The following is a 57307-nucleotide window of genomic DNA, read 5'->3' on the forward strand; positions in this document are numbered from 1 at the left end:
CGCATCGCTCGCGCTTTCGCGTCGCTCCGCAACAAGCAGGTGGAGACACGCTGGCGCAAGCACGACACGATTCCGCTCTAAGCGAGGCGCGCCATGAAATCGGAGCCGGACCCCGTTATGACGCCTGAAGCAGCGCGCAGCGATCACTCGCAGATGCTGCGCTATCTGGCGACGAACGCCCTTTACGGCGTGCTCGTTGGTGCCGCGAGCGCGGGCGCGCTGATCTGGCTGAACATCGGCGCGATCGGCACCCATATCGCGCGCTCGGCAAACCCGCTGCTTGCGGCGGCCATGGTGGTTGCCCCCTTCGCCTTCCTCTTCGGCGGCGCGGTTGCGGCCTCCTCCATCGCGCTTCTACCCTACCGGCGAAAGTTCAGGCGCTGACGCGACAGAAAGGATTTGAGAGAGAAACGCATGTTCAAGAAAATCCTCATCGCCAATCGTGGTGAAATCGCCTGCCGCGTCATCCGCACCGCCAGGAGGCTCGGCATCGCCACTGTCGCCGTCTATTCCGATGCCGATCGCGATGCCATGCATGTGCGCATGGCGGACGAAGCGGTGCATATCGGCGCCTCGCCCTCCAGCCAGTCCTACATCGTCATCGACAAGATCCTCGACGCGATCCGCAAGACCGGTGCCGATGCCGTGCATCCGGGTTACGGCTTCCTCTCCGAAAACGCCGCCTTTGCCGAAGCGCTGGAGAAAGAAGGCGTCGCCTTCATCGGGCCGCCGGTCGGTGCGATAAAGGCGATGGGCGACAAGATCACCTCGAAGAAGATCGCCGCCGAAGCGGATGTCTCAACCGTTCCCGGCCATATGGGGCTTATCGAGGACGCCGAGGAAGCCGTGCGGATCGCCTCTGCCATCGGCTATCCGGTGATGATCAAGGCGTCGGCCGGCGGCGGCGGCAAGGGCATGCGCATCGCCTGGAACGACATCGAGGCGCGCGAAGGCTTCCAGTCGTCGAAGAACGAGGCGAAAAGCTCGTTCGGCGACGACCGCATCTTCATCGAAAAATTCGTGACCGATCCCCGCCACATCGAAATCCAGGTGGTTGGCGACAAGCATGGCAACACACTCTATCTCGGCGAGCGCGAATGCTCGATCCAGCGCCGAAACCAGAAGGTCATCGAAGAGGCGCCGTCTCCGTTCCTCGACGAAAAGACGCGGCGCGCCATGGGTGAGCAGGCGGTCGCGCTCGCCAAAGCCGTCGGCTACCACTCCGCCGGTACGGTCGAATTCATCGTGGACGGCGAGCGCAACTTCTACTTCCTCGAGATGAATACGCGTTTGCAGGTGGAGCACCCGGTGACCGAACTCATCACCGGGCTCGACCTGGTCGAGCAGATGATCCGCGTTGCAGCCGGCGAGGAACTCGCCTTCAGCCAGAAAGACGTGAAGCTCGACGGCTGGGCGATCGAAAGCCGGCTTTACGCGGAAGACCCCTACCGCAACTTCCTGCCCTCGATCGGCCGGCTGACGCGCTACCGCCCGCCCGAGGAAGGCAGAAAAGACGACGGCACCGTCATTCGCAACGACACCGGCGTCTTCGAGGGCGGCGAGATCTCGATGTATTACGATCCGATGATCGCCAAGCTCTGCACCTGGGGGCCGGATCGCGCCACGGCCGTCGAGGCAATGGCGAGCGCACTCGACGAGTTCGAGGTCGAGGGCATCGGACACAACCTGCCCTTCCTCTCCGCGGTCATGCAGCAGCAGCGTTTCCGCGAAGGGCGTCTCACCACCGCCTACATCGCCGAGGAATTCGCCGAAGGCTTCCAGGGCGTCGTGCCGGACGAGGTGGACGCCCGCAAGCTCGCAGCCGTCGCAGTGACAATCAACCAGGCGCTGCAGGAACGCGCGAGCCAGATTTCGGGCACGATCGGCAATCACCGCCGCGTCGTCGGCCACGACTGGGTAGCAAGCGTCGGCGACCGCGACTTTCGCGTGACCGCCGGCAACTCGGCCGATGGCGCCTTTGTTCGGTTTGCCGACGAGAGAGCCGTTACGGTCGCAACCGATTGGACGCCCGGCCGTACGCTCGCCACCTTCAACATCGACAATCAGCCGATGAGCGTGAAGGTCGATCTCGTCGGCACCGGGATCCGGCTGCGCTGGCGCGGCATCGACGTGATCGCTCGCGTCAGGACCCCGCGCGTTGCCGAGCTCGCGCGGCTGATGCCGAAGAAGCTGCCGCCGGACACGTCGAAGATGCTGCTGTGCCCGATGCCGGGAGTCGTGACCTTGATCGCGGTCAAGGAGGGCGACACGGTCGAGGCCGGACAGGCGATCGCCGTGGTCGAGGCGATGAAGATGGAAAACATCCTCCGGGCCGAGAAGCGCGCGACGGTCAAACGCGTGGCGATCGTCGCCGGCGCCAGCCTCGCGGTGGACGAGCTGATCATGGAGTTCGAGTGATGGCGGCGGAACTCCCCGAGGGAGCGTTGATACCCCCCTCTGCCCTGCCGGGCATCTCCCCCACAAGGGGGGAGATCGGCAAGACGCAGGCTCCGCACTCCCTCTCTTCGACAACAGTAACCTCGTTGCATAGGGTAGGAGTGGGGCAGGACGGCGCCTCTCCTGGCAGAGGGGGGCCCCGCAAGCCCATGCGCTTTGAATGGAGCGGCCAATGACCGAGAAGACGATCAAGGACTGGGAAGCCCTCGCGGAACGCGAGCTGAAAGCCTCGCCCGAAAGCCTTACCTGGCACACGCCGGAGGGCATCGACGTCAAGCCGCTCTATACGCGCGACGACCTCGCCGGCATTGGCCACCTCGACGCGCTGCCCGGTTTCGAGCCCTTCGTGCGCGGCCCCCGCGCCACCATGTATGCGGGCAGGCCCTGGACGATCCGGCAATATGCCGGCTTCTCGACGGCAGAAGCCTCGAACGCCTTCTACCGCAGGAACCTCGCCGCCGGCCAGAAGGGTCTGTCGGTCGCCTTCGATCTTGCGACCCACCGCGGCTATGACAGCGACCATCCGCGCGTCGAGGGCGATGTCGGCAAGGCCGGCGTGGCGATCGACTCGGTCGAGGACATGAAGATCCTCTTCGACGGTATTCCGCTCGATCAGATGTCGGTCTCGATGACCATGAATGGAGCGGTGATCCCGATTCTCGCTTCCTTCATCGTCGCGGGCGAGGAGCAGGGCGTTGCGCGCGCGGATCTCTCGGGCACGATCCAGAACGACATCCTGAAGGAGTTCATGGTCCGCAACACCTACATTTACCCCCCGGAACCCTCGATGCGGATCGTCGCCGACATCATCGAATACACGGCGAAGGAGATGCCGAAGTTCAATTCGATCTCGATCTCCGGCTACCATATGCAGGAGGCGGGCGCGACGCTGGTGCAGGAGCTTGCCTTCACCCTTGCCGACGGGCGCGAATATGTGCGGGCGGCGCTCGCCAAGGGCCTCGATGTCGATGACTTCGCCGGCCGCCTCTCCTTCTTCTTCGCGATCGGCATGAACTTCTTCATGGAGGCGGCGAAGCTTCGCGCGGCGCGGCTCCTCTGGACGCGGATCATGAAGGAGTTCGAGCCGAAGAAGGCGTCCTCGCTGATGCTGAGGACCCACTGTCAGACCTCCGGCGTCTCGCTGGCCGAGCAGGATCCCTACAACAACATCATCCGCACCGCCTTCGAAGCTATGTCGGCGGCGCTCGGCGGCACGCAATCGCTGCACACCAACTCCTTCGACGAGGCGATCGCGCTGCCGACGGACTTTTCTGCCCGCATCGCCCGCAACACCCAACTGATCCTGCAACACGAGACCGGCGTGACGAAGGTCGTCGATCCGCTCGCCGGTTCCTACTATGTCGAGAGCCTGACCAACGAGCTTGCGGAAAAAGCCTGGGCGCTGATCGAGGAGGTGGAAGGGCTCGGCGGCATGACCAAGGCCGTCAATGCCGGCCTGCCGAAGCGGCTGATCGAGGAGGCGGCGACACGCCGCCAAGTGGCGGTCGACCGCGGCGAGGAGGTGATCGTCGGCGTCAACAAATACCGGCTCGAAAACGAGCACCCGATCGACATCCTCCAGATCGACAATGCCGCCGTGCGCACGGCCCAGATCAAGCGCATCGAGGAGACCAAACGCCGCCGCGACTCGCAAAAGGTCAAGGAAACGCTCGAAGCTCTTGCCGAGGTGGCGCGAAGCCGCAAGGGCAATCTGCTTGGCGCCGCGATCGAAGCCGCGCGGGCGCGCGCCACGGTCGGCGAGATCTCTGATGCGATGCGCCAGGCCTTCGGTGACTACACGGCCGTCCCCGAAGTCGTCACCGACATCTACGGCAAGGCCTATGAAAGCGACCCCGAACTCGGCGTGCTCGCCGGGCGGCTCAGCGACGTCACCAAGCGGCTTGGCCACAAGCCGAAGATCATGGTCGCCAAGCTCGGCCAGGACGGGCACGACCGCGGCGCCAAGGTGATCGCTTCGGCCTTCGGCGACATCGGCTTCAATGTGGTCGCCGGGCCGCTGTTCCAGACGCCGGACGAAGCCGCCGACCTGGCGCTTGCCGAAGAGGTTACCGTCGTCGGCGTCTCCTCGCTTGCCGCTGGGCATAAGACGCTGATGCCGCAACTGGCCGAGGCGCTGCAGAAGCGCGGCGGCAAGGATATCATCGTCGTTTGCGGCGGCGTTATTCCGCGACAGGACTATCAATACCTGATGGACAACGGCGTTGCCGCCGTCTTCGGCCCCGGCACACATGTGCTCGACGCCGCACGCGCGGTGCTCGACCTGATCGAGGGCAAACGACGGAACATTTGAGCGGTGGTGCGGGATCTCAAACGACGACGAGGATGACGCCGGTCGCGACCAGCGCCAGCGTCCAGATGAGGTCGAAGTTGATCCACGCGGTACGCAGGACTCCAAGACCGAGCCATTCAACGATGGCGAAGGCTACCGCCGCTGTGACCGCGAGCGTCGCTGCGGTATGGAGTGCGACGGCCGCCACCGAGATCGGCAGGGAACTGCCGAGAGGGATGGTGGCTGATGGGTCCGCGAGGCAGAGGCCCAGCACTGCAGGCATCAGCATCAGCCCCGCGCCATGCCCCGTCGCCATCAGGAAGGACCAGAGGGCGAGCCCGGCCATTCCCGTCCGCATGCCGACCCGGACCCGGTGGCGGTGCCCGTAGAAAGCATAGTAGCCGGCGAGGCCAAGAATGAGCGCGGCTGCGAAAAGCTTGAGGCTCCGCAGGTCGACGACCGTGCCGAAGGCTACAAAAACCGCCAGCACCACCGCGATGGCGGCGGCATGCCCGGCGGCGATCGGCAGAAGCGACAGCCAGACGATCCGAGAGCTTTGTCGATGAAGCCCCAGCGCCACGGCAAAGAGCCAACCCATTGCCGGGTTGATGCCATGGAAGGCACCGAGGCCGGCGAGAGAAAGCCACGGCCAGAGGTCCGTCATTTGCCCCGGTGCGGCCGCACAGCCCCGCACTCCTCAGGGATAGCAATAGGAGTCGGAGGAGCAGTCGCCGCCTTCCAGCCGAACCTGATGGGGACGATGGCCCTTCGGCCAATTGACGAAGAAGTTCTCGTCGAAGGAAATTCCGCCGTTGTCACCGACATCCAGTTTCACCATCCACCCGTCGATACCGTCCGGATAGAATTGCGGGTCGATCGCGCCGTAGAGCGAGTTGGTGAAATAGACGCGCTTGCCGTCGCGGCTGATTTCCACCATCTGCGGCCCGCCATTGAGCGCGCCGTTCGACGCTTTCGGATGTGTCGCGCGGGAAACGATCCCGCCGATCCTGACCCGGCCGGTCTCCTTCGGCGCGAGCGGATCGGAAACGTCGTATTGGATCATATCGCCGGTGCCCCAGCAGGAAACGTAGAGGAACCGGTCGTCCATCGAGAGGTCGATGTCGGTCACGAGCGGTGCGACCGCCTTGAAGCCCTTGAGCACCGGCGGCAGGAGGTCCGGGTCGGCGGGCTCGGCTGGAATCTCGATGACTTTCTTCACGGCCCATTGATTGCCGTCGCGATACCAGGTCCAGATCGAGGCGGAGAGGTCTTTGAGACTGATGACGCAGCCGACGAAGCCATAGGCCTTGGTCGGGTCATGGGCGGGACGCAATTCGAAGACGAGTTGGTGCTCTTCGCCGAGATCGATCTCCTGCACGTGCTTGCGCTTGTTGAGATCCCAGAAATGCAGCCTGCGGCCGTATTTCGAGCCGAGCAGCACCTCCGGGACAAGGCCGTTTTCAAATGTCTCCGGCGTACCCCACTCGCTGGTGATCATCGTGTCGTGACCGAGATGCCACCAGAAATCATAGGCGAGCTTCTGCGGTCCGCGATCCATCTCCCATTGCCCGAGGACGTCGAAGCTGTCGTGGTCGATGAGGAAGATGCCACCGGGCGCATTGCCGTCTCGGTCGGCGAGCGCGTTCACATAAATGCCCTCCGGTCCGCAATGGATCGTGTGCAGTCGGGAGTAGTTTGCCTTCTCGGCAATTTCCGCCGGATCGATCACGCGGATGATCCGCGGGTTTTTAGGATCCGGCTTGGTGTCGATGATATGAAGCCGCGACGACCTCAGCCCGGGCACGACCAGATAGCGGCGCTCGACATGCGGGTGCGGCGCATTGGGGCAAAGGCAGGATGAGCAGGCATTCCAACCGAAATGATGCAACTCGTCGCCGACATTCGGCATATCGACCTGCCCGACGATCTGAGAATAGCTCGCAGAGGTCGGATCGACATCGACCACCGCGATCGCATCCGGTCGCTGTCGATCCGGATCGAAGGCCGCCACATAGGCGATGGTTTCCTTCGGGGCCTTTGCGGCCATGCGCGGTGATGGATAGAAGGATGGATCGGGTCGCCACGTCGCCATTTCGTTTCTCCCCCAGAGAAGACAATGCGTGGATCCTGATGGAAAGCTTAATGCATGTCGCCCAAAAGTGTGCAGCGGCTTTGGGAAACGACACGCATCAAAGCAGCTTAGTAGATGCGGCAAAAACGCGTCGGAAATGCGGCGTCATCGCCTTATTCGGCGACGAAGCAGGCGAGGCAATAGATGGAAGCATTCGAGTTCGATGCGGAGCTTTGGCTCTATCCGGGAAAGGGCGGTTGGCACTTTGTCACGCTGCCAAGGGATGTTGCCCTGCAGATCAAGTTTCTGGCCGAACCAGGAAAGCGCGGTTGGGGCAGCGGAGCGGTGATCGCACGCACGGGCGAGACCGAATGGACAACGTCGATCTTTCCCGACAAGGCCTCCGGCTCATTTCTACTGCCCGTGAAGGCGGACGTTCGGCGGAAAGAGAAACTCGCTGCCGGCCAAACAATCCGGATCGCTTTGACGCTTGGCCATGGTTAGACCATTGGCCCGCGTCGGATTTACGGGCGGCAGCGAGCTTTGGCCCGGTGTCTTGAAAAAGCAGATTGGGAGTCACACTCGGCGTTCTTATTCTCAAATTCGACCAAGGGATTTAAGTGGAACCCCACAATGACTAATGAACCAAGAAACAAGTATTTTGACACGCCCCTAAGTGAATGGATTGATCGAGTGCCAAGTGAACTCCACGCAGATGCAGTGGGCCTCTGGCAGATAATCGGTTCAGGCAACGATGGATTTGAGCTGCAGGGCCAGCAACTGGAAGACTTTGTAAGGCGCTGCATAGTTTCGCTCCTGAAGGCTGGCGCCGTCCCCGTTAGACCAAGTGCTTCTTTAGCGATTTTCTGGGAAAAGCAGTCGTACGAAGGAGATATCGAAGAGGTAGCATCGGCAATATTGGGGGAATGGCAGCGAGCGGGCACCGAACCCAACGAGGACGGTATCTGGTTTAGCCTATTCGACCAGTATAAGGGCCGGGGATGAGTACGGTCTCAGCGGCTCGCTTAGGTTTCAATCCTCAGCTTCATCCGGTCGGCGGCGAAGCGCGTGCGCGAAAATTCGACCGGCTTGCCATCGAGATCGGCGTTCACCGATTGCGCTTCCATTACGATCGCGCCGGGCGACAGCTTCAACAGCGAAAGCTCTTGCGCATCGGCATGCCGCGCGACGAGTTCCGTCGAAACGCGAACATAGTCATCGAGTCCATGCGCGGCAAAAGCCTTGGTAACGGAGCCGAGACGGGAATATTCCTCGGCCATCCGCGGAAAGCGCTCGGCGGGGTAATAGCTGACCGACGTCGACAGAGGCCGGCCGTCGCCGCTGCTTACCGTCCTGAGTTCTATGAGCACGGCGCCGGGCGAAACGGCGAGCGCCGCCGCGATCTCGCCGCTTGCCGGCACTTCCGCATGGCCAAGCAGCCGGGTGGCGATCTCCTTCACCTGCCGGCCGAGCCCCTGCGAAAAACGGGTGCGCCGTGAGATCGGATAGCTGACGCGATCCTTGCGCTCGATCATGGTGCCTCGCCCCTGCACGGCGCGGACAAGCCCCTCCTCCGCAAGCGCGGCGAGCGCGCTGCGCACCGTATGTCGGTTGACGCCGAATTCCTGCGCCAGCACCGTTTCCGGCGGCACCATGCCGGTCGCGTCATAATCGCCGTTGCTGATCGAAAGCCGGATGCGGTCGGCGATCTGTCGCCAGAGCGCCACGCCGGTCTGCCGTTCGACGATTTTCTTCAACGCCATTTTCTTCGCCCCAGTTTCTCTAGCAGTTTCTCCGGCCCAACTTTTCCGCCCAATGTCACAAGCCTGTCATTTGCGGGGGCTAAGGAAAGGTATAAGATGTATAGTTGTCTAGATCAATAGACATTTTGGAGTGAACGATGGACGCAATCCAAGAACAGGCGCTGCCGGAGGCCGCCGCACGACGCCGAGAAGGGATGCGGCTTCTCGCCCGCGCCACGCTCGCAGAATTTTCCGCGGCCTGGGAGGCAATCGCCGACAGGCCGGACGTCGCGCCGGTCCGCGGCCCGGAAACGGGTCTCGTCATGGTGCGGGGCCGGATCGGCGGCGGTGGCGACGCCTTCAATCTCGGCGAGGCAACTGTGTCACGCGCTACTGTCAGGCTCGCCAGCGGCGAGATCGGCCATGGTCAGATGCTCGGCACCGACAAGGAGCGCGCCCGCTTTGCCGCGATCTTCGATGCGCTCTTCCAGACCGAAAGGCACCGTCCCGCGGTCGAAGCACTGCACCGGCTGATCGCGACCCGCATCGATGCCGAAGACGGTCGCAAGGCGGAAGAGACCGCCGCGACCCGCGTCGATTTCTTCACAATGGTCCGGGGGGACGACTGATGGCCGCACAATCGCAAATCTACGCTGGCGCTTTCGCCGATCCGGTATTCCAGGCACAATCCGTGTTTCGCGCGCTGATGGATGGCTTTGCTCGTCCAGGCACGATCACCAGCCTCGCGGCAACTGCCTCGCCGCCTTTGCCCCTCGGCAAGGCAAGCGGCGCCGTCGCGCTGACGCTCTGTGACCACGATACGCCCGTGTGGCTTTCCTTGGCACTCACAAAGTCCGCCGTGCCGCAATGGATCGCCTTCCACACCGGTGCGCCGGTGACCGAAACGAAGGACGATGCCCGCTTCGCGTTCATCGAGAAGGGCGGCGCCGTGCCGAGTTTCGATCAGTTCGCGCTCGGCACGCAGGAATATCCCGACCGCTCGACGACGCTGGTGATCGAAGTGGAAGCGCTGACCGGAGGCTCGAAGCTCATCGCAAAAGGCCCGGGAATCAAGGACGAAACCATCGTCGCGCCGCAAGGCCTTCCTGATCCCTTCCTCGATTTCTGGACTGACAACAGGGCGATCTTCCCGCGCGGTATCGATCTCATCCTGACGGCGGGCGATGCGGTGCTCTGCCTGCCGCGCACGACCAAACTCTCCGCCAGGGAGGCATAATCATGTATGTAGCCGTGAAGGGCGGGGAAGCCGCCATTGCCAATGCCCATCGCCTGCTCGCCGATCGCCGCCGCGGCGACCGTTCGCTGCCCTCGATCACCATCGAGCAGGTCGTCGAACAGCTCGGACTCGCCGTCGACCGCGTGATGGCCGAGGCCTCGCTTTACGACCGCTCGCTTGCGGCCCTTGCCGTGCGCCAGGCGCGCGGCGACATGATCGAGGCGATCTTCATCCTGCGCGCCTACCGAACGACCCTGCCGCGCTTCGGCTATTCCGAGCCGGTCGACACGGCGAACATGAAGGTCGAGCGCCGCGTCTCGGCAACCTACAAGGACCTGCCGGGCGGCCAGCTCCTTGGCCCCACCTTCGACTACACCCACCGCCTGCTCGATCCTTCGCTGATCGCGGACGAGGCGGTCGCAGAGCCGGCTGTGAAAGAGCCCGGCGAGCATGTCATGCGCGTTTCCGACATTCTCGATGGCGAAGGCCTCATCGAGGGCGACGGCCGGATGCCGGAAGGCCACGTGATGGGCGACCTCACGCGCGAGCCGATGGAATTCCCGATGGCGCGCGACCTTCGCCTGCAGGCGCTCGCCCGCGGCGACGAAGGCTTTCTGCTGGCCCTCGCCTATTCCACCCAGCGCGGCTACGGCCGCACCCACCCCTTCGTCGGCGAGGTGCGGATCGGCGAGGTCGAAGTCGAACTGGACCTGCCGGAACTTGGCTTCGCCGTCTCTCTCGGCGTCATCCGCGTGACCGAATGCCAGATGGTCAACCAGTTCAAGGGCTCGGCCAAGCAGCCGCCACAGTTCACACGCGGCTATGGCCTCGTCTTCGGCCAGGGCGAGCGCAAGGCGATGTCGATGTCGCTCGTCGACCGGGCGCTCCGCACCGACGAGTTCAGCGAGGACATCGTCGCCCCGGCGCAGGACCAGGAATTCGTCATCTCGCATGCGGACAACGTTCAGGCGACCGGCTTCGTCGAGCATCTGAAGCTGCCGCACTACGTCGATTTCCAGGCGGAGCTCGATCTGGTGCGGCGCATGCGCCGGGAATACGAGGCCGCCCGCACAGGCGGCGAGGACGGCATGAAGGAGGCCGCCGAATGAACGACCTTGCCACCTACAATTTCGCCTATCTCGATGAGCAGACGAAGCGGATGATCCGCCGGGCGATCCTGAAGGCGATCGCCATTCCCGGCTACCAGGTGCCGTTTGCCTCGCGCGAAATGCCGATGCCCTATGGCTGGGGCACCGGCGGCGTACAGGTGACCGCCTCGATCCTCGGGCCCGACGACGTGCTCAAGGTCATCGACCAGGGCGCCGACGACACGACCAATGCTGTCTCGATCCGCGCCTTCTTCCAGAAGGTCGCCGATGTCGCCGTCACCACCAAGACGAAGGAGGCGACGATCATCCAGACCCGCCACCGCATTCCCGAGGAGATGCTGAAGGAAGGCCAGACGCTCGTCTACCAGGTGCCGATCCCGGAGCCGTTGCGCTTCCTCGAACCGCGCGAGACCGAGACACGCAAGATGCATGCGCTTGAGGAATACGGGCTCATGCATGTGAAGCTCTACGAGGACATTGCCCGCAACGGCCATATCGCCACGACCTATGCCTATCCGGTCAAGGTCGAGGGGCGTTATGTGATGGACCCGTCGCCGACGCCGAAATTCGACAATCCGAAGATGCACATGTCGGAGGCGCTACAGCTTTTTGGCGCCGGCCGGGAAAAGCGCATCTACGCGGTGCCGCCTTATACTGAGGTTGTGAGCCTCGATTTCGAGGATCATCCCTTCGAGATCCAGAAATTCGACAAACCCTGCGCGCTCTGCGGCGCCGAGAACGTCTATCTCGACGAGGTGGTGCTCGACGACAAGGGCGGGCGCATGTTCGTCTGCTCCGATACCGACCATTGCGAAGACCGGCGCGCACATGGCCATGCCGGACACATGCTCGCCCGCCCAACGCAAGAAAGCCAGGAGGCCGCAGAATGAGCGCCGTTCCGCTTCTCAAAGTCAACGACGTCTCGAAATTCTACGGTAGCCGCATCGGATGCCGGAACGTCTCCTTCGAGCTCTATCCGGGTGAGGTGCTGGCGATCGTCGGCGAATCCGGTTCCGGCAAGACGACGCTTCTGTCGTGCCTTTCGACCCGGTTGATGCCGACTTCCGGCATCGTCGAATACCATATGCGCGACGGGCAGTACCGCGATCTCGCCCGCATGGGCGAGGCCGAGCGGCGCTTCCTGATGCGTACCGACTGGGGCTTCGTGCATCAGAACCCGGCCGATGGCCTCAGGATGACGGTATCGGCCGGCGCCAATGTCGGCGAGCGGCTGATGGCCGTCGGCGACCGTCACTACGGCAACATCCGCGAGACCGCAAAAGACTGGCTCAACCGCGTCGAAATCGACGAGGACCGGATCGACGACCAGCCGCGCGCCTTTTCCGGCGGCATGCGCCAGCGCCTGCAGATCGCCCGCAATCTCGTGACCTCACCCCGCCTCGTCTTCATGGACGAGCCGACCGGCGGCCTCGACGTGTCGGTGCAGGCCCGCCTGCTCGACCTTGTGCGCGGGCTCGTCCACGACCTCGGGCTTGCCGCGATCATCGTCACCCACGACCTTGCCGTGGCGCGGCTCCTCTCTCACCGGATGATGGTGATGAAGGACGGCGCCGTTATCGAGCAGGGCCTGACGGACCGCGTGCTCGACGATCCCCGCGAGCCCTACACCCAGCTTCTCGTTTCCTCGATTCTGCAGGTCTGACGCATGATCCCGAAAATTGGAATCCGGCTTTCGGAAAAGATCATGCGCAAAGGAAAGTAAAAGTCATGGCTACTGCCCTTGTTGTTTCAGAAGTCGCCAAAAGCTTCACCATGCACTTGCGCGACGGCGTCCGCCTGCCGGTGGTCGCCAATGTCTCCTTCTCGGTGAAGGCCGGCGAATGCGTCGTGCTCGGTGGCCCCTCGGGCGTTGGCAAGAGCTCGATCCTCAAGATGCTCTACGGCAATTACGGTGTCGACGAAGGCCAGATCCTGATGGAGCATGACGGCCGATTGGTGAACCTTGCGACGGCGGAGCCGCGCATGGTGCTCGAGGTGCGGCGCACGACGCTCGGCTATGTCAGCCAATTCCTGCGCGTCGTGCCGCGCGTCTCCGCCCTCGACATCGTCGCTGAACCGCTGCAGGCGCGGGGCGTTGCGGCCGAAGAGGCGCGGGAACGGGCGGCGGAACTGCTTGCGAGGCTCAACCTGCCGAAGGAGCTCTGGGCCTTGCCGCCCGCCACCTTCTCCGGCGGCGAGCAGCAGCGCGTCAACATTGCCCGCGGCTTCATCACCGACCACAGGATCCTGCTGCTCGACGAACCGACCGCCTCGCTCGACGCGAAGAACCGCACCGTCGTCGTCGAAATGATCGCCAAGAAGAAGGCGGAAGGTACCGCTCTGATCGGCATCTTCCACGACGAGGAAGTGCGTGACGCGGTCGCCGACCGCATCATCGACGTCGCCGAATTCTCGCCAAGGAAGCAGGCCGCATGAGCGAAAAACTCGGGATCGAACCCTTTATCCACCCGACCGCGAGCGTCGTGAATTCGACGCTCGGCCGCTACACGGAAGTCCAGGAGCGCTCGCGTCTCGCCGAGGTCGACTTCGGCGACTATTCCTACATCATGCAGGATGGCTCGATCTGGTGCGCGACGATCGGCAAGTTCGTCAACATCGCTGCGGCTGTGCGGATCAATGCCACCAACCATCCGACCTGGCGCGCGACGCTGCACCATTTCACCTATCGCGCGCCGAACTATTGGGACGACGCCGACCTCGACCACGATCTCTTCGCCTGGCGGCGGCAGAACCGGGTGACGATCGGCCATGACGTCTGGATCGGCCACGGCGCGACGATCCTACCGGGGGTTACCGTCGGCAACGGTGCGGTAATCGGTGCCGGCGCCGTTGTATCCAAGGACGTCGCCCCCTATACGATCGTCGGTGGCGTTCCGGCGAAGCTCATCCGCGAGCGGTTTACCGCCGAGGTCGGCCGAGGCATGGATCGGCTCGCCTGGTGGGATTGGGACCACACGCGGCTGCGCCGCGCGCTCGACGATTTCCGCCACCTGAGCGCCGAGGAATTCCTGGTTCGGTACGGTTGACCTCAGCAATTCCCGGAAAAACGTGTTTTCCGTCCGGAATTGCGTCGTTTCAAAGAGTTAGATCATTTCGCTGTTTCCGTGAAACAACAAAATGATCTAATGCCCGTTCACCAGCTTGAGTATGAGCTGGTGGACATTGCCGCCATCGCTCATCTCGACCCGGTCGAAATCGCGGCTGCGCTGCCGTTGGGCGAGCGAAAGCGCGCCGAGGCGCTTGGTCAGTTCGGTCCTGATTTTACGGCATGCCGGATCATTGGGCACAGTCAGGCCGACTGACGTGTTTTCGATCTGGCGCACCATGTCCTTGATAAAATCGCCATGCACCCGCTCATGCTGGTGCACGCCGGCGACGAATGTCCCCCAGTTCTCCCGCACACCCGCCCGCAATGCTTTTGCGGGCTTCGGCAGCATGTAGGTGATCGTAAGCTTGGGCCGCGCGGTAGAGAGGACGCAGGCATCGCCCTGCGGCTCGTATTTCCGCGTCCAGGTCAGCTTGAAATCCGTATGCGCGATCGCGCGAACGGGGCCGAGCCTCGGCCCCCGCTCGCCGATCGACGCATAGAGTTCGGCACCGGTTTCTCCCGAAATCGCGTAGGTTTGCACCTTCTCGACGGCCTGCCATTCGGCGCGCGCAACGGCAGGCAATGCCGCCACGCACGCCGCCAACAGACAAGAACGAACGGCTGCCCCCACGCACTTCCCCCTACAATCGATAGGACATCTATCGGTACGTCCGTGCCGGATGAAATCGGTGCGCGTTTAGTTGACGGCGTTGAGCGTCATCGACGTGCCGGCAGCAGCGATATTGAGCCCGATCTGGCCGGTGACGCTGATCGCCTGCAGATGGATCGAGCCAGCCGTGCCGCCGATGAGCACATTTGCACCGACGCCGGCGCCGACGGTCGCTTCGGCCGACGCGCCCTGGTAGATGCCGCCCAGCGATCCGCGGTGGTAACCGGCGGTCGGCGCCAGCACCGCCCAGATCAGCCGGCTGCGCGTGGTGAACCCGAGATCGACGCCGAGTTTCCTGATCTCGCCCTGATAGTGATCCGAAGCCTCGCCGGCGAGGCTGGACCGGAAGACGCAATCAACTTCCTTGGCCGAGCCGAGAACGTAACCGGCGCCGCCGCCGACGTTGCAGTCGAGATAGCCGATCTTCACACCGCCATGCAGATCCGGCTCCAGCGCCGGCGCCGGTGCCTGAGCCGGATAGCTGGGGACGTCGGCGGCATTGGCGGCAACGGTCCCCGCGAGAACCAGCGCCGCGACGGACGCCTTCACGGCAAAACTCTTCTTCATTGATGGTCTCCTTTCGGGATCGGCAGCGGTGGCCAGCGCTCGTACGTCCAGCGAACAAAGCGCAGGTTGCAGATGGTAGGAGTCGCACCCTTAGTTCCCGATTGGGCTTTTCCAAGGCACGCCCGAACCCCGAATAACGAAAAGGCGCTATCGGCCTGCATGCAAGAGCGTTTTCCACAACGCCATCTGAGCTTGAGGAGGTGTTTCAACGCCAAGATCGGCGAAGCGATGGAACGGCTTGCGTGGCGGGGCTGGGACCCTGCCAAGCTGGGCCGCGCCACTCGACGACTTCTGCGCGCTGCCGGCGAAAGGGTTTCGCACGGCTGACTGCTGCCGACGGCGCGCGCCAGCCCCTCCCTTAAGCGGGAGGGGCTTCTCGACCTGTCAGAACTTCGAATAGGCGTTCGTCACGGTCTTCGCGTTTCCTGCGCCGATTTGTTTTTGCAGGGCCAGAATCGTGTCTCTCGCGCTGGCGGTGAGTGCCGGACTGGTCGCAAGCTGAGACAAGCTCTTGCTTAGCTGATCGCGAGCGCTCGCGCTCAGCGGCACGCTTGTCAGAAGCTGCGATAAATTCTTGCTCTTTGTTCCCGCAAGCAAATTCCCTGCCCCGACGCCAAAAGCAGTCTTCGAGGACAAAATGGAGTTTATTTTCATGGACTGAAGCGAGAAGCTGGCAACATTGGTGATTGATTTGAACATCGAAGCTAATTCCTCAGGAATCACGGTTGCAGTTGCTGCGGCTGCGGTCTGTTCGTCCAGAGCAACCACCGCATGCACAACCATTACGTGCTATCGATTTCGAGTTTCCTATCGCGCCGGCATGCCTTTTATTCAAATTGCTTAAAGGCGGCCCGCGCGATCGCCAGGAAGTCTGCGCTAGCCCACCACTAACAGGCAGACATAGGCAAGCACCGTGACGAGCAATCCGCGGAAGGCGAAGTTGACGAATCGGTACTTGCTGCACGCGATTGCCGAAAGCGCATCGGCGTTCTCGACGTACTGGCGGAACAGGTAGGACGCGTCCCCATGCTCAGCAGCCTTCGAAAAGGCCTCGCGATGAGTGGACCACGCGCCCCAGAAAAGCGTGGTGGAAGTGGCGCCCTTGCGGGGCAGGACCACGAGGATCGCTGCTACCAGCGAAAAGACCGAGGCGAGCGCCAAGGCGCCGGATAGTATCACTGCGAGTATGTCCCCGCCGACGTAGCGGCTCCAAGTAAACACGCTCCGCCCTTCCTCCGAGCCAACAAGGAACGCGAACATAAATGTGAAAATATAGGCTGCTTTCTGATCGGACATCTTGATCTGATCATAGAAGACATCGTTGATCTTCTGGATATGATCGTAATAGGCGCCAGACGCGACACGCCGTTCCGCGTCCTCACTTGGCGGATCGAGCTTGTACAGACTTCCCCCTGTGTCCATGCGGTATCCCCTTCCCTCTCGTCACCTCTTTACTACACCAGGGCGACAATAATATCCGCCCAAAACTGGGCTCTTGACTTTTTTGCCCCAAAAATCCAGTGGATTCATTGTAACGAGGGGCATATCCGGAGATGCGGAGAAAAAGCACGGGGGCGTTGCTTGCCGCCATGGCGCTTTTTGCGCCGTGGTCGGTGGTTGCTGAGCCCTTGCCGCGCTCTGCGCCCGTTGCCGGCTCGGTCATCGCCCGCAAATCCGGCGAGGAAGTGCGATTCGTCGACGTTTCGAACTGGCGCGTGGTCGATCTTGCCCAGGACCTGCTTGCCGGCGACGTGTTGCGCACCAACGCGACCGGCGCGCTCGCCGTGCTCTTCCGCGACCACACCCAGATCCGGCTCGGACGCAACACGGCGCTCCGCGTCAAGCAGATCGGTGCCGGCGACACAAATCTGGAACTGCAGTCGGGCACCATCTGGGCTCGCGCCGAGCGCGGCGGTCAGGGCCTGGTCATCGACACGCCAGCCGCGGCGGCGGCGATCCGCGGCACCGACTGGACGCTGACCGTCGGCGCCGACGGCAAGACCTCGCTTGTCGTTCTCGAAGGCGTCGTCGAACTCAGCAATCCCTATGGACGTGTGACGGTGAAGCAGGGCGAAGGCGCGGTCGCCTCGATCGGCAGCGCCCCGACGAAGATCGTCATCGTCACGCCCAAGGACCGCGAGCAGATGCTATTCCATCTGTCGTTGCGCGACGCCTTCGTTTGGATGCCTGCCACATCGCTTAAAGTGCCCGAGATGCGACGTCAGCGCGCACGGATCGAAGGCCGGCCGGAAGCCTCCCGCGCGGCCGAAGACTGGCTGACCTTGGCCGAAATCTATCTGGCACTCGACGGTCGGCAGAAGGCGCAGGCGGCGCTTGCGCAGGCGCGAGGGCAAGGCCTCGATCGAAAGCAGGCGGCACGTGCAACGCTTGTCGATGCGCTGATCGCTGGCTCCGAGAACCGCTACGGTGATGCTGCGAAGCTCTTCGCCGAGGCCGAGCGCGGCCTCGATGCCAAGCGCCGCTCCATCGCCGCCTATGGCGGTTACTTTGCCCGTGCGCTCGCCAATCCCGAACACGTCGAAAACCCACCTCGCCGGGCGGCGGGCGCTTACGGCGCGCTGGCCGAAGCCTGGACGGCGGGTTTCCGCACCGATATCCACGCCGCCATCGAAACGCTCAAGAAGGCGGAACGGCAGCATCCGGACGATCCGACGTTACCCGCCGCGCGCGCACATTTCGCCATGCTGCTCGATGAGCGCGAGGAAGTGCTTGACGGGATCGAAAGGGCGCTTGCGATCGATCCGGATGACCCGACCGCACTCGAAGCACGCGCCAATTACCGCCTCCACATCGACAACGATCAGGATGGGGCACTCGCAGACGTCGAGCATGCCCTGAAGACAGCGCCGGGCTCTCCGTCTGTCTGGAACTCCCTCGCGCTCATCCAGGGGCACCGTGGCGACAATCGCTCAGCCGAGAACGCACTGAAGAAAGCAATCGCGCTCGATCCGCAGGATCCGCTTTATCACGCCAACCTGGCGGTGCAATACATGGACGAATTGCGCCTCCAGGAGGCCAAACGCGAGCTCGATACCGCACTCGCGATCGATCCATCCTTCGATCTGGTGCTCGTCGCGCGCGGCCGCTATCACTTGCAAAACGGCGACGTGGATAAGGCGATCACAGATCTGCTCGCCGGCTCGACGGCTAATCCTGCCTATTCCAATGCGCAGCTCCTGCTCGCGGCGGCGCAGTATGAAAAAGGCGACCGAATACCTGCGGCGCAGGCACTCGACAATGCCGACAGACTGGATCCGAACGATCCTGTCGTCTCACAGGTGCGCACAATAATTGCGATCGATGAGTACGATGCGAATGCGGCCATCCGCTACGCTCAGGAAACCATGCGGCGCACCCGCGCCCAAGGTGGCGACACGGCAGCCCTGGGTGCCAATCAGGAAGCGGGCTCGACGCTGAATAACGCCTTTCGCCTGCAGGGCCTCGACGCTTGGGGGCAATATTACGGCGATGCAGTGTTCGATCCGTTTGCTGGTGCGGCCTATGTGGACCAGGCGATCCGCGGCAGCGTCAATCCCCTGTTCAATGCATATGACTTTGACGGCAGTCCGGTCGCCAACTCGCAAAACCCATCGAGCTTCTCCGCCTTCTTCCAGGGGCTTTTGATTGAACCGCATATGCTGGCCGACCGCGCACGCGCGGCCGACCTGTTTCAAACCCCCTTCTTCGAAGTCGACCTCGGCGGCGGTGTCGTGGCGGACGAGGATCACGCCGGCTGGATCGGTGAAGCCGAAGTCAGGGGTTTCACTTTCTCGCCATTCCCGATCAGCGTGTTCGGCAATTTGCAATGGACGGAGCCGCACGACACCGTCGACCTCGGAAGCAGCCTCGAGGTCGATCATGAGTCACGTCTGATCAGCGGTAGCGCCTATCTGACCGCAACCCCATCTCCCGACGATCGGGTGGTCGCCTTCTTGAGCATGGCGGAAGTGGATGACAGCCGGAATATTTTCGACATTCCGGATCCGGACCTGTTCCCACTTACCGCCGACCAGCTGAACAACGACAGCGGTTCGAGCCTGATCTCCGGGGTCGCCTGGAGTCATACATTTGGATATCAAAATATCGCCAATGCCGCGTTCTTCTTCAGCGACCGGGAGATCGATGAAGCCTCGCAGCTGGTTTTCTCGGACATCCCCTTCCCCGATCTTGTGCACCTGAAGAGTGAGCAGAGGGAGACGAGCTACATCGGCGCGTTGAACCACCTTTACGGAGATGGTGACCTGACGTGGCGCTATGGCATTGAGGCCGGCGCCGTTAGATCGGAAGCGAAGGCGGAGTATTACGACCTTATCCCCCCTGCGACGCCGTTTAGCTCCACGAGTTTATCCGCCACCACAGGGGTCATGAAGGCCTATGTCGACGGCCTGTACGAGATCACGCCGGACCTGAAGGTCGAGAGCGCGCTCTTTGCCCGTTATATCGAGGACGTTAACGACGACAATATTCGGCTTGAACCGAAGCTCGGTATCGCCTGGGCGCCGGCCGACGGCCATTGGCTGCGCGCAGCCGTTCAGCGCGAGGGCTATAATTTCGGCTCCGCCACCCTGGCGCCCATCGGCATCGTCGGCCTTCAACCGAACCAGTTCCTCATCGGTACGGAGGGTTATGCCGATACCCTCGCCCTGCGATGGGATGCGGAGTGGAGCGACTGGCTTTTCACCGCGGTCGATTATCAGCATCAGGAAATCCGTAACGGCTCAATCGCGATTCCGTTTTCCATTCTGTTCGCGCCGAACGCGTTCGATTTCGACAAGGCCAGAGTCGACCGCGTGGCGCTGACGGCCAACCTGGCGCTCGGACATGGCCTCGGCCTGTCGGCGACGGTCGCCCGCACGGAGAGCGACGACCTCTCTGCAGGCACCAGTGGCGACCTCCCATTCCTGCCGGAAAGCTCGGGTCAGGTGGCGCTGACATGGGTTAGCACCGCCAACGTCAGGACGACCGTGGCGGCAAACTATATTGGCGAGCGCTTCGGCGGCGCGACAACCTTGGACGACTTCTGGACCCTCGATGCATCCCTCCTATGGGAGCCCTTCGACAAGCGGTTCGAGGTGGAACTCGCCGGCTTCAACCTGCTCGACGAGGAATTCGAGGTGCGCGACGGCCTTCCCGGCTGGGGCCCCACCGTCAAGGGCACTGTCAAAGTGCGGTTCTGATGAACACGCCCGCTCCAGCGCTCGTCCCCCAGCGCTTCGCCGCGGCAGTCGAGCGAATTCGGCGCTCCACGCGACGGATGAAGCTTGCCGTCTTGACCGCCTTCGTCGCCGCACTCGTCTCGCTTGTCTCGCTGACGGGCACCTGGTCGCTCGCCGATCTGCGCGCCTATGACTATCTTTCGATCATCGGCCGGCCTCCGCTTCCGAAAGATGGTCCGATCATCGTCGCGATCGACGAGCCGTCGATGGCGGAAATCGGCAGCCAATGGCCTTGGCCGCGTGCTCTGCATGCCCGTCTGGTCGAATCTTTGAGGCGCGCCGGCGCGCGGGCGATTGCCCTCGACGTCATCTTTGCCGAGCCGGCAGCCGCCGCAGAAAATGACACGGCTCTGGCCGCAGTTCTCGGGCCCGACATCGTGCTTGCGGGTGACCAGTCGGTGATCGAGACGCCGCAGGCCGACCAGTTCGTCCGCACCGAACCACTGCCGCTTTTCACGGAAACGGGAGCGAAAGTCGGCATCGCCTCCGTCAATCTCAGCGGAGACGGTACGCTCAGGCAGGTTCCGCCCTATTCTGACGGCTTCGCTGTGACACTTGCAGCCGTCGCCGGAGCTGATCCGGCGCCGCCGCTGTCGGGTGCCCTGGTCCAGACCTTCGGCCCGGCGCGCACCTATCCGACCGTTTCCTATTACCAGGCGCTCGATCCGGAGAATTTCCTGCCGGCGGGCATCTTTCGCGATCGCGTCGTCATCGTCGGCCTGAGCCTGCAGAATGCTCCCACGCTCGCGGAGGGAGGGATCGATGCCTTTGCCATCTCCGACACCGTCTTTTCGCGCGGCCTCGTCGCCGGCGCCGAAGTCCAGGCGACGATCTACGACAATCTCGTGCACCGGCTGTTCATCAAGCGGGCCGGTGCGACGATCGCGATACCGGCGATCATCCTCGCCAGCTTGGCCGCGGCTCTGGCCGTCTCGAGATCGACAAGCTGGAGGACACTCGGCTACGGCGCAATTGCCCTCACCCTGATCTTCCTGGCAAGCTATGTCCTGATGCGTCTCGGCCATGTCTTCGTGTCGCCGCTCGGTCCTGGCCTGGCCTTCTTCGGCGTTGCGGTCGGACAGGCGGGTCTCGACTATGCCGAGGAGCGCAGACAGCGGCGCGAGATCACGCGCGCCTTTTCGCAATATCTCTCGCCCGCGCTCGTCGAACGGCTGGCTCAGGATCCTTCGCAGCTGAAGCTCGGCGGCGAGAGGCGTACGCTTACGATCCTCTTCTGTGACGTTCGCGGTTTTACGACGATTTCGGAGGACATGAAGGACGATCCGGAGGGGCTGACGACGCTCATCAACCGGCTGCTGACGCCGCTGTCGGAGGCCGTGCTCAACCGGGGCGGCACGATCGACAAGTATATCGGCGACTGTCTGATGGCCTTCTGGAACGCTCCGCTCGACGATCCGGACCACGCCGTCCACGCCGTTCAGGCGGCACGCGACATGCTCACCGCGCTTTCAAACCTCAACGCGGAACTGGAAGCCGAGGCGAACACGGCAGGACGCCCGCCAAAGACATTGCGCATCGGCATCGGCATCAATACCGGCGAATGCGTCGTCGGCAACATGGGGTCCGCCCGCCGCTTCGACTATTCGGCGCTTGGTGACGCGGTCAATCTCGCCTCGCGCCTCGAGGGAGCGTCGAAGGACTATGGCATCTCGCTGCTGCTCGGAGAGCGGACGGCTAGGCTTGCGGCGGCGAAATTTCCGACCGCCGAAATCGACCGGATCACCGTCAAGGGCCGAAGCGAGGTCTCGCCGGTGTTCACGGTCGCCGATGGGGCCAGCGAGTCCGCCCTCGAACACCACCACCGCTTCGTCGAAGCGAAGTATCGAGGCGCGGTTACCGCCGATGACCCGTTGTTCGAGCAGCTCAAGTCAGAGCTGCCGTCGCTTGAACGCTACTATGAACGCGAGCGGGAGCGGCTTTTGCACTAGCCCGCCGACGCGGTGCGATACGTTCACCGTCCCACGTAAACGGGCTTTCTCTTCTCGCGGAACGCAATCCGCCCCTCGCGCCGGTCCTCGCTGTCCCGGAGTACGCCCCAAGCGAGTTCCGAGAGCCGGAAGGCCTGGGCGGTCGTCATGTCGGCCGCCTCGGTGGCGAGCATCTTCACCAGTTGAACTGCCAGCGGACCGTTGCTGGCGATCGTCGCCGCCACCTTGGCAACGGCTGCCTCCAGTTCATCCCCGGGGGCGACCTCTGTCACCAGGCCGATGTCGTAGGCACGTGCCGCATCGATCCTTTCGCCCGTCAGCAGCAATCTCATTGCGATGTTCCTTGGAACCGCATTGAGGATGCTTGGCACGCCGCCGCCAGCCGGCAGGCTCGAAACCGCAACCTCGGGCAACCCGAAAGCTGCGTTCCTGGATGCGATTATGAAATCGCACTGGAGTGCCAGCTCGAGGCCGCCGCCGAGGCAAAAGCCATTCACCGCGGCTATCATCGGCTTGCGGATATCCAGGGATTTCAGATCAAACAGTTTTACATAGAGGCCGCGCTCGGCGGCCTCGGTGCGCGAAAGGTTAAATGCTTCCACGAAGCTATGCTCCGAGTCGATCGTGGCTCCCAGATCGGCACCGACGCAGAAGGCGCGCCCTGTTCCAGTCAAGACGATCACTCTGACGGATCGGTCTTCATTGGCGAGGCTCAGTTCCATCCGCAGATCGACGAGGTGCTCGACGTCCAACGCATTCAGTTTGTCCGGACGGTCGATGCAGATCGTTGCAACATGGTTTTCGATTGTCGTCTTGATAGCCATCTTCAGATCACACGCTAGGACTCGACAAGGACCGGCCGCCGCACACGTAGAGCAACTGGCCTGTGATGTAAGAACTCGCCTTGGCGGCGAAGAACATCACGGCCTGGGCAATGTCGTCCGGCGTGCCGATGCGCTGCATCGGCACGCTCTTCTTCAAGCGCTCCTGTACGTCGTCGGCAAAGGTTTGAAACAGCGGCGTCTCCACGATCCCTGGTGCGACGGCGTTCACGGTAATGCCCTGAGACGCCAGCTCGATCGCAAGGCTGCGGGTCAGGCTGACGACGCCGCCTTTCGCGGCCGAATAATTGGCCTGGCCGAAACCGCCAAGCCAGGCCCGCGACGAGATATTGACGATGCGTCCATATCGCTGCTCGATCATCAGCGGAACAACGCTTTTGCAGGTCAGAAAATGGGACTTCAAATTGGTTGCGATGACGCTATCCCAGTCGTCTTCCTCCATCTTGACCAGCCGGCGATCGCGGACGATCCCGGCATTGTTCACGAGGATATCGATCCGCTCAAAATGCTCCTGCACGTTCGCGACCGCTTTTTCGACCTGCTCGCGGCAGGTGATGTCCGCCTGCACGCCGAGCACCTTTCCGTCTCCGTGCCTGCTCTTCAGGGCCGCCACAGTCGCCTCAAGCGTTTCAGCGTCGAAGTCCACAAGGGCGACGGCGTTGCCCGCCTCCAACAATTTCTCGGCAATGCCCAGACCAATTCCGCGGGCGCCGCCGGTCACGATGGCAATCTGATTGTCGCTCATCTTAAACCCCCAGGATGTGGACTGAGGATGCGGCGTGGTCGACACCGGCGATGCCGCCACCCGTGCACTGCGTCAGGCCGATTTTGGCGTTCTCGATCTGTCGCCCGTCCGCGCGGTTCTGGAGTTGCCAGACGACTTCGACCATCTGCGCCACGCCTGTCGCGCCGAGCGGGTGTCCTTTTGCCAACAGGCCACCACTGGGGTTTACGGGAACCCTGCCGCCGAGTGCCGTGGCACCGCTGCGAAGCAGTTCGCCACCTTCGCCGGATTTGGTGAGTTGCAGCGCTTCGTAGTAGAGCAATTCAGCGATCGTGAAGGCGTCGTGAAGCTCGACGAGATTGACGTCCTTCGGATCGACACCCGACTGTTCGTAGGCGAGACGAGCCGTGCGGGCGGTGATCTCCGCATCGAGGATGTCGTCGCAACCGAGCTCCTGGTACCCCGACTGAACCGCCGAAGCCAGGATATGGACCGCCGCCGAATGCTGCGTCGGGCGACGGGTCGTGAGCACGACAGCCGCCGCACCGTCGACCGCCGATGGACAACATTGCAGCAAAGTCAACGGCTCTGCGACCGGCCGCGAGTTGAGCACCTCCTCAAGCGTCACTTCGCTGCGCTGCTGGGCGAGAGGATTGCGGGCGCCATGAGCCCTGTTCTTCACGGCAACGCGGGCTAGCAGTTCGGCCGTTTCGCCCCTCTCGTGAAGGTAGCGCGTGCCTCTCATGGCGTAGACGGTCGGCAGCGTCATTCCGTGGGACGCATAGAGTTCGGTCTTGTAGTCGTTGCGCTGAAGCGGGATGGTGCCGCCGCCGAGCTGCGTCAGCTGCTCGACGCCGAAGACGACAACGGTCTCATAAAGTCCGAGCCTCAGCGCCTGGCAGGCGAGATGCACAGCCGTGGCGCCGCTGGCGCAGGCGTTCTCGACATTGTAAAGAGCCGGCCCGGTGATGCCCATGTCGCGTATCAGAACCTGGCCCAGCACCATTCCGCCGTAGACATTGGCGGCATAGATTGCCTGGACCTCGTCTTTCCGCACGCCGGCGTCCTTCAATGCATTGAGAACGGCGGCTTGCGCAAGGTCCTGCATGGAAAGCGCGTTATGACGACCGAAGGGCGTCATTGCCGCCCCGGCGATATAGACTTGGCTGGTCACGATTTTCCTCCCTTGGCAACCGTGAAGAAATAGGCGGTGTTGGAGTCGGCCCCCTCGCCCCTGCTGCAGACGCGAAGCCATGAACCGATCTCCGGCTTTTCGCCGTCGGCGAGCTCCAGGCGTCCGAAGACACGAACGCCTTCCGGAAAATCGGCATAGACGAGGACGAACGGCTTCAAGCCGGTCTTCGGGTTCGGATGGATCGTCGTGTGGCTGTACAGGATTGCCTCGGGCGAGAGGCTGATCGGATAAAAGCGATCCGCTGAAGGCGACGTCCCCGGTATGCGCGGAAACACCGCCTTCCCCGTGTCCTTCTCCCGTGATGCATCCAAGCACACTGCTTCGTCGCGAGATCCGGTTTCCACCCGGCTCGCCCCCTCGATCGAGGTCATTGGGTTCCTCCACGTATTGAACTGAATTTCCATAGGTGAAGGCTAGCCGAACTGCGGATTTTCTCAGAACGACAAAGGCTCTCGCTACCGTTGACTAAAAGGCAACAGTGTCGCTATCTTCTGCCATGGATATGCTGCCACCCCTGAATGCGTTAAGAGCCTTCGAGGCTGCCGGCCGCCTGCAGAGCATCCGACGTGCGGCGGAGGAACTGCTCGTGACGCCTGGTGCCGTGAGTCGCCAGGTTCAACGTCTCGAGAGCTATCTTGGCGTCCGCCTTTTCCGCCGCGATCCGCGCGAGATCGTGCTGACGGCCGAGGGTGAACGATACCTCGCTGCTGTAAGTCGACACCTGGATGGAATCCGCGAAGAGACCCAGAAGTTGACGGGGCGGAAATCGGTCGAGATTTTGCGGGTTCGGGCGTACACAACGTTCGCCATGAAATGGCTCATTCCACGGCTCGGCACGTTTCATCAATCGAATGCGACGACCGAAGTGCGGCTGACGACCTCCAACGAAATGGTGGACTTCGAGCGGGAGAGCGTCGACGGAGCCATTCGTCTTGGCGATGGAAACTGGCCCGGCGTCGAGGTGGATCGGGTGATGAGGAATGAACTGGTGCCATTGTGCACGCCGTCATTCGCATCCGAGCATGGCATCGACGAGGTCGCCGACCTGAAGCAGGTGCCCCTGCTTCATTCGTTCGTCAGGCCGGATGACTGGCGATACTGGCTCGAAGCCGCAGGCGGATCGGACATCGATCCTTATGCCGGGGACAAGTACGCGAGCTCGACGCTCGCTTATCAGGCAACGCTCGAAGGCCAGGGCGTCATGATCGCGCAAAAGGCGCTGTTTGCGGATGACCTCCGTACGGGTCGGCTCGTTCAGCCCGTCGATTTCACCCTCGATCGCGGTGACTTCACCTACTACTTCATCTATCCCCGCAACCGGCTGAGAAGCCCGGCATTCAGGCGTTTCCGCGCATGGCTTCTCGAGCAGGCAGAGTCCGGCGACGGCTTCAGCCCGAAAACGGCCGAACTGGCCAAGGCGTGACGGCTCGGAGAACGTAAGAGGCGCGCGGCTGTCATTGGCCACGCGCCTCTTTTCCTGACCGTATCGAGAGTACAGTTATCGCAGCGGCCGGCCCTTCGTTTCGGGCAGGCTCGCATAGACGGCCGCCGCCACCAGGCAGACCGCTGCTAGATAGAGCCAGGTGTAGCCACCGTAGCCCGCCCCGTTCATCGCGGTGATGATGTAGGGGGCCGTGCCGCCGAAGAGGGTCACCGAGAGCGCATAGGGCAGGGCGACCCCGGTGACGCGGACCTGGGCCGGGAACTGCTCGACCATCAGCACTGCGGCGGCACCGGCAAAACCCGTCATGATCACCATCGCAATCGTCATCATGATCAGTCCTTCGATGAAGCTCATGCCTGGGTAAAGGAGAGCGAAGCTCGGCCACGCCCAGAGAGCAGACAACAGCGCAAAGCCAACCAGCACGGGCTTCCGCCCGATATTGTCGGCGAGCTTGCCAACGAACGGAATGATGAAGAGCGAGATCGTCACCGCGATGACGCCGATAAGCAGCGTGTCCGCTCGCGACATCTCCGTTACCAGGTGAAGGTAGGACGGGTAGTTCACCATCCAGACGTAGTTCAGGAGGTTCCCCGACATCGCGATGCCGATAACGCGCAGCGCATCGCCGCGGTGCTTGAAGATCACGTCCTTCAGCGGGTTCTGGGGCACACCTTCGATGGCGATCCGTTTCTTGAAGATTTCGGTCTCGCCAACGGAGAGGCGGATCCAGAGCGTGATCAATCCCAGAAGGGCGGCCACCACGAAGGCAACACGCCAGCCCCAGTCGGTCAGGCCGGTTTCGCTGCCGAATGCGGCAAGGACATAGCCCAGCACAAACGACACCAGCGTTCCCGCATTGATGGCGAACCATTGCCAGGAACCTGCGAATGCACGCCGCTCGGCAGGTGCCGACTCGACGAGAAACGCCGAAGCCGAGCCGAATTCGCCGCCGGCCGAGAATCCTTGCACCAGCCGCGCGATCACAAGGACGATCGGGGCTGCAATGCCGATGGTTTCATAGTTGGGGCAGACGCCGATCGCGAAAGAAGCAACGGACATGAGCAGAATGGAAAGCGTCAGGCCCGCTTTTCGTCCGTACCGGTCGGCGAATGCACCCAGCACTGCGCCACCGATCGGCCGCATCACGAAGCCGACCGCAAACACCGCGAACACCTGCAGCAATGCGGTCAAGCTGTCGCCAGCCGGGAAGTATTGCTGCGCCAGGATCGATGCGAAGGTCGCGTAGATGACCCAATCTGCATATTCGACGATCGTGCCAAGGGTAGCAGCGACGACCGCCTTCTTCTGTGCATAGGTCAGCGTGCCCGCAAGCTGCGTGTTGTTGTCAATGCGCATATTCGATGTGTCACCAAGAGTATCTGACATCGCGCTCCTCCTTCGTGCTGTCAGTGAATGGTCGTCTCGACCTCGCACAACGATCCCAGAAAGCCCCGGCTGGTGTGAGCGAGTTTTCCGCCCCTGGCCGTTGACTAAAATTCAACAATGAGCCCGCGTTCGTGCCGTTGAGTTCTAGTCAACAGTAGCCGCCGAATTCTCACTTGAAGAAACAGCCATTTACGGACCGTACTACGCGCCTGACCTGATCGTGGAGGAGACCATGGAAAGCTACTCAACTCGCCCGTTCGTTAGAGACATTGGCTTCATTGGCCTCGGCGCGATGGGAGCGCACATGGCCCGGCACATCGCCGGAGCCGGCTTCAATCTTCACGTCCACGATACGAACCGCGAAACCCTCGAACGCTTCGCAGCACTGGGAGCGAGCGTGTGCAGTACTCCAAAGGCGGTCGGCGACGCCGCGGATGCGGTGCTCGTCTGCCTTCCGACACCGGATATCGTCGAGCGCGTCGCACTCGGTGAAAACGGCATCGCCCACGGCGCGAGGGCGAAGATCTATGTCGACCACTCGACGACGGGGCCAAGCGTAGCCCGAAAGGTGGCCGAGGCACTGGCAGAACGGCAGATAACCGCACTCGACGGCCCGCTCGCGGGCGGCATGAGGGGTGCGGAAGCCGGAACGCTTTCGGTCATGATCTCCGGCGAGGAAAAAGCCTTCAGCGCCCTGAGGGACGTCTTCGACTGTTACGGTCGCAACGTGGTGCATGTGGGAGATCGCGTCGGCCAAGGGCAAGCCCTCAAGTTGATCAACAACATGATCGTCGGGGCGAACCTGGTCGTTGCCGCCGAAGCTATCCTGTTCGGCATCAAGTACGGACTGGCGGCCGAGACGATCATCGAGATGCTCAATGCCAGCACTGCACGCAGCTTCGTTACCGAAGACCTCCTGGAAAAGCGCATTCTCGACCGTCAGTTCGACTTCGGTTTCCGTCTTGAGCTCATGTGCAAGGACCTCCGTCTTTGCGTCAGCGAAGCCGAGGCCGCAGGGGCACCGATGATGGTCTCGGCGCTCGCCAAGCAGTTTTACGAACTCGCGCACGCCCACGGAAACGCCACTCAGGACATGACGGTGGTCGTCAGGGAACTCGAGAAGGCATTCGGCGTGAGTATCGAGCGCCGGGTCTAAGCCCGTCGCGCGCTTCGGCGCTCAGCAGGACCCTATAGGCAGTTGAGGAGGTGGAGCCATGTTAAGCGGAGCATTGAGCGGACTAACAGTCATCGACTTCACGCATATCGGCGCAGGCCCGACATGCACGATGCTGCTCGCCGATATGGGCGCCAAAGTCATCAAGGTCGAGCCGCCTGAAGGCGAGTTGGGCCGCAAGCTCGGCCCGGCGTGGATCGGCAGCGACAGCGCACTCTTTCATGGCTTCAACCGAAACAAGCTCGGCCTGAAACTTGACCTCAAGTCCCCCGCCGGTCTGGACGCGGCACACCGATTGGCCGCCGAGGCAGGCATCGTCGTCGAGAGCATGCGGCCCGGCGTCATGGACAGGCTGGGGCTCGGCTACAAGGCGCTGTCGGCCTCGAACCCGCGGCTCATCTATTGTTCCATATCCGCCTATGGCCAGTCCGGCCCCTACGCTCAACGGCCGGGCGTCGACGGCATCCTGCAGGCCGACAGCGGCTTGATGAGCATCATCGGTACGGAAGACGCCGAACCCTCGAAGGTGCAGGCTCCCGTGATCGATGTCTTTACCGGCTATGTCGCGGCGATGGGCATCCTGGCGCAATTGCGCAAGACCGAGGAGATTGGCCTCGGCGCACAACTGGACGTCAATCTGTTCAACTCGGCAATCGCGCTTCAGCAGGTCTCGCTCACCAACTACCTCGCGGACGGCGAGGCTCCGAAGCGCATCGGGAGCGCGGCTCCCTACTCTGCTCCCAACGAGGCCTTTGAAGCGGCAGACGGCTGGTTGATGGTCGCCGCCTATAACGGCGGCCGCTGGGAGAGATTGTGCGACGTCCTCGGCGTTCCGGAACTCGCAGCCGACCCGCGCCTCGCGGATTCTTCGACGCGGGTCGCCAATCGCGCGCTGATGAGGGAGTTGCTCGGCCCGCGCTTCCGGCAAAAGAGCCGCGATGAATGGCTCGCGCTGCTGCAGCAGGCCGACATACTTTGCGCGCCCGTCTCCGATTACAAAGATTTGATGGATCACCCACAACTTGCTGCCAGCGGGATGTTGCTCAAGCTCCACGATCCGCAACATGGCGAGATCACCGTACCGGGCTTTCCGATCAACAGCGCTGCCATGAACGCCGGCAACCACAAGGTGGCGCCTGGACTCGGCGAAGACTCGCGCGCGATCCTGAGCTCCTATGGCTTCAGCGAACAGGCGATCGACGGCGTGCTGGAGAGCAACGTCATAAGCATGACCAAGAAGATCCCCGTCCCAATGAAGTCGGGGGAACAAGGAAACAGAACCAAGATGGCGAGGGAATGAGATGAGCGACCGGACTGTGAGTTACATCGGCGGCAGGGATGTCGACCCTGTCGACGGCAACTATTCCGTCAAGCTGGATCCGCGCACGAAAGCCAAGACCGCGGACGTCGGCAACGGCGGTGAAAAAGACGTCGCACTCGCCTGCGACGCGGCCTCCAAGGCACTGCCTGCATGGAGCGACATGCGTCCGTCGGAACGCGGCCGGATCCTCGTCGACATCGCGCGACGACTTCGCGAGGACGGCCAGCACATTGTCGACATCGAAAGCCAGGAAACCGGAAAGCCCGGCCGCGAGATGGCCTCGCTCCTGGATCTGACCGCCCAGTATTTCGAATTCTATGGCGGCATCGTCAATGTCATGGACGGGGAGGTCATCAATGTCGGCCCCGATTATCACGTCTATACCAGAAGGGACCCCTTCGGCGTCATCGGCGTGATACTTCCATGGAATGCGCCGCTACATCAGGCGGCCCGCGCCATCGCTCCGGCGCTGGCCACGGGAAACACCGTCGTCGCCAAACCTTCCGAGCACACTTCGGGTTCGCTCGTGGCATTCGCGAAGTTCGCAGTCGCGCACGGCTTGCCGCCCGGCGTCTTCAACGTAGTCGTCGGCAAGGGCGCTGCGATCGGACCGGCGATGGCCAACCACCCTGCCATCCGGAAAATATCGTTTACGGGCGGCCTCAAGGCCGGCCAGGAACTGGGGCGGATCGCAGCGGATCGTGTCCTTCCGCTGACGCTCGAACTCGGCGGCAAAAGTGCCAACATCGTTTTCGACGATGCGGACCTCGACGCCGCCGCGAAAGGCTCGACGCGTGCATTCACCTGGAACAGCGGGCAGTGGTGCGCCGCGGGAACGCGATTGTTGGTGCAGGAAAGCATTCACGATGCGTTCGTCGAAAAACTCGTCGCCAACGTCGCCGAGCTTCGTCTTGGCCCGCAGTTCGACGCTTCCAATGGCCCGATCACCACAGAGGCGCAATTCGAGAAGATCAAGAGCTTCTTCGCGATAGCTGAGCGTGATGGCCTGACACCGGCGATCGGCGGCAAGGTCGCGACCGGCTCCGAACTCGGAAGCGGAAACTACATCGAGCCGACGGTTTACACCGGCGTGCGAAATGACATGGAGATCGCCCGCGAGGAGATATTCGGTCCGATCCTGTGCGTCATTCCGTTCAAGGATGAGGCGGACGCTATACGCATCGCCAACGATTCCGATCTCGGCCTGGCCGCCGGCATCTGGTCCCAGAACATCGGACGGGTTCACCGCGTCGCCGCTCGCCTCGAGGCCGGGCGGATCGTCGTCAACGAATACAGCGGCGGCTTCGTGCAGACCCCGTGCGGCGGTTTCAAGTATAGCGGCTATGGACGTGAGCAAGGAATCGACGCGCTTTCACACTACACTCAGCTCAAATCCGTGATCATTCGCCTTTGAGGATACTGAGTTCCTCAACTCGAAGCCGATTTAAGGAAGGGACAATTCAAAGGGCTGCAGCATCCCGCGCGTCTGACGAGGCGCGCGGGAGTGCAGGGGCCGGAACACACAGTCGGCCGCTCTCCAAGGTGAGGGCGGCCACGATGTCATTGTCCTCGGTGGCAAAGTCGTGCTTTTGAGCAGGAACAGCCCCGGACAGAGGATGATCAATGGAGAACGACGACCTCATTCAGATCGGAACGGTGGAGTACCAGCGCCTCGCCACGGCGATGGTCATGGCCGGTTTCTCCACCTTCTCGCTGTTGTACAGCGTCCAGCCGCTTCTGCCGGAGTTTTCCTCGACGTTCGGGATCTCGCCCGAGAATTCGAGCCTCGCCGTCTCCTTGGCGACCGGTCCGATGGCAATCGGGATTCTGGCTGCCGGCTGGCTCTCGGACCGGATCGGGCGTCGGACATTGATGATCTATTCGCTGATCTCCGCGGCGCTCTTCGGGACCCTGGCGGCGGTTGCGCCGACGTGGGAGAGCCTGCTCGTGTTGCGCTGTTTGTCCGGCATTGCGCTCGCCGGCGTGCCTGCTGTCGCGATGACCTACATTGCCGAAGAGGTGGAGCCCCCTGCTATCGGTCCCGCCATGGGACTCTACATCGCAGGTTCGGCGTTCGGAGGAATGATCGGGCGGCTTGGCGCCGCGGTGGCAACCGAGTGGCTCGGATGGCGCTGGGCGATTGCCTCGATAGGGCTCTTCAGCGCGGCAGCCGCGATCGTCTTTTGTGCCAGCGCCCCCGCATCGCGTGCATTTCAGCCACAACGCCTTTCCCTTCGGGGCTTTCTCGGCGGTTATGCATACGTGCTTCGCGACCGCGTTCTGCTGATGCTCTATGGCACCGGGTTCCTCATGATGGGCGCCTTCGTCACGATCTACAACTACGTGCCATATCGTCTGGCAGTCGAACCCTACGGTCTCGGTCATGCGGAGATCGGCGCGATCTTCCTGCTCTATATGCTCGGGTCGGCGAGTTCCGCCTGGTTCGGGAAGCTCGCGGGCCGGATCGGCGTGCGCCCTACGTTCTGGCGGCCCGTCGTCGTCCTGCTGATCGGCCTGCTGCTGACCGCACCCTCCCCGCTCTGGCTCATCATTTCAGCGATAAGTGTTGTCACGATGGGGTTCTTCGGGGCGCATACCGTCGCCTCGAGCTGGGTCAGCAGAAGAGCCTTCGCCAATCGCAGCCATGCGAGCGCTCTTTATCTCTTCGGCTATTATGCCGGCTCGAGCCTGCTTGGCTCTGCCGGCGGGGTGATGTGGAGCAATTGGGGCTGGGAGGGGGTCACGGCGTTTACCGCCGGGCTTTGCATCACGGTCCTGGCGATAGCGTTCATCATCGCCCGCGCGCCGCCGCTCGCCGATCCCCGACAGCCGAAGACTGGTCAGCGGCTGCCGGGCTAGTCGATATCATGCCCGCAAAGTCGAAGCGATCGCGCTTGCCACGTTCTGCGCCTGAACGCGGATATCCGGAACCGCGGTGATTTCCCAGAACTGGCCCGCCGTCAAAGCGCCGACCGTGTAAAGGCCTGGCTGCGGCTCCTTGTTGAGATCAAGCACGCGGGAGCCCTTGTCGACAGAAAGGCCGAGTCCGAGCACGTCGGGGCTGATCAGCCCCTGCCGTTGCATCTCCCGAAGCAATGGCGAATGCGCGACGCCGGCCCGCTCCATGCCGGTGCAGTTGACGATCCAATCCGCATTGAACGATCGAGGTCGGTGGCTTTGTCTTTCCCGATAGGTGACCAATGCACCGCGCGGCCCCTCCTCGATCGTCTCCAAGAAGCCGGCGTGCACGGTGACGATACCATCTCTTCTCAGGGCCTCGAAACGCGCAGATATCTGCGGGGCGATCCGATGGCGGTGCACGTTCCACCACGCCAGGCCGTGGCGGAGGAACCGGGCACGTTGCTCTTTCGCCAACTCCTGCCACAGCTTTTGCGTCACTGGCCTCAGGCCGTCCATCAGACCGCGCCAGTCGGCGCCCTTGCGAACCTGCCTGCGAAAGCCCGCGAGCAGGGCGCTGATTTCTCGCGAACATCCAAGCTCCGGCTCAATCGCCGGCGCCCGACGGTCAGCCGGCGGATGCGCATGCGGAAGCAGACCACGGCGTGACAGGACGCGGAAACGCCCCCGGTGACCGTGAACCCGCAAGGCCAGCACCTGATCGATCATCGTCAATCCGGATCCGAGGATGCAGACCGTGTCGCTCGGGCCGACCTTCGAGAGCCAGCTCAGCCGCCACGGATTGCGCACGATGCGACTTTCGACGCAGGTGTCGATTTTCCCCGCCGCGAGCGGCAGATCGGCATTGCCGATGCCGAGACAAAGCACGACGTTTCGCGCGCGGAGTTCCGCGCCGTTGTCGAGATGAAAGACAAGTCCGGCCTCGCTGCAATGGACGCAGTCCGTCGCCTTCGCCTTGACGAAATCAACCCTCGCGGGCCGCTCGTCGCCGCGCAACAAGGACGCCAGCCGGTCGCGCAAGTAAAGCCCGTAGTCTCCCCGTGACGCGAAGCCGTCCGCGGAAACCTGCCTCATATGCTCTGCGAGCCACTCGACAAAATCGTCGGGCTTGTCGGGAAAAAGGCTCATGCGCCCGGCAGGAACATTCAACCGGTGCATATAAAATTCCGTGCGATAGGCGGTGCCCCTTCCAAAACCTGGGGCATCGCCAACGACGGCAATCAAGGTGGAGGGTGGCAGCAGCCGGAGCAAGTTGATCGTCACCGCGATCGCTGAAAATCCTGAGCCGACAACAGCGACATCGTAAAGCAAACGCGTCTCCCTGATCCGTTGTCCCTTGTCAGTACCCGAATGCGTAAGGCGTCCGCCAAGACCGAACCGAAGTCACAAAACGTGCATCACCGGCAAAGGTTTCGTCGCTTGACTACTATTTCTACAGAAATTCTCAATTTTGGAAAGGCCCGGCATGGACTACATGAGAGTGACGGGCAATGCCGGTGATCGCGGCTATGATCACTCAAAAGAGGGTCGCCGGGACGGGAACACGTGTGATTCGCGGGCATTCATCCGGTTGCGCCGAAGCTCCAGAAATTCCAGCAGATGGAATCGTCCGAGCCCTGGCCGCGGGGATTGGAGAGGAGTTCGGCAATGCCCGCTGCATCTTCACAGCCCCAGCGGCGGTCGCGATCCCTCGTGCCCATTGACGGTCTCCATTGCTCTGGCGACCGTGTTACACTGACACGCCCCGACCCTCCTTGCGCCGCCGCAAGCATGGCGACGAGCATCGGGGGCTGAAAGAATACGCGATGAGTCTGGAATCGTCCTACGACTCACGTTCCGCCCAGGCGCGTGATATTGCTCGCCAGTTGCGTGGCAAGCCTGGTGGCAGCCGCCGTCGCTCCGGCCATCTGCGGCAGGATCAACCATTCGAGCGTCCAGGCGGAGCCGGAGCGTTCCTGCTCATGCACGAGCGCCTGATGCACGCCCGCGAGCAGGGTTGCATTGAACCGGGCCAAGGTGACAAGCACTTCCGCCGCAACCGGATTCTGCTTGTGCGGCATGGCGGAGGAGGAGCCGCCGCCGGCGAGCACGATCTCCTCGCCGTTTTGCGCCATCAGCGCCACGTCCTGGCCGAACTTTCCGAGAGTGCCCGTAATGAGCGATAGCAGATTGGCGAAATCCGCCACTGCCGCTCGCTGGCTGTGCCATTGCGGACAGTCGACCAGCGCAAGCTCTTCGGCGAGCGTCTCGCGAACGGCCTCCGCCTTGTCCCCGAGCTTCTCGAGCGTGCCGGCGGCGCCGCCGAACTGCACGGCAAACAGGTCGCGGTCCATGGCCTCGAGGCGGTCCTGGTGATCGAGCAGCGGCTCGATCCAGGCACGCAGGCGATCCGAAACCGTGATAGGGATCGCCGCTTGCATGCGCGTGCGCCCCATCAGGGGACGAAACCCCCATTGCCGGTCGCATTCTTCAAGCACCGCCACGACATCGCGGAGACGGCAGCCGAAGAGTTCGGCGATCGCCTTCATGCGCAGCATCAGGCTGGTGTCGATGACGTCCTGGCTGGTGGCTCCGAAATGCACATGGTTTGCAGCCTCGGCGCCGACTGCCGCGCGCAGCTGCCGGACCAGTTCCGGAACCACGACGCCGTCCGACGCCGTCGCGCGGCGCAGTGCCACGACGTCCGGCGAAAAAGCGCGGCAGGCTTCGGTGATGCGATCGGCCGCAGAACTCGGAATGACCCCGTGTTCTGCCTCGGCCCGCGCGAGCGCTGCCTCAAAGGCAAGCATGGCGCGGATGTCGGCCGCGGCGGAAAATTCCGCCGCCACGGCCTCGTCACCGAGAAGACCGGAAAGATAGGGATGATCAAAGGCCGAGTAGGTCATTCCACATCTCCAGGATCCCGTCTTCCCGCGCGCGGCGGGAACGGCGGCGTCAAAGGCCAGAAGCAACACGGGCAGGCCGCCACGCGATGATCATATATCCAGGAAGACCGTTTCCTTCTCGCCCTGGAGATGAATGTCGAATGTATAACTAGGCGCTGTGCCCGCGGCGACAAGCGTCTCAGCGCGATGACGATGCTCTATCCGGGCAAGCAGCGGATCTTCGGCGTTCGCTGCCGCCTCGTCCGGAAAATACATCCGTGTGTGCAGACCGATATTGATGCCGCGCGCAACGATCCAGAAGGTGATGTGCGGTGCCATCAGGCGACCGTCCTTGAAGGGCACCCGGCCCGGCTTGACGGTCTCGAAGGTGAAGACGCCGTCCTCGGCACTCGTCGGGCACCTGCCCCATCCGGTAAAATTCGGGTCGGCGGTGCCGCGCATTTCCGCGGGCGAATTGTAGAGGCCGCCGGCATCTGCCTGCCAGATTTCGACGAGCGCGTCCTTGAGCGGCATTCCCGCTCCGTCGATCACTCGACCCCTGACGGTGACGCGCTGCCCGAGCGTCTTGTCGTTGACCATCGACGTACCGAGGTCGGATTTGTAGACGCCCGCAATGCCGCAGAAATTCGGCGTCAGGCCGATATGGACGTAAGGCCCGGCGGTCTGCGAAGCGGTTTCCTTGAGGTAGCCAAGTTCCTGAACCATCGGTTGCCCCCTAGTTGCCTTCCGGCCGGTTTTCGAAGAACGTCGAGCGGCGGCCGCGCAGCACGATGTCGAACTTATAGGCCCTGGCGTCCATCGGGATCGTATTGGACCAATCGAGCGGCGCGATCAGTTGCTCGATCGCCCGGCGATCGGGGATCGTGTTGACGATCGGACATTTCCAGATCATCGGGTCGCCCTCGAAATACATCTGGGTTATCAGCCGCTGGGCGAAACCGTGCCCGAAGATCGAGAAGTGGATATGCGCCGGCCGCCAGTCGTTTACGCCGTTCGGCCAGGGATAGGCTCCGGGCTTGATCGTCCGGAAGAAATAGTATCCCTCGTCGTCGGCGATGGTCCGGCCGCAGCCCCCAAAATTCGGATCGATGGCCGCGAGGTAGGTTTCCTTCTTGTGTCGATAGCGCCCGCCCGCGTTCGCCTGCCAGAATTCGAGCAAAGCACCCCGCACCGGACGGCCGCGCTCGTCGAGCACGCGGCCATGCACGATGATGCGCTCGCCGATCGCGCTTTCGCCGGGCTTGGCGAAATTGTGGATCAGGTCGTTGTCGAGTTCGCCCAGCATCGAATGGCCGAAAACAGGGCCGGTGATCTCGGAGATCGTGTTGTCGAGCGAAAGCAGTGCCTTTTGGGGCGAGCGCAGTACGGATGTCTTGTAGCCGGGGGTGAAGGCCGGCGCGTGCCAGTCACGGTCACGCTGGAAAAACGCACCCGTCTCGGGCTTGTGGTTCTGTCGGTCCGACATTGTCGTTGCTCCTCTCAGGCCGCCCTGCCGGGATCCATGTCAGCCAAGACCTCCTTGGCGATCTTGATCGCGTGGTTCGCCGCCGGCACGCCGGCATAGATCGCCACGTGCAGCAGCGCCTCGCAGATGTCCTCGCGGCTTGCACCGGTATTTGCCGTGGCGCGGACGTGCATTGCCATTTCCTCGTCCTGGCCGAGCGCGGCCAGCAGCGCGATCGTGACGATCGAACGCTCCCGTTTCGTCCAGGTCGGGCGCGACCAGACATGGCCCCAGGCGGCTTCGGTAATCAGGTCCTGGAAGGGCTGGTCGAAATCGGTCGAAGCCGATTGCGCGCGGTTGACATGATTATCACCGAGAACGGCACGGCGCGTCGCCATGCCCTCTCGATAGCGCTTCGAGAGCGCTGTGGCGTCACTCATCTTTGTCTCCATGCATGACGAGTTCGAAGAATGGCCGGAGGATCGCGGTGAGGATTTCCGGCTGTTCGACGCAGGGGATATGACCGGCTTCGCTGATCACCTCGTAGCGTGCGCCGGGGATTAGCCTAGCCATCGAGAGCACGAGGTCCGGCGGCGTCGAACCGTCGTCCTCTCCGACGACACACAGCACGGGAACGGCAATCTTCTTGGCCGCCTCCGTGTAATCGGCATCGCGAACTGCAGCGCAGGTGCCAATATAGCCTGCCACCGGCTGTCGGATCAGCATGTTGCGGTAGCCGGCGAAAGCGACGTTCTCCGGCCGCCGGAAAGCCGGGGTGAACCAGCGCTCGAGGACAGAGTCGGCAACCGCCTCGATACCGTGGGCCTCAATCGCGGCGATGCGCGCGTCCCACATCTCCGCCGTGCCGATCTTGTGCGCTGTGTCCGAAAGCACGAGCGCACGCACCAGATCCGGTCGGCGCTGATAGAGCGACTGTGCGATCAGGCCGCCGACGGAAAGCCCGCAGACGATCGCCTGGCGGACGGAAAGCAGGTCGAGCAGGGCGGCAAGGTCGGTCGCATGATCCTCGATCGAATAGGGAACCTGGCCAACGTCGGAAAGGCCATGGCCCCGTTTGTCGTAGAGCACGATCGCGAACTCGCCGGCAAGGCGGACGACGACATCGCGCCAGATGCGGAAATCCGTGCCGAGCGAATTGACGAAGACAAGGACAGGCTTTTCCCCCGTCGCACCAATCACCTGATAATGAATCGTGATGTCGTTGATACGGGCGAATTGCACGGCAGATCTCCTCCGTCACCAAATTGGATGTTTGATCTGGTTAGGTAAAATGATATTTCATGGCTTTCCAATAACTCATAGGTTATGGGTTTCATGATCGACGCTCGTGTCAAGTTTCGCCATCTACAGACATTTGTCGAGGTCGCGCGCCAGAAGAGCGTGATGAAAGCGGCCGAACTCTTACACGTCAGCCAGCCGGCCGTTACCAAGACGATCCGCGAGCTCGAGGAGGTGCTGGGCGTTGCCGTGTTCGAGCGCGAGGGGCGCGGCATCAGGATCACCCGCTACGGCGAGGTTTTTTTCCGCCATGCCGGCGCGGCGCTGACCGCGCTCCGGCAAGGCCTCGACTCGGTCTCGCAGGAACGCTCCGGCAACGGGCCGCTCATCCGGATAGGTGCCCTTCCCACGGTTTCGACGCGGATCATGCCGCATGCCGTAGCGCTCTTTCTCAAGGAGGAAACGGGCGCCCGCCTGAAGATCATTACAGGCGAAAATGCGGTGCTCCTCGAGCAGTTGCGGGTCGGTGACCTTGATCTTGTCGTCGGCAGGCTGGCCGCGCCCGACAAGATGACCGGGTTTTCGTTCGAGCACCTCTATTCCGAACAGGTGGTGTTTGCGGTGCGCACCGGCCATCCGCTCATCGCCGGCAGGCAGTCGATCTTCGCCCATCTTGGGGACTATCCGGTGCTGATGCCCACCCGCGATTCGATCATTCGCCCTTTCGTCGAACGCTTCCTGATCGCCAACGGAATCGCCAGCCTGCCGAACCAGATCGAGACTGTCTCCGCTGCCTTCGGCCGCACCTTCGTGCGTTCGAGCGATGCGGTCTGGGTCATTTCGAACGGCGTCGTCGCGACGGATATCGAAGACGGCCTCCTGGCGGCGCTGCCGATCGACACCAGCGAGACCAGGGGCCCAGTCGGCCTCACCGTGCGCACCGACGCGATCCAGTCTCTGCCGCTGTCGATCCTGATGCAGGCCATCCGCGAGGCGGCTGGGGTTGCGATGGCGAAGGGCTGAACTCGGCGCTTTACATACGCGGATCGATATCGAGAATGCAGAACCAACCATTTTCACGCCGAACGTCATGCACCAAGCAGAACTGCAGCTTCAAGATTTTGCGAAAGAACATGCTCGGGAGCTGCCGGCCTGGTTCCCGACGCTGCAATCGCTCATCCAATGGGGCGGTCCGGACGTCCGCTTTCCGCTCGACACGGGTCAGATCGAGGCGATGGTCGCCGAGACGTCCGGCTCTGAGCCGAAGCGCTGGATCTTTTCCGGTCTTGTGAGAGGAGCCGTTGCAGGCCACGCGCAGGTTGCCCTCGACTGGCAAAACGGCGTCGCCCGGCTCAGCCGTGTCGCCGTCAATCCCCTGTTTCGCGGCCAAGGGCTCGCCCGCCCCTTCTTGAGGCTTGTTGTCCACCGCGTCTTTGCTGCTCCTGCTTTCGAGCGACTGGAACTCAACGTCTACACCTTCAACGGGGCGGCAATCCGCACCTATCTCGGCCTCGGCTTCATCGAAGAAGGCGTGCGGCGCTCGTCGGTGAAAGTCGGCGACGAGCGTTGGGACACCGCAATCTACGGCCTGCTGCGCAGCGATCTCGCCGAAAACTAATACCCCCTCGCCGCGCCTGCCCCGATGCGGCTGTCGACGGCGCCGTTGAAGCGGGCACCGCCGCCGGCCCCGATCTCCTCCAGGTTTTCGCCACCGACGAGGATACCGGTTGCCTGTCCCCAGATCTTCCAGCTTTCGTCGATCTGGACGTCATGCCCCATGGCCGCGAGGAGCTTGCGGGTATCCGGCGACAGCGCATAGGGCTCCATGAACACCTTGTCCGGCAGCCATTGATGGTGAAGGCGCGGCGCATCGACCGCCTCTTGGATGTTCATGCCGTGGTCGATGACATTGATGATCGCTTCCAGCGTGATCGTGATAATGCGCGCGCCGCCGGGGCTGCCGATGACCATGAAGGGCTTGCCGTCCTTGGAGACGATCGTCGGGCTCATTGATGAAAGCGGCGTCTTGCCGGGCGCGATCGCGTTCGCTTCCCCTTGGACGAGACCGTAGAGATTGGGCGCGCCAGGCTTGGCGGTGAAATCGTCCATCTCGTTGTTGAGCAGGATCCCGGTTCCGGGCGCCACCACGCCCGCGCCGAAGGAGCCGTTCAGCGTATAGGTGACGGCAACCGCATTGCCGTCGTCGTCAATGATCGAGTAGTGAGTCGTCTCCTTGCTTTCCGCAAAGCCCGCCGGCATCAGCGCCTGCGAGACGCCCGCCCTGAACGGTTCGATCTTGTCGCGGATTTCCTTCGCATAGGCCTTGTCGGTGAGTTTGCTGACCGGATTTTCGACGAAGTCCGGGTCGCCAAGCGCGGTATTGCGATCGACATAGGCATGCCGCATTGCCTCGATCATCGCGTGCACCGTCTCGGCCGAACCGTAGCCGAGATAGGAGAGCGGATAACCCTCGAGGATGTTGAGGATCTCGCAGATGATCACGCCGCCCGACGATGGCGGCGGCGAGGAAACGATGTCATAGCCACGGTAGTTGCACTTGACCGGTTCCAGCTCGCGGACGGCATATTGCTCGAAATCCTTCTTGGCGAGGATGCCGCCCTTCTCTGCACTCGCCTTGACGATCGCGTCGGCGATCGCACCCTTGTAGAAGGCGTCCGGCCCCTTCTCCGCGATGCTTGACAGCGAGGCGGCAAGATCGGCCTGGACCAGCTTCTCGCCGACTGCGAAAGGCTTGCCGCCGGGCTTCAGGAAGATCGCCGCCGCCGCCGGATCCTTCGCCAACCGCTCGGTTCTACCGTCGAAAGACTCGACATCGCCCTGCTCCAGCACGAAGCCTTCCTCGGCGAGCTTGATTGCCGGGGCGATCAGTTCCTTGAGCGGGCGCGTGCCATAGCGGCTGCGCGCGTGCTCGAAACCCATCACCGGGCCCGGCACGCCGACGGCGAGATAGCCATTGGTGCTCAAGCCTTTGACAAGATTGCCCTTGTCATCGAGATACATGGATTTGGTGGCAGCGAGCGGCGCGCGTTCGCGGAAATCGAGAAACGTGGTCTTGCCATCCTTGAAGCGGATGGTCATGAAGCCGCCGCCGCCGATATTGCCAGCGGTCGGATAAACGACGGCGAGCGCATAGCCGACGGCAACAGCCGCATCGATTGCATTGCCGCCCTTCTTCAAGACTTCCACGCCGATATCGGAGGCGAGGTGCTGGGCGGTAACGACCATGCCGTGCTCGGCCTTGACCGGCTCGGGCGAGGCCGCCTGCGCCGTCCACGGCGGAACCGTGCCAAGCGCGACAATCAAGGCAAAGGACAGGCTCTTCAAGCTCGGACTGCGCATGCTTTCCTCCTGCAACTGATTGCCCGCTAGACGATGCCCTCAACCGGCGACTGTAGCATCAAAATTCGCAGGTTGCATTTCCGAAGGTTTCCCTCATCAATCGCCGGAATACCGCTCCTCAAGCCAGGGGTCCCCGCGCATGTGATAACCGTTCCGCTCCCAGAAGCCGGCCCTGTCGGCGGCGCAGAAAACGATCCGCGTCAGCCACTTGGCGCTCTTCCAGAGATAGAGGTGCGGCACAATGAGGCGCATCGGACCGCCGTGGGCCCGGCTGATCGGGGCCCTTTCCCAACTCGTCGCAAGGATTGCGTTCTCTGCGGCAAAGTCCACGAGCGGAAGATTGGTGGTATAGCCGTCATAGCTGGTCAGCAGGACATACTCTGCCTCCGGCTTCGGCATCACCCGGTTGAGCAGATCGCGCGTCAGCACGCCATGCCAGCGATTGTCGTAACGCGACCAGGTCGTCACGCAATGAATATCAGAGAGACTGTCGCTCTGCGGCAACGACTGGAACGCCGTCCAGTCGAGTGACAAAGGCTTCTCCACGAGGCCGGTTAGGTCAAGCCGCCAGGTCTCCAGCGCAATGTGCGGCTGCTGTCCAAGATCCAGAACCGGCCAGTCGTTGACGAGATGCTGGCCGGGCGGCAGGCGGTCGGTCTCCGGGCGCCCGACCCGCCCCGTCAGAAACTTTCCACCCGCCGCCCATTGCCGCTTGGTGGACGTCAGTTTCGTTTCCGGTAGCGGTTCGTCATCGCCCATGATGCACCCGTCATCGTTCTTTTCGTGTGGGACCGATTTGAGGCTCGAAAGGCCGCGGCGTCAAGCAAGCGGTTCGGGGGCGGGGTCGATACCCGTTCGAGCTAGACCAAAAGGGTGAGCGACGATTGACTATCTGTTCCCGCCGTGACAGCCTCTGCTGCAGTGCAGCAATGCTGCACCCTGTCTCGCACGGTCAACCTGCTCGGTGGACGACTGTTTTCTTGCGGCCGGATCGACACTTTTTCGGAAACACGCGCGCCTACGCGCCGGCCCCGTGGCCTTTGCTTAGGTGCGGCCTGACATCGCAGGTTGCGCCGCCTCAAAGGCGACCGACCCAACAATTGCCGTCATTCTGGAGTTGATGCCTTTCTCCTCACCGGTTCGGGTGAGGTGCCAGCCTACTGCATGTTTCCCTAAATCGGAGCCGATTTAAGGAAAGGAACATGCAGCAATTCAAAGTGCTGCAGCGTCCTTTGCGCGTATTGTCAGACGCCCGGCGCTGTAGTGGTCACGGCGAAATGTCTGTATGAAGGAGAAGCGGTATGAAGGTTCTGTTTGCCGGCGGAAACGGTTATTATCCGGAGTTCAGCGGCGGCGTTCAGTCGAGCACGCACCACCTCGTCCAGCAGTTGCGTGACCGCGGTCACGAGGCCGGCGTACTGGCCGCCTTGTTCGGCGACGGCATGTTCGGCTTTAAGGCGCGCGTCAAGCTTAAGTTGTCCGGCGAGCGTGGCGTCATGGACAGCTTTCCCGGCTATCCCGTCGTTCGCGCCTGGCACCCCTGGGAAGCGGCAACCTTTGCCGTCAACAAGCTCCGCCCCGACGTCGCCGTTGTGCAGTGCCACAAATCGGTCCCGATCGGAAAGGCGCTCCAGGTGCACAACGTGCCGCTGGTGATCTATCTCAGAAATGTCGAATTTCACGAACTCGCGGGCGATCTCAGGGAACTGACCGCCGCCCATTACATCGCGAATTCGGAATTCACGGCCCGGACCTACAAGCAGAAATACGGCATCGACTCGGTGGTCATCCCGCCGACGATCAATCCCGAAACCTATAAGACGCCGACGACGCGGGAGTATGTGACTTTCATCAACCCCTATAAGGAGAAGGGATTCGAGCTGGCGGTCCGCATTGCCGAGCAATGCCCCGACATTCCCTTCCTGTTCGTCGAAAGCTGGAAGCTTGCCGACGATCACCGGGCGGAAATCGAGAAGATCATCGCGGCGCTGAAGAACGTGCGCCTCGAAAGCCGCACCAGCGACATGAAGACCGTCTACGGACGGACGAAAATCCTGCTTGCGCCGAGCAAATGGGAAGAGGCCTGGGGGCGGGTGGCGTCCGAGGCGCATTGCAGCGGCATTCCGGTCGTCGGATCGACGCGCGGAGGATTGCCGGAAGCAATCGGCGAAGGCGGCATCCTTCTCGACCACGATGGACCGCTCGAGGAGTGGACCGGCGCGATCCGCCGTCTGTGGAGCGACGATCTAGAATACCAACGGCTGTCGGCAGCGGCCTCGAAGTTCGCCGAGCGCCCGCTGATGCGGCCCGACCGTCAGTTTGCGGCATTCCTTGATGTTCTGGATCGCGCTGCCGCAAGCCGCGTCTCTGCTCTCAAGGCCTCTTGAGACCGGCAAGCATGCGCGTCGGTTTCATTGTCGGTCAGTTTCCGTCGCTTTCGGAAACCTTCGTCATCGGCCAGATGGCCGGCCTCTTGCGTCGCGGCTTCGAGGTCGATGTCGTCTGCAACGGGATATCGGATTACAATTTCGCGGATCGGCGGCAGGAGCCGCTCGCCACCCTTCTGGCACGAACCCGTGACTGGTGGGGTGCTGCGGCCCGCACGCGTCCGGCGATCGAGCGGCTGCCGGCGAAACTTCGCGACAAGGTCTCCACCGTGCTCGACATGTCGTCGGTCGGCCACCTGAACGAGTGCGATGTCCTCGTCGCCCATTTCGGGCACAACGGCGCCCGCGCCGCTCGGCTGAAGAAATGGAAGCGGCTGAAGCCGCCGATCGTCACGATTTTCCACGGCTACGACGTCGGCGTGCCGCTCCACGAGCGGGGCCTCGGCCGATACAATGATCTGTTCGAATACGGCGCGCTCAACCTGACCGTGAACGGCTTCTTTCGCCGCGTCCTGGTGGAAGCCGGAGCGCCGGAAAACAAGGTTGCCGTGCACCACATGGGGATCGATCTCAAGAAGATCCCCTATGAGTGGAAATCCTGGCGCGGCGTGCCGCTGCAATTGATTTCCGTGTGCCGGCTGGCCGAGAAAAAGGGCGTGGAATACGCGCTGCGCGCGCTCGCGCTGCTGCGTGCCGACGCGCCGGACCTTGCCTGGCAGTACACGATCATCGGCGACGGACCGCTGCGGCAGGAACTGGAGGCGCTTGCCTCCAAACTCGGTATCGCAGAGCGCGTTTCCTTCCTCGGCAGCCTCGCCCATAAGGACGTCAAGGAGTGGCTGCGGCGCTCGCACGCCTTCGTGCTGCCGAGCGTTACCGCCAGGAATGGCGATGTCGAGGGCATCCCCGTGGCACTCATGGAGGCTATGGCCGCCGGTCTGACGGTGGTGAGTTCCAACCATTCCGGCATTCCCGAACTGATCGAGGATCAGAAGACGGGCTTCCTCGCGGACGAAAGAGACGTCGAAACTCTTGCGAGCCGGCTGCGCTTCGTCGCGGAGCATCCCGAGCAATGCGAGGGCGTAGCGCGGCAGGCAAGGAAGAAGGTCGAGGCCGAATTCGACATGGAGGCGCTCGACAATGATTTCGCCGAGATCGTCAGCCGGTGCGCTACAGCGCCACCGCATTTATCAGATGCGCAATGAGGAAAGTGCGCGCGGCTTCCGCCCGCTTCCCGCTCTAACCAGTTGAAACGACGCAATTCCGGATGGAGTTGCCCCAGTCGAGGCAAGTCGCTTGAACGCAGAAAACATCCAATTCGGTCGGCTCGCACTGCGTGGCGGGCTGGTAACCGGTGGCGCCCAGGCCATTCGCATGGTCATCCAGTTCGTCTCCGTCGTCGTGCTCGCACGTTTGCTGGCGCCGGAGGACTTCGGTCTCGTCGCATCGGTCAGCCCGGTCGTCGCCTTCGTCGGGCTTTTTCAGAACCTTGGGCTCCAGCAGGCGGTCATCCAGCGCAAGGAAATCGGAGAGAGGGAGCTCAATCACGTCTTCTGGATCAGTACCCTTGTCGGCCTTATCTGCACGCTGGTCGTTATCGCGCTTTCGCCCGCCATTGCCGTTTTCTACGGCGACCAGCGCATGACGGCCATTGCGATTGCCGCGGCATTGCCGCTGCTCCTCGGCAGCCTGGCCGCGCTGCCGCTCGCCTTGATGAACCGGCACCTGAAGTTCGGGCAGTTGGCATTGAACGATGTTTATGCCGCGGTCGTGGGACTTCTCGTCACCGCCGGGGCCGCCTATCTCGGCCTCGGCTACTGGTCGCTCGTGATCGGGCCCGCGGCTTCCGCCGCAGTCGCCCTCCTGGCCGCATGGTGGGCCACACGCTGGATGCCGGGGCGGCCGGCGTTTGCAATCGACCGCGACATCATCTCGTTTGGTGCCAATCTCACCGGCTTCAACCTGGTCAACTTCTTCTCGCGCAATCTCGACAACGTCCTGATCGGCAAGTATTCCGGGCCGATCCAGCTCGGCTACTACGACCGCGCCTATAAGCTTCTCCTGTTCCCGCTGCAGAACATCACGCAGCCTCTGTCGCGCGTGATGATCCCGCTGATGAGCCGCATCCAGGAGGACAAGCCTCGGTTTCGCGACATCTACATGCGCACCAATTGGCTGCTCGCCGCCGTCACCATGCCCGGCATTGCGGCGCTGACCTTGGCCGCTGGACCGACCGTCAGCATTCTCTTCGGCGAGCAATGGCTGCCGGTCGCGCCAATCTTCGCCTGGCTCGGGATCGCCAGCCTGATGCAGCCGGTTTCGAGCACCACGGGCTGGATCTTCATCTGCCAGGGCGAGACGCAGACCATGTTCCGCTGGGGCATCTATTCGTCGCTGACGACGGTGCTCTCCTTCGTCGTCGGCCTGCAATGGGGCGCGATCGGCGTCGCGGCGGCCTATGCCATCAGCGGCTATGTCCTGCGTCTCCCGGTACTCGCCTGGCTGCTGCAGCGGGTGGGACCGGTATCGGCGATGGATTTCCTTTACGTCCAGGGCTTGTTTCTCGTATCGGCCCTGGCCGCCTGGATCTGCTATCGGCTGCTGCCGGAAGTCCTGACCGGAAGCTCGGACATCCTCGCCCTCGCTTCCGCAATCTCACTCAACTACGGACTGGCGCTCGTCTTCGCGCTGGTGCTACGCCAGCCGCGCCAGGTTCTGTTCGACATCCTTTCGAAGGCCGTAAGCGCCATTCGCCGATAAGGCTTCGACGATGGGACGGAGGAGATCCGCGGCAGACATCGCCGAGGCATGCTCCTCAAGCACCGCCTTGAGGCTCGTCTCGCGATAAAGGTCGAGGTCGCCGATGAAGCGGTCGAGCTTCGCACTCGCCTCTTGCGGCGTCACCGTATCGATATCAAGCAGGACTTCGTCGACGCCGACGCGCTTGGCGACTTCCTTGGTCTTGAACTCGTAGGCGATCGGCAGAACCGGCGTGCCGGTGCAAAGCGACATGATCATCATGTGCATGCGCGTCGCCACGACGAAATCGAGGTCCTTGGCGATTGCCATCAATTGCTCCGGCGTGTGGAACGATGCGTCGACGCTCACGTGCTCGGCGATCTCCGGCGCCAGTCCCGAGACGATCAGGTTCGCCGTCTTCGAATCGTCATGCGCATATTCCGGCACGCCCTGACAGGTCGAAATGAACGTGACCTTCTTGCCGTGGTTGCGCACGAGCTTCGTCGCCATCTCGCGAACGGAATCGATATATCGCCCCATGCCGCCGTCGCCGCCCTTGACGTAGTGCCAGTGCCGCACGGAGATGCCGACACGGCCGGTCGGTGCCGGACGGCCGATCATCAGCAGCGCCTTGATCCGCTCGACGTCCGCAAGCGCGAAGACGGAATCGGCAACCACGTGGCATTTCGACGGATCGTCGACGAGACCGAGGATATGGTCGCGTGAGCGGGCGTCGCGCAGGAGAATCAGCGGGCTGCGGGCGAAAATCGGCGGCAGCATCCTGAGGTTGTAAGGTTTCTCGAACGGGCCAAGCGACTGGGTGAAGAAAATCGTCTTCTTGCCGAGCATCTCACCGAGCTTGAACTGGTTGATGCGCCGCTCGAGCGAATAGTTCTCGACGAGATAGGTGCCGCCGGTAGTGATCACCAGATCGGCGTCCTTGTAGAGTGCAAGGCTCTTGCGGTCCTCGTCGCTGAAGAAGCGCCTGTCGAGATAGTTGCCGCTGCCGAGATGGCGGAGCGCCTGGAAGGCTGCCTGGTTATAGACCTGCTTCAGCGCATTCTTGACGGTGTTGTCGTCGTATTTGTACTTGAAGATCGATTCCGAGGGGAGTTTACGCAGTTCGATGTCGGGATACTGCTCCTTCGGATACAGTCGCGCCGCGACTTCCGGCTGGCTGTCGAACACCAGGAATTCGACCTTCTCGCCCAGTATCGATTTCAGGATATGCCTGATCGCGAAAAGAATGGCCGCGTCGCCCGTGTTCAAGCAGACGGTATTTTCGACTACAACTTTCATGTTCCGTCATCCCCGTGTGAAAGTCTCGCCAGACATGGGAGGGTAGTGTCGGCCGACTTGCCGCTCGCAGCGGCGCCCGTGTCCGACGGACAACCCGCAATGGCGTTCTGTCGCGAAGTTTTGGTGAATTCATGGCCGGGGAAGCGTTTTCTGCCGCAATGCAGCATAAGGGGTGGGCCTCATAACAAGGCGGCGGCCTGAGGCGCTAACGGCAACGGAGTCTGGCTCTGGGCAGCGACTATGAACTCGAAAGCAGCGGGAAATGGCTCTGGGCCGTTGCGGTGGCAAACCAACCGCTTAGTCTGGCGATCGAAATATTGGCCGGATCGAGCCTCACGGACGCCGTTTACGGGTCTGGGATTGCGGCCTCACTGCCTGCCGGTGCGTGGCAATCGGCGCGCCTGGTCGTGCCTTGGCAACGCGAGACCAAGCGGAACCTCGCCTTTGTATGGGAGGAAGGCATGCTCACTTTTGGAGACCTGATCCGCCGCAACGGCCTGAATTGGGGCGACAAGGATGCATTCGTTGAAATGGATCGACGTCGCAATTGGCGTGAGTTCCATGCGCGCACCGATGCGTTAGGTCACGCCATGCGTCGTCTTGGCGTTACTGCCGGCGACCGTGTGGCTGTCCTATCGACCGACCGCATCGAGGTTGCGGAGACATTCGGTGCCTGCATGAAGGTTGGGTGCGTGCGGATCGGGCTGAATCCGCGCCTCGCTCCGCCGGAGATCGCCGCGCTCGTCGCGGACTGCTCACCTGCCGTGATCTTTGCTCATCGCGACCATCTTCCCCTGATTGACCGGACGGCAAGAGCGGCGGTGCCGACCCCAGATGTTCGTGGTGAAATGCGCGTCATCGAGTTCGGATCGCTTTCCAGCGAATACGAAAAGCTCATCTTTGCCGAAAGCGACCAGCCAGAGCTTGTTCAGACGCCACATCCGATTGCGATGATTGCCTACACGACCGGCTCGACAGGGCTTCCCAAAGGGGCTGTCTACCCACACGGAGCCTTCCTTCAGTCGATCCTTTATACCGCTTTGTTGGAGGGGATCGATCCATCAAGCCGTTGGCTCCACGTGATGCCTGCGGCGGGAGCTCCCTTGATGCACATGATCCGCAACCTGTTTCATGCTGCCGCCACGGTGATTGTCGGCCCCTGGTCTGCAGAGCAAGCGCTTCTTCTGATCGAGCGCGAGCGTACCACCAATGTCGTCCTCGTGCCCACCATGCTGAATGCACTGCTCGAATCGAGCATGATCGGACGCACGGACATGAGTTCGATGCGGTTGTTTGGTTACGGAGGTTCTCCGCTTCCGCCGAAGACGCTCAAGGAAGCGATGAGAGTTTTTGCCAGGCCGTTTCTCCAGATGTTCGGCACCACGGAGTTGATGGGCATGTCGATGATGCTGTTCCCCTCAGACCACGAACTCGGCATCACCGCTCGCCCGGAGATCCTGGCTTCCGCCGGCAAATCCCTCCCGTTCGTCGATGTCAAGTTGGTGGATGAGAATGGCGGTCCTCTTCCCTCCGGCGAGACGGGTGAACTTATCGTCCGTAGCGACACGTCGTTCTCAGGTTACTGGAACGCGCCAGAAAAAAGCGCCGAGGTTGTAAAGGGCGGCTGGATATATACCGGTGATATGGCAAGCATCGACGAGACGGGCTACGTCTATCTCAGAGATCGCGTCAAGTTCAGAATTAATACCGGGGGGTACAGCGTGTTTCCGACAGAGATCGAAAACGCCCTGGCCGAGCATCCGGCAGTCAACGAGGTAGCGGTGGTCGGCCTACCGGACGAGCGATGCGGCGAGCGCATCCATGCAGTTGTCAGCATTGTTTCGGGAAGAACCGTCACATCAGACGAACTGCGTGAGTTCTGCCGGGATAGGATTGCCGCCTTCAAGATACCGGAATCGATCGAGGTCTGGGCAACGATTCCCAAGGGGCCGACCGGTAAGATTCAAAAGCGCGCGGTCATCGAGCATTACACGGCGAAGCCAGGAAGCAGACTTCATGATGAGTGAGATTTGCTGAGCGAGGTACCGCTTTCGTCGAAATACCGGAAGCGATGGAGTCCGTGAACGCAGTTTGCACAAGCTCGCGCTTTCCGTCTGTCGGACATGCCTCTGCGGCGGGCAGGTGTCCTTCCCGATTAACGCGGTCAGATCGGTCGATACGCCCATGGTGTTCGAGTGATGTCCCGTCGGACAAGACGTGCTGTCAATGATTGTCGCCCCGAGCGTCGCTTGCGGTCAGGATTACTGGCGTGACCACAGTCCCCTGGCCCTGAGTGTAAGCCAGCTGGATAATCAGCTCAGCCAACGGTTCGAGATACCGAGCGCATTCGATACCACCAGTGTCCACGGCATCGTATCCGATGTCGCGGACCAAAGCCGCCACCCGATTTTTTGACTCAGTATCGTCTCCGGCTAGGAAGACTTGAGGAGCAATGCTGCCGAACGACAACTCGGCGAACACGACATCTGCGAAGATAGCATTGAACGCTTTCACCACCTTCGAGCGTGGCGCAAGCCTTTGGCATGTTTCTCCGGCCGAATCAGAGTGCCCGAGTGTGAGCTGCATGTAGTCCGCAGTTAATGGGTTGGTGCAATCGACAATGATCTTGTCGTCCAGGTTTCCCAACCGGTCCAATGTTTCGGACAGATTAACAAACGGAACTGCGAGAAAAATCACATCTGCCTCGGCCACGAAGGAGTTTGCGGCCCCGCCTCGCACACCGAGTTCTTCGGCCGCAAGGCGGCCCGTCTCGTCGTCTCGAGATCCCAGCAAGACTTGATGCGACGTCTTTGCAAACCGCTTCGCTAGGGCGCGTCCGACATTGCCCGTACCCACGATCAAGAGTGTCAATGTTGGGCCGGACATAGCAGCCTCGCAATGATCGCTGAACATGTTGAAGATTGTTCGCTCCGCCATCGCCGGTCAAGTAGATTCTGTGACGGGCGCATCCGTTTTCGTACTATGCTGACTCCGTTTGTTAAGGCCCAAGGCTCCCAGTATTCCCGATTGGAGACGCCCATGCCGCTTACCCTCCGACAATGGCTCAAACAGATAGGTTTGCAGGAATATGCGGACCGGTTTGAGGAAAACAACATTGATTTCGGAGTGCTTAGCCAACTGACCAGCAGCGATCTTCGAGAGATCGGGATCAAAGCCGTCGGCGATCGGAGGCGATTGATCGCTGCAGCGAAGCAGTTCCGTGTCGAGGCGGCTGCGGTGTCCGCCGGGTCACATCGGAGGGATCAAGCAGAGGCGTCGCGCAACTGGACCGGTGGAGCAGAGCGACGGAACCTCGCGGTTCTCTTCTGCGACCTCGTGGGCTCGACACACATGTCGGAGCAAATGGACGCCGAAGAGTTGCGCGATATCGTTGCCGGCTACCAATCAACGGCCGTCCGAGTAGTACAGAAGTACGGCGGAAGGATAAGCCAGTTCATGGGCGATGGCGTGTTGGCCTACTTCGGCTGGCCCAGCGCGAGAGAGAACAACTCGGAAAGTGCGGTTCGGGCAGCGCTCGAACTCGGCAGAGCGGTCAAGGAATCAGGGCTGTCCTGCCGCATTGGAATTGCCACAGGTCCTGTGGTGGTTGGCGACATCGAAAGCGACAACCTCAGGCTGAAGGACCAAGTCGTGGGCCGGACGCCAAACCTTGCGGCCCGCCTGCAGGTGGAAGCGGAAGCCGACACGATCGTTGTTTCAAGCGAGACTCGGGAGCTGGCTGGCGAGGAGTTTGTCTATAGCGATCTCGGTCTTCGAACGATGAAGGGGATTGCATCGTCGGTAAGGCTTTGGCGCGTCGATGGGCTGAGGCTGGGCGGACCCGTGAAGCACTTCGCCCACTGGGACACGCCCATTTTTGGCCGCGTTGGACAGCTCGATGCTTTGATGAGGCTGTGGAACGAGGCAAAGTGCGGCGCGCGGCGCTCCGTGTTGGTGCAAGGGGATCCGGGCATCGGCAAGTCGCGCCTGGTCGCAGAGGTGCTGACGCACGCCGAACCGGGCCAAGACTCGGTGCTGTTGGAGTTTCAGTGCTCACCCTTTCACAGCCATGAGCCACTATTTCCGGTGCTGGACCAACTCCGACGCGCGATCCTTCCACAGGCATCTATTGGCACGTCGGCTCTGTTTCAGGCGCTGGTTACAGACACGAGCCAGGAGCGCCGGGACACGGCCCAGGCCCTCATCGCTCTCCTGTCGGGTGATCCCCACGGTCATTTTGCAGGGCTTACAGCACGTGGACGGAAGGAAAGAACGTTCTCCGCCATAGAGTCAGTGCTCGACACCCTCTCCCTGTTTCGTACGCTCCTAATAGTCGTGGAAGATCTCCATTGGGCGGACCCAAGCACGATCGAGTTCTTCCAGCGGTTCGTTCACGATCCGGCAAGACGAAACGCCCTCGCCGTGTTTACTTGCCGCAGCGAAGCTACGTCGCAACTGTCGGATATGCGCTTCGATGCGATCGTCGACGTCCCGCGCCTTTCAAACGGCGAAGTGAATCAACTGATCGAAGCAATCACAGGCAGCGCTGCGCTGCCTCGGTCTGTCCGGGCTGCCATCGCGGACCGGTCCGACGGCGTTCCTCTCTATGTTGAAGAACTGGCGAAATCGGTATTGGACGGCAAGCACCTGTCTGAGGCGAAACAGGAACGCGAAGTCAATCTGACATCTGTCCCGATGACCTTGCATGACTCGCTCATCGCGAGGATAGACCGCCTAGCGATAAAGATGGAGATCCCGCAGGCAGCCGCGGCGATCGGCCGGGAATTTTCTTCTCACGTGTTGAAGACCGCACTCGGATATCGTGGAAGCGAGGTGGAGAACGCACTGCGTCGATTGATCAGTGCCCAAGTCGTGAAGGCAGATCCGGGAAGGCCGGACCACTACATTTTCAAGCATTCACTGATGCGCGACGCTATTTACGAAAGTATGCTGTCGAAGGCGCGAAAGACAGTGCATTGCCAGATTGCCGTTGCCCTGGAGAACACACATTCCGCAGCCGGATCACCCCACGTCCTTGCACACCACTGGGCTTCAGGTGGAAACGACATCAAGGCCTTCGAGTACTACTCGCAGGCCGCCACCCTCGCAAAGGGGAAATTCGCAAACAAGGAGGCCATCGCGTACTTCCGTGCGTCGCTTCATCACTTGGGCTTGGCGGCGGATGTATCAGATTCTTCAGCCGCCGAACTGAAGACAACCCTGCTTGAGCAATTGAGCGAGGTACAGTTTCTTTCGCACAATATCGACAAAGCGGAATCGGCCTTGCGCGAAGCTATGGAGCTCGCGCCCAATGAGCCTCTCCAACGCGCCCGGCTGCTTCGGAAGCTAGGCGTCGCGCTTCAGCAAGACCGAGACCGGTCCCTGCAAGTTCTCGACGAAGCAGAGCAGGCGCTCAAGAAACTCGGGGATACGTCGACGAAGGACGCGCTCGGAGAGTGGATCGAAATTCAACTCTCAAGATGCAACGCAAATTACTGGAGCGGTAACGGCAACGAGATGAGCATTCTGCTGGACCAGATCGCGCCTCATCTGGATGACTGCTCGGCTGAGCAACTGGCAGAATTCTTCAACCAGTGCGTCCTTCGCGATCTGAGGCTTCAACGCTATCGTGCTTCATTGGCGACAATCGAGCATGCGCGAGACTACGTGAAGGCTGCCAAACGAACCCACAATCTGGCGACCATCTCATCTTCTAAGTTCATTCTTGGATTTACCTATCTTCATAGCGGCAGGTTGCGGACTGCCGCGCGCACGCTGTTAAGCGGGATGCAAGCTGCTCAGCGGTCCGGTCACAAGGCGATTGAACTTCGCTGTCGCGTATATCTAGGCTTGGCCTACCGACTGCAGGGCGAGGTCGAGGCTGCCATTGAAACAGCCAAGGAAGCGGCGGAGACAGCCAGGATCGAGGCGATGTCGGAGTATGTCGGACTCGCCAGTGCAAACCTCGCATGGGGTTACTGGAGGCGAGGTCGACTGGGGGACGCCCGCTCGGAAGCGGAACGGGCCATGCGGGAGTTTGACAAGTCCAAGATTGCCTACCCATTCGAGTGGACGGCGTTGTTGATCCTGCTGGCGACCGACGATCAAGATTGCGATCGAGTAAAATCGACATGCGATCGTCTCCTTAAGAGCACGCAACAAGAGCTGCCAAAAGTCGTACGCACGGGGTTAGAGAAGCTTGCGGCGAGTTCCGCTGCCAACCGATCATCTATACTTCAGCTATTGATTTCTGCGTGCAGAAGGCGGAACCTCCTATAACTTGCAGCCAGAAAGACTTTCGTCGATGCGGTGGCCGCGCAAGGGGATGCTTAAGTCAAAGACCAAACATTGAGGTGATATCGTAGAAGTTTGCAACCGGAGGGAGGGACGCCATGCCCCAAGATGGTAACAGCGAGGAATTTCGCCACGATCTCATAATCGCCAAAGACGATGGAACTATTCTCCACATCAAACGCGAATACTGGGATCACCAAGACTACGTCGTCGATGCGACGGAGTTCCAAAACGATGACGGCTGGAAGGTTGTTCGCCAGCTTCTGCAGTGCGGCGTAATGCTCGCAGCCGTTCCTCCTAAGCTTCCATCGCCACTGGACGATCCAAAGCCTCTTGGCACCTGCTGGCTCGTGAACATAGAAGGTTTGAAGCAGTCTACGAAGTTCCATGTTCGGTGACGGCGGAAGACTTACAGGTCGAGTCTTGGCCTCGTTTCATTCGCGAGTTAAACCCGGCTGAGACTCTGACCAGGATGGCCCCCTTCCTGCGCGAAATCGGCGTTTCGCGCATCGCCGACATCAGCGGCCTCGATTCCATCGGATTGCCCGTTGCGGTTGCGTACAGGCCGAATGCTCGGTCGCTTACAACCTGCCACGGCAAGGGGGTGACGCTGACCGAGGCGAAAACTTCGGCCGTCATGGAGGCAGTTGAACGCCACTGTGCCGAAAACCCCAAATTGGCTTTGAGATACGCATCCTTCAATGAACTGCTGGAGGAAGGCCGCGTGGTTGACGTGGATATTCTCCCCAGGTTTGTTGAGGCACCGCCTTGCCGGACACGCCGAACGCTCTGGACGCGCGCAACGGGGATGATGACCGGCGAAGGCGTATGGGTCCCTTTTGAGGCAGTTCACCTGGACTATGCCCTTCCGCTGCCGCCAAACCTTGAATGCCTGCTTATCAGTTCCGGGGGACTGGCATCCGGGAACACGATAAAGGAAGCTGCGGTCCATGCGATCTGCGAACTGCTCGAAAGGGACGCGCTCACTCTGTGGCGACCCAGAGGCACCGGGATTCAGGAAACGGCCGTCGATCTGAAATCTGTAAATGATCCGTGGTGCTCTGAGATTCTGACCACACTCGCTCGGTCCGGGGTGAGAACCGCAGTTTGGGACATGACGAGTGATCTCGGCGTACCCGCTTTCTTTTGCGAGATATGGTCCGATGCCTCTTCCACGTTCCGGAGCGTAGGTCCCGCCGCCGGTAGTGCATGCCATCCGATAAGTGGCATCGCGCTCGGGAAAGCTGTGCTCGAGGCAGCCCAAAGCCGATTGACGATGATTTCCGGAACGCGGGATGACTTGACGCGCGAAATGTTTGTGCGCGGCCCTCCACAATCGCCGCGTGAGGGACCGACTATCTGCCCAGGCAAGGCCTTCAGCGACATTCCCAGTGCGTTGGCGTCCACCAGCGTCGACGATGCGCTCGACGAGCTCCTTAGCAGAATGCGCCTTGCCGGCATCGATGAACCGCTTATCGTTGACCTATCGCATGCTGGCATTCCTGCCGCCGTGGTGCGCGTCATCGCGCCCGGTCTTGAAGGTTCGTGCGATGCGCCGGGCTATATGGCAGGAACGCGTGCCAGGCGACAAACCGCCCACCGACATGGCGTTGGCGAACATGGCTGATAAAGTAACCGTCTTCGTGGGCCCGTCGCTCGGACGTGATCGCCCTACCTACCACGGTCTCGAGGTTGACTATCGCCCGCCCGCTTCCCAAGGAGACCTCTTGGCGGCCGCGGTTGACGGTCCGAAAGCCATCGTCTTGATCGACGGCTATTTCGAACATGTGCCTGCAGTGCACCATAAGGAGATCCTATGGGCGCTTGACAAGGGCATTGCCGTGTACGGCGCCTCCTCCATCGGGGCTCTCCGAGCGGCGGAGTTGAGCTCGTTCGGAATGATCGGCGTGGGAAAGATCTTCGAAGCTTTCGAGTCGGGGGAACTCGAACGCGACGATGAGGTCGCCTTGGTTCATGGACCGGCGGAAGTCAACTATGAGCCGCTTTCAGAGCCTCTCGTAAACATTCGATCGACGCTGTCGTTCGCTTTGGAATCGGGAGTTGTCGATCGAGAGATTGCCGAGACCCTGATCAACCGGACCAAAGCGGCCTTTTACCCGGAGCGCAGTTTCGGTCGCCTGTTGCGCGACTTGGAGCATCACGCAGACCGCGTGCAAGCGGCGAGGTTCGCAAGCTGGTTACCGCGTGGGAGGCTGG

53 protein-coding genes (2 of these 53 only partly in view) are annotated in these 57307 nt (G+C 61.9%); 30 read left to right on the top strand and 23 right to left on the bottom strand.

All coding sequences use genetic code 11. The features are described 5' to 3' along the window. From GHK62_RS16960 to scpA, 4 genes are all read left to right on the top strand, one after another. A protein-coding gene (locus GHK62_RS16960; protein WP_153440322.1) for an acyl-CoA carboxylase subunit beta crosses the window boundary here: on the top strand, positions 1-81 show its 3' portion. The gene continues 1452 nt to the left of window position 1, outside the view; the window shows 81 of its 1533 coding nt (coding positions 1453-1533); its start codon lies off the left edge, out of view; it ends in the stop codon at positions 79-81. Between the two features lie 36 nt (positions 82-117). After that, the gene (locus GHK62_RS16965) at positions 118-384 is read left to right on the top strand and encodes a hypothetical protein (RefSeq protein WP_153440323.1); all 267 of its coding nucleotides are present in this window, start codon (positions 118-120) and stop codon (positions 382-384) included. 30 nt (positions 385-414) lie between these two features. Beyond that, entirely contained in the window at positions 415-2418 is a 2004-nt protein-coding gene (locus GHK62_RS16970; RefSeq protein ID WP_153440324.1) for an acetyl-CoA carboxylase biotin carboxylase subunit, read from the top strand. Between the two features lie 211 nt (positions 2419-2629). Then, positions 2630-4768, top strand: a complete 2139-nt coding sequence (gene scpA, locus GHK62_RS16975; protein ID WP_153440325.1) for a methylmalonyl-CoA mutase — start codon at positions 2630-2632, stop codon at positions 4766-4768. Positions 4769-4784: 16 nt separating this feature from the next. Here the strand turns inward: scpA and GHK62_RS16980 are convergent, their stop codons facing one another. Together GHK62_RS16980 and GHK62_RS16985 are read right to left on the bottom strand one after the other, a co-directional pair. Further along, positions 4785-5411, bottom strand: coding sequence for a hypothetical protein (locus GHK62_RS16980; RefSeq protein ID WP_153440326.1), 627 nt, complete (start codon positions 5409-5411; stop codon positions 4785-4787). 33 nt (positions 5412-5444) lie between these two features. Further along, positions 5445-6839, bottom strand: coding sequence for a selenium-binding family protein (locus tag GHK62_RS16985; RefSeq protein ID WP_153440327.1), 1395 nt, complete (start codon positions 6837-6839; stop codon positions 5445-5447). A gap of 183 nt (positions 6840-7022) precedes the next feature. Here GHK62_RS16985 and GHK62_RS16990 point away from each other — a divergent pair, with 183 nt between their 5' ends. Both GHK62_RS16990 and GHK62_RS16995 read left to right on the top strand, forming a co-directional pair. Continuing rightward, positions 7023-7322, top strand: coding sequence for a DUF1905 domain-containing protein (locus tag GHK62_RS16990; protein WP_153440328.1), 300 nt, complete (start codon positions 7023-7025; stop codon positions 7320-7322). Between the two features lie 129 nt (positions 7323-7451). After that, complete coding sequence (locus tag GHK62_RS16995) at positions 7452-7823, top strand: hypothetical protein (RefSeq protein ID WP_153440329.1); 372 nt, start codon at positions 7452-7454, stop codon at positions 7821-7823. A gap of 20 nt (positions 7824-7843) precedes the next feature. Here GHK62_RS16995 and phnF read toward each other — a convergent pair whose 3' ends face one another. Beyond that, positions 7844-8581 carry a phosphonate metabolism transcriptional regulator PhnF gene (gene phnF, locus GHK62_RS17000; RefSeq protein ID WP_153440330.1) on the bottom strand — a complete coding sequence of 246 codons (738 nt, stop codon included), beginning with the start codon at positions 8579-8581 and terminating at the stop codon, positions 7844-7846. 137 nt (positions 8582-8718) lie between these two features. On the opposite strand from phnF, the gene phnG reads away from it, so the two are divergent. From phnG to GHK62_RS17035, 7 genes are all read left to right on the top strand, one after another. Beyond that, positions 8719-9189: a phosphonate C-P lyase system protein PhnG gene (gene phnG, locus GHK62_RS17005; RefSeq protein ID WP_153440331.1), complete on the top strand. Its 471-nt coding sequence runs from the start codon at positions 8719-8721 to the stop codon at positions 9187-9189. Continuing rightward, a complete protein-coding gene (gene phnH, locus GHK62_RS17010) occupies positions 9189-9797 on the top strand; it encodes a phosphonate C-P lyase system protein PhnH (protein ID WP_153440332.1) in 609 nt (202 codons plus the stop codon). Before phnG ends, phnH begins: the two co-directional genes overlap by 1 nt. 2 nt (positions 9798-9799) lie before the next feature. Continuing rightward, positions 9800-10906 (top strand): carbon-phosphorus lyase complex subunit, encoded by a 1107-nt coding sequence (locus GHK62_RS17015; protein WP_153440333.1) that lies wholly within the window; start codon positions 9800-9802, stop codon positions 10904-10906. Beyond that, on the top strand, positions 10903-11796 hold the full coding sequence (locus tag GHK62_RS17020; RefSeq protein WP_153440334.1) for an alpha-D-ribose 1-methylphosphonate 5-phosphate C-P-lyase PhnJ: 894 nt from the start codon (positions 10903-10905) through the stop codon (positions 11794-11796). The genes GHK62_RS17015 and GHK62_RS17020 overlap by 4 nt, the downstream gene beginning before the upstream one ends. Next, positions 11793-12569: a phosphonate C-P lyase system protein PhnK gene (gene phnK / locus GHK62_RS17025; RefSeq protein WP_153440335.1), complete on the top strand. Its 777-nt coding sequence runs from the start codon at positions 11793-11795 to the stop codon at positions 12567-12569. The genes GHK62_RS17020 and phnK overlap by 4 nt, the downstream gene beginning before the upstream one ends. 65 nt (positions 12570-12634) lie before the next feature. Continuing rightward, on the top strand, positions 12635-13342 hold the full coding sequence (phnL, locus tag GHK62_RS17030; protein ID WP_153440336.1) for a phosphonate C-P lyase system protein PhnL: 708 nt from the start codon (positions 12635-12637) through the stop codon (positions 13340-13342). Then, on the top strand, positions 13339-13953 hold the full coding sequence (locus GHK62_RS17035; RefSeq protein ID WP_153440337.1) for a DapH/DapD/GlmU-related protein: 615 nt from the start codon (positions 13339-13341) through the stop codon (positions 13951-13953). The genes phnL and GHK62_RS17035 overlap by 4 nt, the downstream gene beginning before the upstream one ends. A gap of 96 nt (positions 13954-14049) precedes the next feature. Here the strand turns inward: GHK62_RS17035 and GHK62_RS17040 are convergent, their stop codons facing one another. From GHK62_RS17040 to GHK62_RS17055, 4 genes are all read right to left on the bottom strand, one after another. Further along, positions 14050-14607: a DUF922 domain-containing Zn-dependent protease gene (locus GHK62_RS17040; protein ID WP_380786387.1), complete on the bottom strand. Its 558-nt coding sequence runs from the start codon at positions 14605-14607 to the stop codon at positions 14050-14052. 105 nt (positions 14608-14712) lie between these two features. Further along, entirely contained in the window at positions 14713-15252 is a 540-nt protein-coding gene (locus GHK62_RS17045; RefSeq protein WP_153440338.1) for a DUF992 domain-containing protein, read from the bottom strand. Between the two features lie 384 nt (positions 15253-15636). Further along, positions 15637-16035: a hypothetical protein gene (locus GHK62_RS17050; protein ID WP_153440339.1), complete on the bottom strand. Its 399-nt coding sequence runs from the start codon at positions 16033-16035 to the stop codon at positions 15637-15639. Between the two features lie 93 nt (positions 16036-16128). Further along, entirely contained in the window at positions 16129-16674 is a 546-nt protein-coding gene (locus GHK62_RS17055; RefSeq protein ID WP_153440340.1) for a Pycsar system effector family protein, read from the bottom strand. A 131-nt stretch (positions 16675-16805) separates the two neighbouring features. Between GHK62_RS17055 and GHK62_RS17060 the strand changes: the two genes are divergently transcribed. Together GHK62_RS17060 and GHK62_RS17065 are read left to right on the top strand one after the other, a co-directional pair. Beyond that, positions 16806-20450, top strand: coding sequence for a FecR domain-containing protein (locus GHK62_RS17060; protein ID WP_153440341.1), 3645 nt, complete (start codon positions 16806-16808; stop codon positions 20448-20450). Further along, complete coding sequence (locus GHK62_RS17065; protein ID WP_153440342.1) at positions 20450-22438, top strand: CHASE2 domain-containing protein; 1989 nt, start codon at positions 20450-20452, stop codon at positions 22436-22438. The genes GHK62_RS17060 and GHK62_RS17065 overlap by 1 nt, the downstream gene beginning before the upstream one ends. A 23-nt stretch (positions 22439-22461) precedes the next feature. Here GHK62_RS17065 and GHK62_RS17070 read toward each other — a convergent pair whose 3' ends face one another. The 4 genes from GHK62_RS17070 to GHK62_RS17085 are packed head-to-tail and all read right to left on the bottom strand — an operon-like array spanning position 22462 to position 25570. Further along, positions 22462-23262 carry an enoyl-CoA hydratase/isomerase family protein gene (locus GHK62_RS17070; RefSeq protein WP_153440343.1) on the bottom strand — a complete coding sequence of 267 codons (801 nt, stop codon included), beginning with the start codon at positions 23260-23262 and terminating at the stop codon, positions 22462-22464. Between the two features lie 7 nt (positions 23263-23269). After that, positions 23270-24085 (bottom strand): SDR family oxidoreductase, encoded by an 816-nt coding sequence (locus tag GHK62_RS17075; protein ID WP_327790997.1) that lies wholly within the window; start codon positions 24083-24085, stop codon positions 23270-23272. After that, the gene (locus GHK62_RS17080; protein WP_327790998.1) at positions 24027-25178 is read right to left on the bottom strand and encodes a thiolase family protein; all 1152 of its coding nucleotides are present in this window, start codon (positions 25176-25178) and stop codon (positions 24027-24029) included. Before GHK62_RS17080 ends, GHK62_RS17075 begins: the two co-directional genes overlap by 59 nt. Further along, a complete protein-coding gene (locus GHK62_RS17085; RefSeq protein ID WP_167528276.1) occupies positions 25175-25570 on the bottom strand; it encodes a Zn-ribbon domain-containing OB-fold protein in 396 nt (131 codons plus the stop codon). Before GHK62_RS17085 ends, GHK62_RS17080 begins: the two co-directional genes overlap by 4 nt. 107 nt (positions 25571-25677) lie before the next feature. Between GHK62_RS17085 and gcvA the strand changes: the two genes are divergently transcribed. After that, positions 25678-26622, top strand: coding sequence for a transcriptional regulator GcvA (gcvA, locus tag GHK62_RS17090; RefSeq protein WP_327790999.1), 945 nt, complete (start codon positions 25678-25680; stop codon positions 26620-26622). 75 nt (positions 26623-26697) lie between these two features. Here gcvA and GHK62_RS17095 read toward each other — a convergent pair whose 3' ends face one another. Further along, positions 26698-28029: an MFS transporter gene (locus GHK62_RS17095; RefSeq protein ID WP_184108472.1), complete on the bottom strand. Its 1332-nt coding sequence runs from the start codon at positions 28027-28029 to the stop codon at positions 26698-26700. A gap of 232 nt (positions 28030-28261) precedes the next feature. Between GHK62_RS17095 and GHK62_RS17100 the strand changes: the two genes are divergently transcribed. The 4 genes from GHK62_RS17100 (at position 28262) to GHK62_RS17115 (ending at position 33383) form a co-directional block, all read left to right on the top strand. Then, positions 28262-29185, top strand: a complete 924-nt coding sequence (locus GHK62_RS17100) for an NAD(P)-dependent oxidoreductase (RefSeq protein WP_153440347.1) — start codon at positions 28262-28264, stop codon at positions 29183-29185. Between the two features lie 58 nt (positions 29186-29243). Next, on the top strand, positions 29244-30503 hold the full coding sequence (locus tag GHK62_RS17105) for a CaiB/BaiF CoA transferase family protein (protein ID WP_153440348.1): 1260 nt from the start codon (positions 29244-29246) through the stop codon (positions 30501-30503). Position 30504: 1 nt separating this feature from the next. Next, positions 30505-31938 carry an aldehyde dehydrogenase family protein gene (locus tag GHK62_RS17110; protein ID WP_153440349.1) on the top strand — a complete coding sequence of 478 codons (1434 nt, stop codon included), beginning with the start codon at positions 30505-30507 and terminating at the stop codon, positions 31936-31938. 209 nt (positions 31939-32147) lie between these two features. Further along, positions 32148-33383 (top strand): MFS transporter, encoded by a 1236-nt coding sequence (locus GHK62_RS17115; protein ID WP_153440350.1) that lies wholly within the window; start codon positions 32148-32150, stop codon positions 33381-33383. A 6-nt stretch (positions 33384-33389) separates the two neighbouring features. On the opposite strand, the gene GHK62_RS17120 is transcribed toward GHK62_RS17115, so the two are convergent. From GHK62_RS17120 to pcaD, 7 genes are all read right to left on the bottom strand, one after another. Further along, positions 33390-34754 (bottom strand): FAD/NAD(P)-binding protein, encoded by a 1365-nt coding sequence (locus tag GHK62_RS17120; protein ID WP_153440351.1) that lies wholly within the window; start codon positions 34752-34754, stop codon positions 33390-33392. 251 nt (positions 34755-35005) lie between these two features. Continuing rightward, entirely contained in the window at positions 35006-35143 is a 138-nt protein-coding gene (locus GHK62_RS17125; protein ID WP_153440352.1) for a hypothetical protein, read from the bottom strand. 129 nt (positions 35144-35272) lie between these two features. Next, positions 35273-36328: a 3-carboxy-cis,cis-muconate cycloisomerase gene (locus GHK62_RS17130; protein ID WP_153440353.1), complete on the bottom strand. Its 1056-nt coding sequence runs from the start codon at positions 36326-36328 to the stop codon at positions 35273-35275. 90 nt (positions 36329-36418) lie between these two features. Then, positions 36419-37033, bottom strand: coding sequence for a protocatechuate 3,4-dioxygenase subunit alpha (gene pcaG / locus GHK62_RS17135; protein WP_153440354.1), 615 nt, complete (start codon positions 37031-37033; stop codon positions 36419-36421). A 10-nt stretch (positions 37034-37043) separates the two neighbouring features. After that, positions 37044-37793, bottom strand: a complete 750-nt coding sequence (gene pcaH, locus GHK62_RS17140; RefSeq protein ID WP_153440355.1) for a protocatechuate 3,4-dioxygenase subunit beta — start codon at positions 37791-37793, stop codon at positions 37044-37046. A gap of 14 nt (positions 37794-37807) precedes the next feature. After that, positions 37808-38212, bottom strand: a complete 405-nt coding sequence (gene pcaC / locus GHK62_RS17145) for a 4-carboxymuconolactone decarboxylase (protein WP_153440356.1) — start codon at positions 38210-38212, stop codon at positions 37808-37810. Continuing rightward, positions 38205-39014 (bottom strand): 3-oxoadipate enol-lactonase, encoded by an 810-nt coding sequence (pcaD, locus tag GHK62_RS17150; RefSeq protein WP_184108473.1) that lies wholly within the window; start codon positions 39012-39014, stop codon positions 38205-38207. Before pcaD ends, pcaC begins: the two co-directional genes overlap by 8 nt. A 93-nt stretch (positions 39015-39107) precedes the next feature. Between pcaD and pcaQ the strand changes: the two genes are divergently transcribed. Continuing rightward, positions 39108-40034, top strand: a complete 927-nt coding sequence (pcaQ, locus tag GHK62_RS17155; protein ID WP_153440357.1) for a pca operon transcription factor PcaQ — start codon at positions 39108-39110, stop codon at positions 40032-40034. A gap of 67 nt (positions 40035-40101) precedes the next feature. Further along, the gene (locus GHK62_RS17160) at positions 40102-40629 is read left to right on the top strand and encodes a GNAT family N-acetyltransferase (RefSeq protein WP_153440358.1); all 528 of its coding nucleotides are present in this window, start codon (positions 40102-40104) and stop codon (positions 40627-40629) included. On the opposite strand, the gene ggt is transcribed toward GHK62_RS17160, so the two are convergent. Together ggt and GHK62_RS17170 are read right to left on the bottom strand one after the other, a co-directional pair. Further along, a complete protein-coding gene (gene ggt / locus GHK62_RS17165) occupies positions 40626-42371 on the bottom strand; it encodes a gamma-glutamyltransferase (RefSeq protein WP_153440359.1) in 1746 nt (581 codons plus the stop codon). The genes GHK62_RS17160 and ggt overlap by 4 nt on opposite strands. Positions 42372-42467: 96 nt before the next feature. Next, positions 42468-43130: a sulfite oxidase-like oxidoreductase gene (locus GHK62_RS17170; RefSeq protein WP_153440360.1), complete on the bottom strand. Its 663-nt coding sequence runs from the start codon at positions 43128-43130 to the stop codon at positions 42468-42470. Between the two features lie 542 nt (positions 43131-43672). Here GHK62_RS17170 and GHK62_RS17175 point away from each other — a divergent pair. From GHK62_RS17175 to GHK62_RS17185, 3 genes are all read left to right on the top strand, one after another. Continuing rightward, positions 43673-44758: a glycosyltransferase gene (locus GHK62_RS17175; RefSeq protein ID WP_153440361.1), complete on the top strand. Its 1086-nt coding sequence runs from the start codon at positions 43673-43675 to the stop codon at positions 44756-44758. An 11-nt stretch (positions 44759-44769) separates the two neighbouring features. Then, positions 44770-45963 carry a glycosyltransferase gene (locus tag GHK62_RS17180; protein ID WP_153440362.1) on the top strand — a complete coding sequence of 398 codons (1194 nt, stop codon included), beginning with the start codon at positions 44770-44772 and terminating at the stop codon, positions 45961-45963. Between the two features lie 91 nt (positions 45964-46054). After that, positions 46055-47518: a lipopolysaccharide biosynthesis protein gene (locus tag GHK62_RS17185; protein WP_153440363.1), complete on the top strand. Its 1464-nt coding sequence runs from the start codon at positions 46055-46057 to the stop codon at positions 47516-47518. Here the strand turns inward: GHK62_RS17185 and GHK62_RS17190 are convergent. Further along, positions 47453-48796, bottom strand: a complete 1344-nt coding sequence (locus GHK62_RS17190; RefSeq protein WP_153440364.1) for a polysaccharide pyruvyl transferase family protein — start codon at positions 48794-48796, stop codon at positions 47453-47455. The genes GHK62_RS17185 and GHK62_RS17190 overlap by 66 nt on opposite strands. 461 nt (positions 48797-49257) lie before the next feature. On the opposite strand from GHK62_RS17190, the gene GHK62_RS17195 reads away from it, so the two are divergent. Then, positions 49258-50823: a class I adenylate-forming enzyme family protein gene (locus GHK62_RS17195; protein WP_153440365.1), complete on the top strand. Its 1566-nt coding sequence runs from the start codon at positions 49258-49260 to the stop codon at positions 50821-50823. Positions 50824-51019: 196 nt separating this feature from the next. Here the strand turns inward: GHK62_RS17195 and GHK62_RS17200 are convergent, their stop codons facing one another. Further along, complete coding sequence (locus GHK62_RS17200; protein WP_234886928.1) at positions 51020-51733, bottom strand: NADPH-dependent F420 reductase; 714 nt, start codon at positions 51731-51733, stop codon at positions 51020-51022. A gap of 102 nt (positions 51734-51835) precedes the next feature. Here GHK62_RS17200 and GHK62_RS17205 point away from each other — a divergent pair, with 102 nt between their 5' ends. The 4 genes from GHK62_RS17205 to GHK62_RS17220 all read left to right on the top strand — a co-directional run. Further along, positions 51836-55075 carry an AAA family ATPase gene (locus tag GHK62_RS17205; RefSeq protein WP_153440366.1) on the top strand — a complete coding sequence of 1080 codons (3240 nt, stop codon included), beginning with the start codon at positions 51836-51838 and terminating at the stop codon, positions 55073-55075. A 113-nt stretch (positions 55076-55188) separates the two neighbouring features. Next, a complete protein-coding gene (locus GHK62_RS17210) occupies positions 55189-55488 on the top strand; it encodes a hypothetical protein (RefSeq protein ID WP_153440367.1) in 300 nt (99 codons plus the stop codon). Next, on the top strand, positions 55485-56717 hold the full coding sequence (locus GHK62_RS17215; protein ID WP_327791000.1) for a YcaO-like family protein: 1233 nt from the start codon (positions 55485-55487) through the stop codon (positions 56715-56717). Before GHK62_RS17210 ends, GHK62_RS17215 begins: the two co-directional genes overlap by 4 nt. Positions 56718-56817: 100 nt before the next feature. Next, positions 56818-57307: the 5' portion of a TfuA-like protein gene (locus GHK62_RS17220; protein ID WP_234886929.1), read on the top strand. The gene runs 485 nt beyond the window's last position; only the first 490 of its 975 coding nucleotides appear in the window; its start codon is at positions 56818-56820; its stop codon lies beyond the right edge, outside the window.

The organism is Sinorhizobium terangae, from assembly GCF_009601505.1.
GTDB lineage: Bacteria > Pseudomonadota > Alphaproteobacteria > Rhizobiales > Rhizobiaceae > Sinorhizobium > Sinorhizobium terangae.

Coding starts and splice junctions, on each gene's coding strand:
- GHK62_RS16985 (WP_153440327.1), bottom strand. CDS start 6,839: ATGGCGACGTGGCGACCCGATCCATCCTTCTATCCATCACCGCGCATG.
- phnL (WP_153440336.1), top strand. CDS start 12,635: ATGGCTACTGCCCTTGTTGTTTCAGAAGTCGCCAAAAGCTTCACCATG.
- GHK62_RS17035 (WP_153440337.1), top strand. CDS start 13,339: ATGAGCGAAAAACTCGGGATCGAACCCTTTATCCACCCGACCGCGAGC.
- GHK62_RS17065 (WP_153440342.1), top strand. CDS start 20,450: ATGAACACGCCCGCTCCAGCGCTCGTCCCCCAGCGCTTCGCCGCGGCA.
- GHK62_RS17100 (WP_153440347.1), top strand. CDS start 28,262: ATGGAAAGCTACTCAACTCGCCCGTTCGTTAGAGACATTGGCTTCATT.
- GHK62_RS17060 (WP_153440341.1), top strand. CDS start 16,806: ATGCGGAGAAAAAGCACGGGGGCGTTGCTTGCCGCCATGGCGCTTTTT.
- GHK62_RS16970 (WP_153440324.1), top strand. CDS start 415: ATGTTCAAGAAAATCCTCATCGCCAATCGTGGTGAAATCGCCTGCCGC.
- GHK62_RS17050 (WP_153440339.1), bottom strand. CDS start 16,035: ATGGTTGTGCATGCGGTGGTTGCTCTGGACGAACAGACCGCAGCCGCA.
- GHK62_RS17210 (WP_153440367.1), top strand. CDS start 55,189: ATGCCCCAAGATGGTAACAGCGAGGAATTTCGCCACGATCTCATAATC.
- GHK62_RS17045 (WP_153440338.1), bottom strand. CDS start 15,252: ATGAAGAAGAGTTTTGCCGTGAAGGCGTCCGTCGCGGCGCTGGTTCTC.
- pcaC (WP_153440356.1), bottom strand. CDS start 38,212: ATGAGTGACGCCACAGCGCTCTCGAAGCGCTATCGAGAGGGCATGGCG.
- GHK62_RS17205 (WP_153440366.1), top strand. CDS start 51,836: ATGCCGCTTACCCTCCGACAATGGCTCAAACAGATAGGTTTGCAGGAA.
- phnG (WP_153440331.1), top strand. CDS start 8,719: ATGGACGCAATCCAAGAACAGGCGCTGCCGGAGGCCGCCGCACGACGC.
- GHK62_RS17020 (WP_153440334.1), top strand. CDS start 10,903: ATGAACGACCTTGCCACCTACAATTTCGCCTATCTCGATGAGCAGACG.
- GHK62_RS17170 (WP_153440360.1), bottom strand. CDS start 43,130: ATGGGCGATGACGAACCGCTACCGGAAACGAAACTGACGTCCACCAAG.
- GHK62_RS17180 (WP_153440362.1), top strand. CDS start 44,770: ATGCGCGTCGGTTTCATTGTCGGTCAGTTTCCGTCGCTTTCGGAAACC.
- GHK62_RS17200 (WP_234886928.1), bottom strand. CDS start 51,733: ATGGCGGAGCGAACAATCTTCAACATGTTCAGCGATCATTGCGAGGCT.
- phnH (WP_153440332.1), top strand. CDS start 9,189: ATGGCCGCACAATCGCAAATCTACGCTGGCGCTTTCGCCGATCCGGTA.
- GHK62_RS17175 (WP_153440361.1), top strand. CDS start 43,673: ATGAAGGTTCTGTTTGCCGGCGGAAACGGTTATTATCCGGAGTTCAGC.
- GHK62_RS17095 (WP_184108472.1), bottom strand. CDS start 28,029: ATGTCAGATACTCTTGGTGACACATCGAATATGCGCATTGACAACAAC.
- GHK62_RS17160 (WP_153440358.1), top strand. CDS start 40,102: ATGCACCAAGCAGAACTGCAGCTTCAAGATTTTGCGAAAGAACATGCT.
- pcaH (WP_153440355.1), bottom strand. CDS start 37,793: ATGTCGGACCGACAGAACCACAAGCCCGAGACGGGTGCGTTTTTCCAG.
- GHK62_RS17195 (WP_153440365.1), top strand. CDS start 49,258: ATGCTCACTTTTGGAGACCTGATCCGCCGCAACGGCCTGAATTGGGGC.
- scpA (WP_153440325.1), top strand. CDS start 2,630: ATGACCGAGAAGACGATCAAGGACTGGGAAGCCCTCGCGGAACGCGAG.
- GHK62_RS17015 (WP_153440333.1), top strand. CDS start 9,800: ATGTATGTAGCCGTGAAGGGCGGGGAAGCCGCCATTGCCAATGCCCAT.
- pcaG (WP_153440354.1), bottom strand. CDS start 37,033: ATGGTTCAGGAACTTGGCTACCTCAAGGAAACCGCTTCGCAGACCGCC.
- GHK62_RS17190 (WP_153440364.1), bottom strand. CDS start 48,796: ATGAAAGTTGTAGTCGAAAATACCGTCTGCTTGAACACGGGCGACGCG.
- pcaQ (WP_153440357.1), top strand. CDS start 39,108: ATGATCGACGCTCGTGTCAAGTTTCGCCATCTACAGACATTTGTCGAG.
- GHK62_RS17115 (WP_153440350.1), top strand. CDS start 32,148: ATGGAGAACGACGACCTCATTCAGATCGGAACGGTGGAGTACCAGCGC.
- GHK62_RS16990 (WP_153440328.1), top strand. CDS start 7,023: ATGGAAGCATTCGAGTTCGATGCGGAGCTTTGGCTCTATCCGGGAAAG.
- phnF (WP_153440330.1), bottom strand. CDS start 8,581: ATGGCGTTGAAGAAAATCGTCGAACGGCAGACCGGCGTGGCGCTCTGG.
- GHK62_RS17055 (WP_153440340.1), bottom strand. CDS start 16,674: ATGGACACAGGGGGAAGTCTGTACAAGCTCGATCCGCCAAGTGAGGAC.
- GHK62_RS17105 (WP_153440348.1), top strand. CDS start 29,244: ATGTTAAGCGGAGCATTGAGCGGACTAACAGTCATCGACTTCACGCAT.
- GHK62_RS17085 (WP_167528276.1), bottom strand. CDS start 25,570: ATGACCTCGATCGAGGGGGCGAGCCGGGTGGAAACCGGATCTCGCGAC.
- GHK62_RS17130 (WP_153440353.1), bottom strand. CDS start 36,328: ATGACCTACTCGGCCTTTGATCATCCCTATCTTTCCGGTCTTCTCGGT.
- GHK62_RS16980 (WP_153440326.1), bottom strand. CDS start 5,411: ATGACGGACCTCTGGCCGTGGCTTTCTCTCGCCGGCCTCGGTGCCTTC.
- phnK (WP_153440335.1), top strand. CDS start 11,793: ATGAGCGCCGTTCCGCTTCTCAAAGTCAACGACGTCTCGAAATTCTAC.
- ggt (WP_153440359.1), bottom strand. CDS start 42,371: ATGCGCAGTCCGAGCTTGAAGAGCCTGTCCTTTGCCTTGATTGTCGCG.
- GHK62_RS16965 (WP_153440323.1), top strand. CDS start 118: ATGACGCCTGAAGCAGCGCGCAGCGATCACTCGCAGATGCTGCGCTAT.
- GHK62_RS16995 (WP_153440329.1), top strand. CDS start 7,452: ATGACTAATGAACCAAGAAACAAGTATTTTGACACGCCCCTAAGTGAA.
- GHK62_RS17110 (WP_153440349.1), top strand. CDS start 30,505: ATGAGCGACCGGACTGTGAGTTACATCGGCGGCAGGGATGTCGACCCT.
- GHK62_RS17125 (WP_153440352.1), bottom strand. CDS start 35,143: ATGGGCACGAGGGATCGCGACCGCCGCTGGGGCTGTGAAGATGCAGCG.
- GHK62_RS17070 (WP_153440343.1), bottom strand. CDS start 23,262: ATGGCTATCAAGACGACAATCGAAAACCATGTTGCAACGATCTGCATC.